General features: G+C 70.9%; 38 protein-coding genes and 3 pseudogenes. 18 read left to right on the top strand and 23 right to left on the bottom strand.

Going from position 1 to position 50,650, the window contains the following annotated elements:
• Nucleotides 1–94: 94 nt before the first annotated feature.
• On the bottom strand, nucleotides 95–1,540 hold the full coding sequence (locus ABZ656_RS18200; RefSeq protein ID WP_360269086.1) for a hydrolase: 1,446 nt from the start codon (nucleotides 1,538–1,540) through the stop codon (nucleotides 95–97).
• A gap of 233 nt (nucleotides 1,541–1,773) precedes the next feature.
• Here ABZ656_RS18200 and ABZ656_RS18195 point away from each other — a divergent pair, with 233 nt between their 5' ends.
• Nucleotides 1,774–2,037: a hypothetical protein gene (locus ABZ656_RS18195; protein WP_101407207.1), complete on the top strand. Its 264-nt coding sequence runs from the start codon at nucleotides 1,774–1,776 to the stop codon at nucleotides 2,035–2,037.
• A gap of 290 nt (nucleotides 2,038–2,327) precedes the next feature.
• Here the strand turns inward: ABZ656_RS18195 and ABZ656_RS18190 are convergent, their stop codons facing one another.
• Both ABZ656_RS18190 and ABZ656_RS18185 read right to left on the bottom strand, forming a co-directional pair.
• Complete coding sequence (locus tag ABZ656_RS18190; protein WP_101407208.1) at nucleotides 2,328–3,101, bottom strand: GNAT family N-acetyltransferase; 774 nt, start codon at nucleotides 3,099–3,101, stop codon at nucleotides 2,328–2,330.
• Nucleotides 3,102–3,205: 104 nt separating this feature from the next.
• Entirely contained in the window at nucleotides 3,206–5,212 is a 2,007-nt protein-coding gene (locus ABZ656_RS18185; RefSeq protein ID WP_360269081.1) for a ricin-type beta-trefoil lectin domain protein, read from the bottom strand.
• A 245-nt stretch (nucleotides 5,213–5,457) separates the two neighbouring features.
• On the opposite strand from ABZ656_RS18185, the gene ABZ656_RS18180 reads away from it, so the two are divergent.
• Nucleotides 5,458–6,207 (top strand): MBL fold metallo-hydrolase, encoded by a 750-nt coding sequence (locus ABZ656_RS18180; RefSeq protein ID WP_101408405.1) that lies wholly within the window; start codon nucleotides 5,458–5,460, stop codon nucleotides 6,205–6,207.
• Between the two features lie 19 nt (nucleotides 6,208–6,226).
• Here the strand turns inward: ABZ656_RS18180 and ABZ656_RS18175 are convergent, their stop codons facing one another.
• Nucleotides 6,227–6,604 carry a MerR family transcriptional regulator gene (locus ABZ656_RS18175; RefSeq protein WP_101407210.1) on the bottom strand — a complete coding sequence of 126 codons (378 nt, stop codon included), beginning with the start codon at nucleotides 6,602–6,604 and terminating at the stop codon, nucleotides 6,227–6,229.
• Nucleotides 6,605–6,668: 64 nt separating this feature from the next.
• Here ABZ656_RS18175 and ABZ656_RS18170 point away from each other — a divergent pair, with 64 nt between their 5' ends.
• On the top strand, nucleotides 6,669–7,868 hold the full coding sequence (locus ABZ656_RS18170; protein WP_360269077.1) for an MFS transporter: 1,200 nt from the start codon (nucleotides 6,669–6,671) through the stop codon (nucleotides 7,866–7,868).
• A gap of 17 nt (nucleotides 7,869–7,885) precedes the next feature.
• Nucleotides 7,886–8,506: pseudogene (locus ABZ656_RS18165) on the top strand (aldo/keto reductase); the annotation flags it as partial.
• A 26-nt stretch (nucleotides 8,507–8,532) separates the two neighbouring features.
• Here the strand turns inward: ABZ656_RS18165 and ABZ656_RS18160 are convergent.
• On the bottom strand, nucleotides 8,533–9,387 hold the full coding sequence (locus tag ABZ656_RS18160) for a GNAT family N-acetyltransferase (protein ID WP_101407212.1): 855 nt from the start codon (nucleotides 9,385–9,387) through the stop codon (nucleotides 8,533–8,535).
• A gap of 112 nt (nucleotides 9,388–9,499) precedes the next feature.
• On the opposite strand from ABZ656_RS18160, the gene ABZ656_RS18155 reads away from it, so the two are divergent.
• Entirely contained in the window at nucleotides 9,500–10,027 is a 528-nt protein-coding gene (locus ABZ656_RS18155) for a GNAT family protein (protein ID WP_101407213.1), read from the top strand.
• 76 nt (nucleotides 10,028–10,103) lie between these two features.
• On the opposite strand, the gene ABZ656_RS18150 is transcribed toward ABZ656_RS18155, so the two are convergent.
• On the bottom strand, nucleotides 10,104–10,814 hold the full coding sequence (locus ABZ656_RS18150; protein WP_360269072.1) for a chaplin: 711 nt from the start codon (nucleotides 10,812–10,814) through the stop codon (nucleotides 10,104–10,106).
• 217 nt (nucleotides 10,815–11,031) lie between these two features.
• On the opposite strand from ABZ656_RS18150, the gene ABZ656_RS18145 reads away from it, so the two are divergent.
• Nucleotides 11,032–12,594, top strand: a complete 1,563-nt coding sequence (locus tag ABZ656_RS18145) for an alpha/beta hydrolase (RefSeq protein WP_101407215.1) — start codon at nucleotides 11,032–11,034, stop codon at nucleotides 12,592–12,594.
• A 152-nt stretch (nucleotides 12,595–12,746) separates the two neighbouring features.
• Entirely contained in the window at nucleotides 12,747–13,247 is a 501-nt protein-coding gene (locus ABZ656_RS18140) for a DUF4232 domain-containing protein (protein WP_360269069.1), read from the top strand.
• Here ABZ656_RS18140 and asnB read toward each other — a convergent pair.
• Nucleotides 13,240–15,081, bottom strand: a complete 1,842-nt coding sequence (gene asnB / locus ABZ656_RS18135) for an asparagine synthase (glutamine-hydrolyzing) (protein ID WP_360269066.1) — start codon at nucleotides 15,079–15,081, stop codon at nucleotides 13,240–13,242. The two genes, ABZ656_RS18140 and asnB, sit on opposite strands and share 8 nt — an antisense overlap.
• A gap of 368 nt (nucleotides 15,082–15,449) precedes the next feature.
• Between asnB and ABZ656_RS18130 the strand changes: the two genes are divergently transcribed.
• Nucleotides 15,450–16,964, top strand: coding sequence for an FMN-binding glutamate synthase family protein (locus ABZ656_RS18130; RefSeq protein WP_360269063.1), 1,515 nt, complete (start codon nucleotides 15,450–15,452; stop codon nucleotides 16,962–16,964).
• Nucleotides 16,965–16,992: 28 nt separating this feature from the next.
• Here the strand turns inward: ABZ656_RS18130 and ABZ656_RS18125 are convergent, their stop codons facing one another.
• Both ABZ656_RS18125 and ABZ656_RS18120 read right to left on the bottom strand, forming a co-directional pair.
• Nucleotides 16,993–18,255 (bottom strand): arginine deiminase, encoded by a 1,263-nt coding sequence (locus ABZ656_RS18125; RefSeq protein WP_360269060.1) that lies wholly within the window; start codon nucleotides 18,253–18,255, stop codon nucleotides 16,993–16,995.
• Between the two features lie 33 nt (nucleotides 18,256–18,288).
• Entirely contained in the window at nucleotides 18,289–19,707 is a 1,419-nt protein-coding gene (locus ABZ656_RS18120) for a basic amino acid/polyamine antiporter (RefSeq protein WP_101407219.1), read from the bottom strand.
• Nucleotides 19,708–19,832: 125 nt separating this feature from the next.
• Here ABZ656_RS18120 and ABZ656_RS18115 point away from each other — a divergent pair, with 125 nt between their 5' ends.
• A complete protein-coding gene (locus ABZ656_RS18115; protein ID WP_101407220.1) occupies nucleotides 19,833–20,930 on the top strand; it encodes a chemotaxis protein in 1,098 nt (365 codons plus the stop codon).
• Between the two features lie 51 nt (nucleotides 20,931–20,981).
• The gene (locus ABZ656_RS18110) at nucleotides 20,982–21,995 is read left to right on the top strand and encodes a Gfo/Idh/MocA family oxidoreductase (RefSeq protein ID WP_101407221.1); all 1,014 of its coding nucleotides are present in this window, start codon (nucleotides 20,982–20,984) and stop codon (nucleotides 21,993–21,995) included.
• Nucleotides 21,996–22,040: 45 nt separating this feature from the next.
• Here the strand turns inward: ABZ656_RS18110 and ABZ656_RS18105 are convergent.
• Nucleotides 22,041–22,286: pseudogene (locus tag ABZ656_RS18105) on the bottom strand (phospholipase domain-containing protein); the annotation flags it as partial.
• Nucleotides 22,287–22,513: 227 nt separating this feature from the next.
• On the opposite strand from ABZ656_RS18105, the gene ABZ656_RS18100 reads away from it, so the two are divergent.
• Entirely contained in the window at nucleotides 22,514–23,191 is a 678-nt protein-coding gene (locus ABZ656_RS18100) for a TetR/AcrR family transcriptional regulator (protein ID WP_101407222.1), read from the top strand.
• A gap of 303 nt (nucleotides 23,192–23,494) precedes the next feature.
• Nucleotides 23,495–24,925, top strand: coding sequence for a SpoIIE family protein phosphatase (locus ABZ656_RS18095; protein WP_101407223.1), 1,431 nt, complete (start codon nucleotides 23,495–23,497; stop codon nucleotides 24,923–24,925).
• 105 nt (nucleotides 24,926–25,030) lie between these two features.
• On the opposite strand, the gene ABZ656_RS18090 is transcribed toward ABZ656_RS18095, so the two are convergent.
• Complete coding sequence (locus tag ABZ656_RS18090) at nucleotides 25,031–26,533, bottom strand: hypothetical protein (RefSeq protein ID WP_101407224.1); 1,503 nt, start codon at nucleotides 26,531–26,533, stop codon at nucleotides 25,031–25,033.
• A gap of 232 nt (nucleotides 26,534–26,765) precedes the next feature.
• Between ABZ656_RS18090 and ABZ656_RS18085 the strand changes: the two genes are divergently transcribed.
• Together ABZ656_RS18085 and ABZ656_RS18080 are read left to right on the top strand one after the other, a co-directional pair.
• Entirely contained in the window at nucleotides 26,766–27,911 is a 1,146-nt protein-coding gene (locus ABZ656_RS18085; RefSeq protein WP_101407225.1) for an aminoglycoside phosphotransferase family protein, read from the top strand.
• A gap of 329 nt (nucleotides 27,912–28,240) precedes the next feature.
• Nucleotides 28,241–30,226: an N-acetylmuramoyl-L-alanine amidase gene (locus ABZ656_RS18080; RefSeq protein WP_101407226.1), complete on the top strand. Its 1,986-nt coding sequence runs from the start codon at nucleotides 28,241–28,243 to the stop codon at nucleotides 30,224–30,226.
• A gap of 62 nt (nucleotides 30,227–30,288) precedes the next feature.
• Here the strand turns inward: ABZ656_RS18080 and ABZ656_RS18075 are convergent, their stop codons facing one another.
• The 3 genes from ABZ656_RS18075 to ABZ656_RS18065 form a co-directional block, all read right to left on the bottom strand.
• Nucleotides 30,289–30,654: a hypothetical protein gene (locus tag ABZ656_RS18075; protein ID WP_101407227.1), complete on the bottom strand. Its 366-nt coding sequence runs from the start codon at nucleotides 30,652–30,654 to the stop codon at nucleotides 30,289–30,291.
• A gap of 60 nt (nucleotides 30,655–30,714) precedes the next feature.
• On the bottom strand, nucleotides 30,715–31,719 hold the full coding sequence (locus ABZ656_RS18070) for a LuxR family transcriptional regulator (RefSeq protein WP_101407228.1): 1,005 nt from the start codon (nucleotides 31,717–31,719) through the stop codon (nucleotides 30,715–30,717).
• Nucleotides 31,720–31,845: 126 nt separating this feature from the next.
• Nucleotides 31,846–35,667 carry a S8 family peptidase gene (locus tag ABZ656_RS18065; RefSeq protein WP_360269051.1) on the bottom strand — a complete coding sequence of 1,274 codons (3,822 nt, stop codon included), beginning with the start codon at nucleotides 35,665–35,667 and terminating at the stop codon, nucleotides 31,846–31,848.
• Nucleotides 35,668–35,923: 256 nt separating this feature from the next.
• Between ABZ656_RS18065 and ABZ656_RS18060 the strand changes: the two genes are divergently transcribed.
• Entirely contained in the window at nucleotides 35,924–36,943 is a 1,020-nt protein-coding gene (locus tag ABZ656_RS18060) for an LLM class flavin-dependent oxidoreductase (RefSeq protein WP_101407230.1), read from the top strand.
• 16 nt (nucleotides 36,944–36,959) lie between these two features.
• Here the strand turns inward: ABZ656_RS18060 and ABZ656_RS18055 are convergent, their stop codons facing one another.
• From ABZ656_RS18055 to ABZ656_RS18020, 8 genes are all read right to left on the bottom strand, one after another.
• Nucleotides 36,960–37,457 carry a hypothetical protein gene (locus tag ABZ656_RS18055; RefSeq protein WP_101407231.1) on the bottom strand — a complete coding sequence of 166 codons (498 nt, stop codon included), beginning with the start codon at nucleotides 37,455–37,457 and terminating at the stop codon, nucleotides 36,960–36,962.
• Between the two features lie 190 nt (nucleotides 37,458–37,647).
• Nucleotides 37,648–40,539 carry an AAA family ATPase gene (locus ABZ656_RS18050; RefSeq protein WP_360269047.1) on the bottom strand — a complete coding sequence of 964 codons (2,892 nt, stop codon included), beginning with the start codon at nucleotides 40,537–40,539 and terminating at the stop codon, nucleotides 37,648–37,650.
• Between the two features lie 152 nt (nucleotides 40,540–40,691).
• Nucleotides 40,692–41,306: a CGNR zinc finger domain-containing protein gene (locus ABZ656_RS18045; RefSeq protein ID WP_360269044.1), complete on the bottom strand. Its 615-nt coding sequence runs from the start codon at nucleotides 41,304–41,306 to the stop codon at nucleotides 40,692–40,694.
• A gap of 256 nt (nucleotides 41,307–41,562) precedes the next feature.
• A complete protein-coding gene (locus tag ABZ656_RS18040; protein ID WP_054232930.1) occupies nucleotides 41,563–41,805 on the bottom strand; it encodes a DUF397 domain-containing protein in 243 nt (80 codons plus the stop codon).
• Between the two features lie 83 nt (nucleotides 41,806–41,888).
• Nucleotides 41,889–43,055, bottom strand: a complete 1,167-nt coding sequence (locus tag ABZ656_RS18035) for a thiolase domain-containing protein (protein WP_360269040.1) — start codon at nucleotides 43,053–43,055, stop codon at nucleotides 41,889–41,891.
• Nucleotides 43,052–44,107 (bottom strand): thiolase domain-containing protein, encoded by a 1,056-nt coding sequence (locus ABZ656_RS18030; protein WP_360269037.1) that lies wholly within the window; start codon nucleotides 44,105–44,107, stop codon nucleotides 43,052–43,054. Before ABZ656_RS18030 ends, ABZ656_RS18035 begins: the two co-directional genes overlap by 4 nt.
• Nucleotides 44,108–45,049 carry an OB-fold domain-containing protein gene (locus tag ABZ656_RS18025; RefSeq protein ID WP_360269034.1) on the bottom strand — a complete coding sequence of 314 codons (942 nt, stop codon included), beginning with the start codon at nucleotides 45,047–45,049 and terminating at the stop codon, nucleotides 44,108–44,110.
• A gap of 367 nt (nucleotides 45,050–45,416) precedes the next feature.
• Entirely contained in the window at nucleotides 45,417–46,217 is an 801-nt protein-coding gene (locus tag ABZ656_RS18020; protein ID WP_101407237.1) for a crotonase/enoyl-CoA hydratase family protein, read from the bottom strand.
• A 187-nt stretch (nucleotides 46,218–46,404) separates the two neighbouring features.
• On the opposite strand from ABZ656_RS18020, the gene ABZ656_RS18015 reads away from it, so the two are divergent.
• The gene (locus ABZ656_RS18015; protein ID WP_360269031.1) at nucleotides 46,405–48,024 is read left to right on the top strand and encodes an acyl-CoA synthetase; all 1,620 of its coding nucleotides are present in this window, start codon (nucleotides 46,405–46,407) and stop codon (nucleotides 48,022–48,024) included.
• Between the two features lie 96 nt (nucleotides 48,025–48,120).
• Here the strand turns inward: ABZ656_RS18015 and ABZ656_RS18010 are convergent, their stop codons facing one another.
• A complete protein-coding gene (locus ABZ656_RS18010) occupies nucleotides 48,121–49,665 on the bottom strand; it encodes an acyl-CoA synthetase (protein ID WP_360269028.1) in 1,545 nt (514 codons plus the stop codon).
• Nucleotides 49,666–49,849: 184 nt separating this feature from the next.
• On the opposite strand from ABZ656_RS18010, the pseudogene ABZ656_RS18005 reads away from it, so the two are divergent.
• Nucleotides 49,850–50,314, top strand: a pseudogene (locus ABZ656_RS18005) (penicillin acylase family protein); the annotation flags it as partial.
• Nucleotides 50,315–50,348: 34 nt separating this feature from the next.
• Nucleotides 50,349–50,516, top strand: coding sequence for a penicillin acylase family protein (locus ABZ656_RS18000; protein WP_360269092.1), 168 nt, complete (start codon nucleotides 50,349–50,351; stop codon nucleotides 50,514–50,516).
• The last annotated feature ends 134 nt before the right edge of the window (nucleotides 50,517–50,650 follow it).

Genomic DNA, 50,650 nt, shown 5'->3' with positions numbered 1-50,650 from the left:
GGTGCGCCACTGCACCGAGCGCACCAGCAGGCCCTGGTCGACGGCCTGCGTCAACTCGCTGATCTCACCCAGGCGGTAGCTCGCGCGTTCGCGCTCAACTCACGTTGAGCGCCGTGTCGTCGAGGACGAACGATGTCTGCAGGGTGGAACCCTCGGTGCCGGTGAACTTGACGGTGACCGTCTGCCCTGCGTAGCCGGACAGGTCGAAGCTGCGCAGCGTGTAGCCCGACGCGGCGTTCAGGTTCGAGTACGTGGCGAGCGTCGACAGGACCGTGCCGCTGCTGTTCAGCACTTGGGCCTTGAGGGTGTCGTACGCCGTACTGGTGGTCGTCTCGGCCGTGTCCACGTGGAGATAGAAGTTCAGGGTGGCCGCGCAGCCCGACGGGATGGTGACCGACTGGGAGAGCGTGTCCGTGTTGGCCGAACCGTAGCCGTTCAGCCAGGCCTTGTAGGAACCCGTACGGGCCGCCTCGCTGGAGCTGTTGGTGATGACACCGCTGGTCGCCGTCCAGGACGTGTTGCCGGACTCGAAGCCGGGGTTGGCGAGCAGTTGGGCCGCCGTGCAGGTGCCGCCGCCCCCTCCACCGCCACCGCCGCTGCTGCCGCCCGCGAGCCACTCGGTGGCGTTCAGGGCGAGGGCGGCGTTGGTGGCACCGGTGTCGTTCCAGCCGTCGTAGAGGGTGTTGCCGGACTGGCCGGTGCCGTCGTCGATCGGTGAGCTGTCGCCCCAGAACGCCACGCGGCCGCTGCCGAAGGTGCTGGTGGCGAAGAACGCTCCCGTGTTGCCGGAGTATCCGGTGCGGTAGAGCAGGCCCTTGACGGCCGAGTTGTCGGCGGGCTTGAGCGTGGCCGTCGTACCACTGGCGATCAAGCTCTTGGTGACCGTACCGAACGAGCCGTGCAGGACCGCGTTGCTGCTGTCGCTGATGGCGCTCGGGTAGTCGGAGCTGATGCTCAGCGAGTCGATGGAGAAGCCGAACGGGTCGGTGGAGTCGACGCTGTTGTTGGTCATCAGGTCGTTGAGGATCTCGACCGCGTCCTCACCGTCGTTGTTGCGGTCGGCGCCGGTGTGGTCGGAGATCATGAACAGACCGCCGCCGTTCTTCACGAACGTCATGATCGCGGTCTTCTCCGCGGTCGTGAAGAGCGTGTTGGGCTCCGGCAGCACCAGCGTGTCGAAGTTCGAGAGGTCGGTGGCCGTCGAGCCGCCGTAGGCCAGGCTGGAGCCCGAAGGCAGCGTCTTCAGGCTGTAGTCGCCGGTCTTCTGCAGGGCCACACCCCAGGAGGAGAGGGCTCCGGTCCAGTCGGTCTCCGAGGACGGCGAGGAGTCCTGGCCGAGCGGGTCGGGCTGGCTGGTGGAGATGATCCAGTCGGCGTTGCCCGCGGTCTCGGCGTGCGCGTTGTCGAACAGGATGCGGTGCGGGGTGGCGGCGGCGGCCGGAGCGGCCGCGGACGCCTCGACGGCCGCACCCGCGACGAGCAGTCCGAACACGGCCGTGGCCGTGGTGAGTCTGTGGCGGGATTTTCTGAATCCGAGCATCCGGCGAACCTCCATGAGGGGTGGGGAGAGGCGGTGCGGGCGCCAAGTCTGCGCGCGTAGAACGGTGGTTGGCCGTCTACCACGCGACAGATTCTTGAACGGTACATGGCAGGAACGCGACTGAACAGGAGCCCGCCGGACCGGATACGGGGCGGCCGGAAAGCGGAACGGACTGTCTTCGCCCGCAGGGGGAACACACCTAACTGCGGGGGTCCTGACAAAAAGGGGCGGAGATGGAGATCTCAGGCATCATCAGTGCCATTCTCATCGGCATCATCATCGGCGTACTGGGCCGGCTCGTGGTCCCGGGACGCCAGCGCATCGGCATCCTGTGGACGATCCTCGTCGGCATCGCGGCCGCGTTCATCGGCTCGGGAATCGCCGCCGCGTTCGGCGTGGCGAACACGAAGGGCATCGACTGGATCGAGTGGATCATTCAGATCGGACTCGCGGCGGTGGGCGTCGCGGCGCTCGACCGGGTGAAGGTGCGCCGCTGACGGCGCCGTCCGTCAGGCCGAGCGGCGCCGGGCGGAGGGCGGCCGCTTCCTGGACGCGGCCGTCTCGGCGATGCGGGAGGAGGGGCGGCGGCCGCTCGCCGATGTCGATCTCGGGCAGATCGATCGGCTCGCCGAACGACGGCATGCCCGGCCACGAGTTGAAGTGCCGGATGCCGGCTACGAGTTGAAATGCCGGATGCCTACCACGAGTTGACGTGCCGGCCCGGCCTGCGGCCGCCTCGGCCGACCGGCGGTCGGTGACGCCGTCTCCGCCCGGACGGCGTCCGGTGTCACCCGTATACGTACGGCGTTGTGGTGGTCAGGGGTTCGAAGCCCAGGCGGGCGAGGACCGGGCGGCTCTGGCTGGTGGCATCGACCTGGACGTAGCGGTAGCCGCGCTCGGCGGCGACGCGGGCGCGGTGGGCGACGAGCGCGCGGTAGATACCGCGGCGGCGCCAGGAGTCGATGGTGCCCCCGCCCCAGAGGCCGGCGAAGCGGGTGCCGGGGACCATCTCCATGCGGGCGGCGCTGACCGGGACGTCACCGGCGAGGGCCACCACCGCGACGACGTTGTCCTCGTCGCCGGTGAGCTGGGCGAGGAGTTGGTGGCGCATCCTGGTGCTGTCCGTGCCGAAGGCCTGTTCATGGACGTCCGCGACGAGGTCGACGCCCGCGCGGTCGGTGACGGGCAGCAGCCGTACACCCTCGGGCGGCTGGGCGTCGAGCGCGAGGTCGCCCAGCTCGGCGATCATCAGGGTCTCCTCGGGCTGGGCGACGAAACCGGCGGCGCGCAGCCGCTTCCCCAGGTCCTCGGGCTTGTCGTGCCCGTACAGCTTCCACTCGAACTCGCGGCCGAGTTCGCCGAAGTAGCGCATCTGCTCGGCGATCGCGGCGTCGGCGATCGATTCGTCCAGGTCCGACCAGATCACCCCGTTCCAGCCCTGCTCGGTGCCGACCTGGCGCACCACCTTGTCGACGCGCTCGACCCGGGCTCCTGGGCTGTCGGGCCGCGCGTCCTCCCGCATGTCCCGGTCGAACAGAGCCAGTACCGCAACGTGATCCATGGGGTCACTCCAGCACCCCGGCGCGCATAGGGCAACGGCCTTGCACCGGGACGGAGGCGATCAGGCCACCCCGCCCCGGTGTTTCGCCCCTGGTCAGACGCGGTTCAGTTGCGGGTCCACTGTTGGTTGGATCCGCCGTTGCACGACCAGAGGTCGATCAGGGTTCCGCCCGCCGTCGCGGCGCCCAGCGCGTCCAGGCACAGGCCCGAGACGTTGTTGGTGACGGTTCCGTTGGAGTTGAAGGTCCACTTCTGGTTGGTGCCGCCGTTGCAGTCCCACAGGACGACCTTGGTGCCGTTGACGGTGCCGCTGTTGTAGGCGTCGAGGCACTTGTTCCCGTAGACGACGAGTTCGCCGCGCGAGGTGTAGGCGAACGTCTGGTTCTGGCCACCGCCGCAGTCCCACAGTTCGGCCTGGCTGTTGTTGGTGATCGTGTTCTTGAAGAAGTCCAGGCACCGTCCGGATCCGGTACCGACGACCGCCGCCCCGTTGGTGCCCGGAACGGCGCGCACGGCCACGGCGTCGATGTCGGGCGCGGTGCCCGAGCCCCCGAAGGTCAGCGTGTTGGAGCCCTTCGCCAGGGACGCGAGGACGGAGACGGTCCGGTAGGTGGTCGCCGAGCCGGTGGGCGGGAAGGCCAGCGTCTGCGCGTACTGGCCACCCACCTGAAGCGTCGCCTTGCGGTCGGCGGTGCCGCCGTTGGCGTAGGTGATGTCGATCAGCTTGGTGCCCGCGGCGGACGCCGTGACTCCGGTGAAGGCCGGGGTCGTCGCGGAGGTGGTGTCCTCGTACGTCGTCCCGGACGCCTCGGTGCCGGAGACCGTGAGCAGCACGCCCTCGCCCGCGGGAACGCTGGTGGTGTAACTCGTCGCGTACGACCCGGCGTTGGACGCCGACCAGACGTTGCGTACGGCGGCGGAGGCGGTGGTCAGGCCCATGTCCTGCCAGCGGGCGGTGATGTTCGCCGCGGCGGACGTACGGTTCAGCAGCAGGACCGCGCGCTTTCCGGTGCCAGAAAGGATCTTGCTGTAGACCTGCAGGCCGGCGCTGTCCTCGGCGACCTTGACGCCCTGGAGGCCGCGCGGGTCCTGGTCGATCGCGATGACCTCGGAGTTGGTGAGGATGGAGGCGGTCGCCGAACTCATGGTGGCCAGGTTGTTGCCCGCGAGCAGGGGGGCGCCGGAGATCGCCCACAGGCCCATGTGGGTGCGGTTCTGGGCGGCGCTCAGGCCGTTCATGCCGACCGTCATCATGTCCGGGTCGTTGTAGTAGCCGGTGTGCTGGGCGGCGGGGTGCAGCGACTTGTCGAAGTTGGCCAGGATGTTGGTCATCGTCGGGTTGTCGGGGTAGTAGACGATGTCGGTGCTGGTGCGCCACATCGCGCCCGTGCCGGCCGCCCAGTTCCAGGGGTTGCCCGTGCCCCACTCGCACAGCGACAGGACGAGCGGGCGGCCGGTGACGGCGGTCGCGGCGGTGTTGGCGTCGCGGATCGCCTTGTACGTCGTCTCCTGGTCGAGTCCCTCGGCGTCACCGCCGCACCAGTCGATCTTCAGGAAGTCGAAGCCCCAGTTCTGGAAGGTCTCCAGGTCCTGCTGGTTGTGCCCTTCGATGCCGGTGTCGGGGGCGGCGGGCGTGCCCGAGGGGGTCGGGTAGTAGTAGCCGCAGCCGTTCTTGCCCGCGTCGGTGTAGATACCGGCCTTGAGGCCCTTGCTGTGGATGTAGTCGACGATGGCCTTCATCCCGCCGGGCCACTTGGCGGTGTCGACGGTGATGTTGCCGCTGCTGTCGCGGGTGCCCAGCCACCAGCCCTCGTCGATGTTGACGTACTTGTAGCCCGCGGCGGCCATGCCCGAAGACACGAGGGCGTCGGCCTGGGCCTTGATGGTGTTGTAGTCGATGACGCTGGCGAAGGTGTTCCAGGACGCCCAGCCCATCGGGGCCGGGGCGACGCCGATCTGGTTGGTGCTGACGGCGGTCGGCTCGGCGGTGAGCGGAGTGTCGGAGCGTCCGACTCCGGCCAATCCGGCGACGGCCAGGCCCAGGACGGCGCCATGAACGGCTGCGCGCTTCAGGAGGCCCCTGAGGCGCGCGGTGTGCGAATGGGGGGACATGCGGCTCTCCCTTGAGCGGTTTGTTCGCAGACTCGAACAAAAGTCAACGAGACTCGCCATATGGCAGCCGCCACTCCGCGGGCGCGTCAAGTCCCTTGCCCACAGGGCCCGTTCACGTTCGGCCACGCCGTCGGTGAACACGTCCGTGCCCCAGTGGCCGCCCGTCGCGTTACCGCCCGCACGCGATACCTTCGGTTCGACCCGGCCCGACCCGGCCGGGAAAGATCTCAAGCATCGGGATGCTCATGCGCGAGGACGCGATCGTCGAGGTAGCGGCCGGAATCCATCTGGTTCACGGCAGCAACACCAACTGGGTGATCCTGGCCGAGGGGGACGCCGTCACCCTGATCGACACCGGATATCCGGGCGACCGCCCGGACGTCCTCGCCTCCCTCGACGCGCTCGGCCACGCCCCCGAGGCCATCAGTGCCGTACTCATCACCCACGCGCACAACGACCATGTCGGGTCGGCCGAGTACCTGAGCGGCGCCTACGGCGTCCCGGTCCATCTGCACGAGGACGAAGTGGCGCACGCGCGCCGCGATTTCCTCCAGCAGGTGAGCGTGGGCGAGGTGATGCGCCAGGCCTGGCGCCCCGGAGTGCTGCCCTGGGCGGTGCACGCCATCCGGTCCGGCGGCACGGCGGACGTCCGGATGACCCGGCCCGAGCCGTTCCCCGGCGAGGGGGCGCTCGATCTTCCCGGCGGTCCGGTGCCGGTGCACACCCCCGGGCACACCTCCGGACACTGCGTCTACCACCTGCCGGACGCCGGCATCGTGATCTCCGGCGACGCCCTGGTCAGCGGTCACCCCACCTCGCGGATACAGGGACCTCAGCTGCTGCCCGACATGTTCCACGCCGAGCGCGCGAACGCCCTCGCGTCGTTGAAGCTCATCGAGGCACTCTCGGCGGACATCCTCCTGCCCGGGCACGGCCCGGTGCACCACGGATCCGTGAGCGAGGCGGCCCAGCGCGCCCGGGCGCTCGCCAACTGACGGCTGCCGTGAGCCGGCCTCACGGCCGCAGTGCCTCCGGCTGAACCGTGTCGAGATAGGCCCGCAGCGCGTCCCGGTTGCGGGCCAGGCAGTCGATGCGGCTCTGGATGCGGTCGATCTCGCCCCGCAGGAGTGCGGCGGTCTCCTGGGTCAGGCACTCGGGATGGAGATGTATCTCGCCGGGGTCGGACAGGAACGGCAGGATGACACGGATGATCTCGGTGGTGAGCCCGGAGTCGAGCAGCCCGCGGATCTGCCGTACGCACGGGACGGCCCCGTCGCCGTACGAGCGATAGCCGTTGGCGGCCCGCTCGGGGCGCAGCAGGCCCTGCTCCTCGTAGTAGCGCAGCATCCGGGTGGGGACGCCGGTGCGGCGCGACAGCTCACCGATCCTCATGACTCCGCTCCCCGCGGCAGGCGCGCTTGCCTTCACACTGATGTGAAGGTTTCAGCATGGTCGCATGTCGCTCGCACCGCCCGCCAAGGGCACCGCCCTGTCCGTCTCCGGGCTGCCGCTCTCGGGGCTGCTCGCCCTGTCCACGGCCGCCTTCACCGCCGTACTGACCGAACTGCTGCCCGCCGGTCTGCTGCCGCGGATGGCTCCGGCCCTGGGGGTGTCCGAGGGGCAGGTCGGTTTCCTGGTGACCGGCTACGCGCTCGCGTCCTTCCTCGCCGCGGTGCCCCTCACGGCAGCGCTGCGCGGACTGCCGCGCCGCCGGGTACTGACCGGCACCCTCCTGGGTTTCGCCTTCTGCAACGCCGTCACCGCGGTGTCGTCCTGGTACGCGCTCACCTTCGCGGCCCGGCTCGCAGCCGGGGTCATGGGCGGCACGCTGTGGGCGATGCTCGTCGGGTACGCGGCCCGGATGGTGCCCGCCGAGCGGCGCGGCCGTGCCATCGCGATCGTCCTCGGGGGCATCACCCTCGCCCTGTCGCTGGGCGTGCCCGCGGGCACCGCGCTGGCGGACGCCGTCGGCTGGCGCGCGGCCTTCGGCGTGCTGTCCGTACTCGCCGCGCTGCTCGTGTTCTGGGTGCGGTGGCGGGTGCCGGGCCTGCCCGGCGAGCCGGCGGGCGCGCGGGTGCCCGTGCGCCGGGTCGCCGCGCTGCCCGGCATCGTGACCGTCCTTTCCGTGACCCTGCTCCTGCTGCTGGGACACCAGGTGATGTACACGTACGTCGCCCCCTTCGCCGAGCACACCGGTTTCGGCCACACCGGTCTCGTCCTGCTGGTGTTCGGGGTGGCCACGGTCGTGGGGATCTGGATCGTCGGCGCCCTGGTGGACGCGCACCTGCGCCGTACGCTGCTGACGGCCCTGGCCCTGATCGCCTGCGCGATGGCGGCGCTGGCCATGTCCGCGGGCGACCCCCTCGTGCTCCTCGTCGCGGTCGCCCTGTGGGGCGCCGCGTTCGGCGGAGCGCCGACGCTGATCCAGACCGCGCTGGTCGACGCCTCCGGACCCGCCCGCGCCGAAGTGGCCACCTCCCTGCAGACCACCGTCTACAACGCCGGCATCGCGGCCGGTTCCCTCACCGGAGGACTCGTCCTGGAGAGCGCGGGAGCCACGGCTCTTCCCTGGACGTCACTCCCGCTGATCGCCGCCGCGGTCGGTGTGGTGGCGGTGGGGCGGCGGCGGGCGTTCCCCGCGCGGCGCCCCGCCTGACACCCCGCCCGCAGGGCACCGACCTGGTGCGCGCGGGCAAGGTCCGGGCCATCGGCGCCTCCTCCTTCCCCGCCTCGGACATCATCGAGGCACAGTGGGTCGCCGAGCGGCGCGGCCTCATGCGGTTCCGCAGCGAGCAGCCGACGTACTCGATCCTCAACCGCGGCATCGAGCGCGAGGTGCTGCCCGTCTGCAAGCGCTACGGCATGGGCGCCCTGGTCTACAGCCCGCTCGCGGGCGGCCTGCTGACCGGCCGCTACCGCAAGGGCCGGCAGGCCGACAGCCACCGTGCCGCCTTCGGCTTCAAGCACCTCAGCGACGAGCGCCGGCTCGACACCGTCGAACAGCTCATCCCCCTGGCCGAGAAGGCGGGGATGCCGCTGACACACCTGGCCATGGCGTTCGCGATCGCCCACCCCGGCGTCACCTCCGCGATCATCGGACCGCGCGCGATGGCCCACTTGGACGACCTCCTCGCGGGCGCGGAGACCACTCTGACCGACGAGATCCTCGACCAGATCGACGCGATCGTCCCGCCCGGCACCGACATCGGGACGCTCGACATGGCCTACAACCCACCCGCCATCCAGCAGACCGCCCTGCGCCGCCGCCTGACCGGCGAACGCTCCGCCGCCTGACCCAGGGCCTGTCCGCCGGACAGGTCCTAGCCGAGCTCCAGCGTGGTGACCCCGTAGACGCGCTCGCCGCTGAACGGCCTGACCGGGCCGGTGTACATCCGGGCCGTTTCGAAGGAGGGGGTGAGACCGAAGTCCTCGGCGAGGGCGACGCCCGGCGCGTTCGACTCGGGGATGTCGATGGCGACCTCGCCGCCGGGAGCGTCGGCGGCCAGCGCCGGCAGGAGGGCGCGGGCGTCCTCGGCGGTGTCGGCGAACAGCGGGCCGACGCGCGGGCGGTCGAGGGCGGGCCGGATCACCGCGTAGCCGGTGAGATGGCCGTCGGCGACGCGGACGAAGGTGCGGTGGCCGGGACCGGTGAGCCACCGCTCCAGGAAGCGGGGGCGGTCGGCCGGGCAGCAGGCACTGTCGTACGCCGCGATGGACGCGAAGTCGGCCGATTCCGCGGGCCGCACCCCCGGTGACGTCTGTCCCGCCGGCACGGTTCCGGTGAACCGGACGGTGCGGTGGGCGAGTTCGAAGCCGGACTTGCGGTAGTTGTCCTGCTGCGCCACCACACCGTCCAGACCGACGGTCCGACCGCCGGCGTGGGCGAGGGCCGTCTTCCAGGTGGTGAGGCCGTGGCCACGGCCGCGCAGATCCGGTCGTACGAGATAGAAGCCCAGGAAGGCGTAGTCGGCGTCGTACGTCACGACCGAGACGGCCGAGACCGGCTCCCCGTCGATCCTGCCGATGAAGAAACCCTCGGGATCCTGGGCGAAGAAGCTCTGCGCGTCGGACAGCCCCGGATTCCATCCCTCGTCCCCCGCCCACCCGCTGATCACCGACCAGTCGTCGAGCGAGGCCCGGGCGACGACGAGGTCCGCGGGACCCGGAGAAGTCATGTGTGCGCTCCATTCGCTTACGGCCGGGGTGCGCGGCGGTCGCCCGCACCCGCAGCATCTTTCCCGATCTCCACGGGGATTTCAGCGTCCGCCGCTCATAGGCTTGTCGTCCATGAGTGACGATGACGTGACCCTGCGCCCGGTGGCCGAGGACGACCTGCCCGTCATGGAGCGGTTCCTGACGGAACCCGAGACCGCCGCACCCTTCCAGTGGTTCGGCTGGCGTGACCCGGACCGCTGGAGGCGCAAGTGGGACGAGAACCGCATGCTCGGCGACGACGCGGGCCATCTGATGGTCGTGCGCGGCGAGGAGCGGCTGGGCTTCGTCGGGTGGCGGAAGATCCGGCCCACCCCGAGCACGTACTACTGGAACATGGGCATCGGCCTGCTGCCGGAGGCGCGCGGCAAGGGCTGGGGCACGCAGGCCCAGCGCCAGCTGGTCAGGTACCTGTTCGCGCACACGACCGTGGTGCGGATCGAGGCGGACACCGAGGCGGAGAACATCGCCGAGCAACGCGCCCTGGAGAAGGCCGGGTTCTCCCGCGAGGGCGTGCTGCGCAGTCTGTCGTTCCGGGACGGCCGGTGGCGCGACGGCGTGCGCTACAGCATCCTGCGCGACGACCTCCCCGACATGCGCTGACCCCCGCCCGGGGACCGCGAGGAGAAACCACCCGAACGGGGCCCCACCGGTCGTGAGCACGGTGGGGCCTTCCGCGTCAGCGGACCGCCGTGGGCCGGTAACGCCGGTACAGCACGGCGCCCCCCAGGAGCAGGGCGGCGCTCGCGGCGATCGCCGGCATCGTCTGGTCGGCGCCCGTGTGGGCGAGGGAGGCCAGGGGCCGCGGCGGAGCCTGGTACGGCGTCCCCTGCGGCACGTACGCCCTGGGCGGCGTGTGCGGCTTCGGAGCGGTCTTCACCGGCTGGGGGTGGTCGCCGGAGGTGTTCGTGGACGTGTTCCCCACGGACGCGTTGCCGCCGCCGACCACGGTCGCGGAGTTGCCGCTGACGTTCGCCGGGAGGTGCACCGGGAGCTGCAGGCCGTTGCCCGAGAGCACGCCCGGAGAATCCTTTCCGCTCCCGACCGCGACAGCACCGCCGCGTGTGACGGCACCCCCCTGGGCCACGCCACCAGCGCTTTCGCCACCCCTGCCGTGGCTCCTCCCGCCGACGCCAGGGCCCCGGCCCTCGCTCACGTTCGCGCAGCCGTTGCCCGCGGCGGGGTTCAGGAGCCCGGCCACGTTCACGGTGTTCCCGCACGCGTTCACGGGGACGTGCACCGGGAGCTGGAGGGTGTTGCCGGAGATCAGCCCGGACGAAGCCGCCGTGCCACCGTCCGCCGTGGCGTCGGCGTGGGCCGGCATCGTCACGGCCAGCGCTCCCGAAGCGGCGGCCGCGGCGATCAAACCATTTCGGGTAACCCGTTTCATAGGTTCCCTGCCTTCCAGACATGGATGCGGGCACTCGCCCGCACCGCGTAAAACGCGGGAGAACCATCCGACGTTATGGCTGATCGTGTTTTCACCCCAACGAGGGTCACGTTTATCGAACGCCCGCCCAGAGGCGCGCTGCCGGACACCCGCTTATCGTGATCGAGGAGCTATCCCCTGGCGCCCGGTACGACGCCGGGCGTCCCTGGAGGCATCCATGCTGTCCGCGCACCAACGCTGGGCGTACGCCGGAGCCGGCGTCGTGACACTGGCCATGCTGGCGGCGGGTCTGCCCCCGGCGGTGGCGACGGCCGCCGAGGGCCCCGACCTGTCCCGCTTCTACCACCAGCAGATCAAGTGGGGCGCCTGCAAGGGCGACGCGATGCCCGCGGATCTGCGGTGCGGGCAGGTGACCGTCCCGCTGGACTACGCGCACCCGGAGGCCGGGACACTCGACCTCGCGCTGGCCCGCTATCGCGCCACAGGCCCGTCGAGGGGATCCGTACTGCTGAACTTCGGCGGCCCCGGCGTCCCGGGAATCCCGCAGCTCGCCACCAGCGGCAAGGACTTCATGCCGCTCACCAACGGCTACGACGTGGTGACCTTCGACCCCCGCGGTGTCGGCCAGTCCTCTCCCGTCAGCTGCGGCGGCGGTGCCGCCCAGACTTCCGACACGGCGGGCTCCGCCACCAACGACAGCAGCCCGGAGGCACTCCTCAAACAGGTACGGAAGGACGCCGACGAGTGCGCCAAGCACTCCACCCCCGTACTGGCTCACATCGGCACGGTCAACGCCTCCCGGGACCTGGACGTGATGCGCCAGGCCCTCGGCGACAAGAAACTCAACTACCTGGGATTCTCGTACGGAACGCGCCTGGGCGCGGTGTACGCGAGCCAGTTTCCCGACAAGACGGGCCGCATGGTGCTCGACGGCGTGGACACGCTCACCGAGCCGCTGTCCGAGTCGGGCCTGGTGAGCGCCGAGGGGCAGCAGACCGCCCTGGAGGACTTCCTCACCTGGTGCACCCAGGACACGTCGTGCCCGTTCGGGCAGGATCCGCGCGATGCCCGTCAGCGGGTCGCCCGGCTCGTCGACTCGCTGGACAAGAACCCGGTGCCGACGAGCTTCGGGCAGCAGTTCTCCGGCCAGGACCTGGTGGCGGCCATGGGCCTTGAACTCTTCGACCGCAAGGGGTGGCCGCAGCTCGAACGGTCCCTCGCCTCACTCGTCCAGGACGGCGACCCGAGCGGACTGTTGCAGGCGGCCGGGGGCGTCACCCTGCCCCACGCCACGTACAGCGGGCTGGTCGACCCCGCGAAGGTGCCTCCGGACAACCTCGAGACCGCGCTGCCGGCGATCAACTGCGCGGACGACCCCGATCGGCCCAGCGCCGCGCAGCTCACCAAGCAGATCGACGAACTGAGGGCCGCCTACCTGGAGGCGTCGCCGATCTTCGGCCTTCTCCGTCTCGACGAGCTGCTGATGTGCTACGGCCGCCCCAAGGGCAGCGACTACATCCGCGAGAAGGTGCGTGATGTCCAGACGCCGAAGATGCTCCTCGTCGGCACCCGCGGGGACCCGGCCACCCCGTACCGCTGGACCGAGGAGACCGCCGCACGGCTCGGCCCCTCGGCCGTCGTGCTCGACAACAAGGGCGAGGGCCACACCGGGTACGCGTCTTCCAAGTGCGTGCGCGAGAAGGTCACCGACTTCCTGCTGTACGGCTCGCTGCCGGACAACGGCAGCTCCTGCGGCCCGGAGGATGCGACGGCCCCTTGAGCCGACCCCGCGACGGCGTGTCACAGAACGGACGCGGACGGGTTGCACCGACAAGTCGGATACAACCCGAAGCGCGCCTCGGCCGTCACACTGAGCAGCCGTCGCTCACCGTTCATGACACTGTTCGTGACCGAAACAGGGGGAACCCACCGATGCGCATCCGACCCGTTCTCGCCCTCCCGGCCGTCGCCGCGGCGCTGCTCCTCGCCGTGCCTCAGAGCGGCTCGGCCGCCGCCCGGCCCGCCAGGTGCGCCGAGAAGGCCGTCACCGTCCACGCCCACCGCTCCGCCGACCCCACCCTGCTGCACCTCGGCGTCACCAACCGCTCCACCCGGGCGTGCACCGTCGATCGCATCCCGACCGTCGTCTTCGGAGACCTCGACGGCGCCGCCCTGCCCGTTCCCGCCGGGCAGAACGGACCGTACCTGCTGGAGGCGGGCCGGACGGCGTACGCGGCCCTGCGGACCATCGCCGACCCGGCGGATCCGGAGGCCCGCCGGGCGGACTCGATCGGCGTCTCGGCGGACCCCTCGCGCTTCGGCCGTACGTTCACCGCGCGTGAGCTGGGCGTCGGTCGCGTCGTCCTGGTGTGGGAGCCGGTGACCTCGTGGTGGAAGTCCTCGCAGGCAGCCGCCGACCGGGCACTCAGGTAAGGAGCACGTCCGGGGCGTACAGGTCCAGCCACAGCGCCAGGTCCAGGGTGCGTTCCAGGCCTCGCCGCGACGCCTGCGTGATCTGCGGGCTGTCGCGGTGGGCGGCCCGGTGGACCCGCTCCCGGTCGACGAGGTCGAAGACCGGGTGCGCGGGCCGGGCCAGGAGGTCCTTGGCGTGTTCCTGGAGCGCGATCGCGTACTTGGGGTCCTGGGTGGACGGATAGGGGCTCTTGACCCTGTCGTACACGGACTTGGGGATCAGGTCGGCGGTCGCCTCCCGCAGCAGGCTCTTCTCCCGGCCGTCGAAGGACTTCAGGGACCAGGGCGTGTTGTAGACGTACTCGACGAGCCGGTGGTCGCAGAACGGCACCCGCACCTCCAGGCCGACGGCCATGCTCGCGCGGTCCTTACGGTCGAGCAGGACGCGGACGAAACGGGTCAGATGGAGGTGGCAGATCCGCCGCATCCGGTACTCGAAGTCGCTCTCGCCGTCGAGCCGCCGGATGCCCGCGACGGCCGTACGGTAGCCGTCGGCGACGTACGACTCCAGGTCCAGCGCCTTGGTGAGGTCCGGGCGCAGTACGTCGGCGTCGTCGCCGAAGTCCCGGCTGAACCGGACGAGCCAGGGGAACGTCTCGGCGCTGCGGGCCTCCTCGTCGAAGAACTGCAGGTAGCCGCCGAAGACCTCGTCCGCCGACTCCCCGGAGAGCGCGACCGTGGAGTGCTCACGGATGGCCTGGAAGAGCAGGTACAGGGAGGCGTCCATGTCGCCGAAGCCCATGGGGAGGTCGCGGGCCCTGATCACCTTCGCGCGGACGTCGAGGTCGGCCAGGGCGTGCGCGTCGAGGACGATGTCCTGGTGGTCGGTGGCCGAGGCGCGGGCCACGTCGTGCACGAAGGGGGTGTCGGGGGTGCCCCGCAGCTCGTCGGCGACGAAGTGGTCGGCCTGGCCGACGAAGTCGACGGCGAAGCTGCGGACCTTCTCGCCGTGCTCGCCGAGCTGCCGGGCGGCCAGCGCGGTCATGGCGGAGGAGTCGAGGCCGCCGGAGAGCAGGGTGCAGCGCGGCACGTCGGCGACGAGCTGGCGGCGCACGATGTCCTCGAGGAGCGAGCGGACGGTGGCGATGGAGGTGTCACGGTCGTCGGAGTGCGGCCGGGTCTCCAACTGCCAGTAGACGCGGCGGCGCAGCCCGGCGCGCTCGACGGTGACGACGGTGCCGGGCTCCACCTCGCGCATGCCGTCCCAGATCGCGTGTCCGGGCGTCTTGACGAAGGTGAACAGCTCGCGCAGTCCGTCCAGGCGGACCCGGGCCGGGGCCAGCGGGTTGGCGAGGATCGCCTTGGGTTCGGAACCGAAGAGGACGCCGTCGGGGGTCGGGTAGTAGTAGAAGGGCTTGATGCCCATGCGGTCGCGGATCATCACGAGCTTGTCGTGGCGGCCGTCCCAGACCGCGAAGGCGTACATCCCGTTGAGCCGCTCGGCGAGCGACTCGCCCCATTCGAGGTAGCCGCGCAGGACCACCTCGGTGTCGGAGTCGGTCGAGAATCGGTGCCCGCGATCGGTCAGCTCGCGGCGCAGCTCGGTGAAGTTGTAGGTCTCCCCCGAATAGACGAGCGCGACCGTGCCGTCCGGGGTCTCGGCGGTCATGGGCTGGCGTCCGCCGGGCAGGTCGATGATCGCGAGCCGGCGGTGCCCGAGGGCCGCGGGCCCCTCGGTCCAGGTGCCGCGGTCGTCGGGGCCGCGGCAGGACATCGTCTCCGTCATTGCATCCAATGTCTCCGCCTCGGCGCGCAGGTCGCGGTCGAAGGAGACCCAGCCGGTGATGCCGCACATGCGTTACCTCCCGCGTCCGGTTTCACCGGGAACACCGCGCCAGCCTGAGGTTTCATGGGCGGCCCAGCGCTTCCGCAAAACCAGTTGTATTGAGCAGCTATATGACGAGGTTGTGTCATGTGCGCGAGTGCCGTCAACACGTACGTAACCTGACCGGCCCAGTCACCCCGACGGTTTCGGTCGCGCTTTGCACGCCGCGGACGGACGGATCGGCCCGCTGCCGGGCGTCGGCGAACGGGAATCGGCCACGGGCAAAGTCTTCCTCAACATCCGCCGGGGCGCCCGGGGGGGCATCCTCGGGGGACCCGATCGGCATGCCCGCTTTCGCCTCCTTCCGTCCCATGGGTTTGACTCGTGGTGTGCGCCGGATGCTCTTGCCGCTGTTCGTCGCCCTGGGTGCGGCCGGGGCACTGGTCCTGGCATGGGCCGTCTCGCCCTGGTGGTGGTGGGCGGCCGCCGCACTGCTCGCCCTGACCGCGCTCGCCGCCCGGGATCTGACCCAGCGCCGCCACGCGGTCCTGCGGAACTACCCCCTGCTCGGTCACCTCCGCCTCCTCCCGCGGCCCGACGACCGTGATGTACGCGGCATCGTGTACGAGCGCGCCGAGGGCGTCGAGGCCGAGGAACCCTTCGGCACCGGGCTGGACCTGTACGGGGACGGGTACGAGTACCTGGAACCGTCGATGCGCCCGGTCGAGGTCCCTGACGAGCCGCCCGTGGTGCGCGTCGGCGGCCCGGACTGCACCCAGCCGTACGACATGGCCCTGCTGAACGTCTCCGCGATGAGCTTCGGGTCGCTCTCCTCGCACGCGATCCTGGCACTCAGCAGGGGCGCGGCGCTCGGCGGTTTCGCGCACGACACCGGCGAGGGCGGCCTTTCGGACCACCACCTGCGGGGCGGCGGCGACCTTATCTGGGAGATCGGCAGCGGGTACTTCGGCTGCCGCACCCCGGAAGGGGGCTTCAAGGCACGCGAGTTCGCGGACAAGGCCGCGCTGCCGGAGGTCAAGTGCGTGTCGCTGAAGCTCTCGCAGGGGGCGCAGCCGGGCATCGGCGGGGTGCTGCCCGGCGCCAAGGTGAGCGCCGAGATCGCCCGGGCCCGCGGTGTCCCGGAGGGCGAGGCGGTGGTCTCACCGCCGTACCACCGGGTGTTCTCGACCCCGCGCGAGCTGGTGTGCTTCCTCGCCCGGATGCGGGAGCTGGCGGGCGGCAAGCCGACCGGCTTCAAGCTCTGCGTCGGCTCGCGCCGCCAGTTCCTCGCCGTCTGCAAGGCGATGCTCGCCGAGGGGGTCTCGCCCGACTTCATCGTGGTCGACGGCGCCGAGGGCGGTACGGGGGCCGCGCCGCCGGAGTTCGCCGCCTGCCTAGGTACGCCCCTGACCGAAGGGCTGATCACGGTGCACAACGCGCTGGTCGGCACCGGGCTGCGTGACCGTGTGCGGATCGGCGCGAGCGGCAAGGTCGCCACCGGCTCGGACATCGTCAAACGGCTGGCGCAGGGCGCCGACTACACGAACGCGGCCCGCGCGATGATGTTCGCGCTCGGCTGCCTCGAGGCCCGGCGCTGCCACACCAACACCTGCCCGGTCGGGGTCGCGACCCAGGACCCGCGCCGGGTACGCGCCCTGGACGTGGCCGACAGGTCGGCGCGCGTGCACCACTACCAGCGGGCCACGGTCCGCAGCGCGAGCCGGATCATGGCCGCCATGGGGGTACGCGATCCGGCCGAGCTCGGACCGCATCAGCTGCTCCGGCGCACGGACCCGGCGACCGTACGGTCGTACGCAGAGCTCTACGAGTGGTTGGAGCCCGGAGTGCTGCTCGCGGAGCCGCCCGCGTCCTGGGACGCTGACTGGAAGGCGGCGGATCCGGACGCGTTCTGAACGGCCTGAGCTCCACCGGGCCGCTGGTTCAGAATTCCACCGGGTCCCTGATGATGGGGCAGGTCATGCAGTGGCCGCCGCCCCGTCCACGCCCGAGCTCGGCGCCGACGATGGTGATGACCTCGATCCCGGCCTTGCGCAGCAGGGTGTTGGTCTGGGTGTTGCGGTCGTAGGTGACCACCACGCCCGGCTCCAGCGCGACCGCGTTGTTGCCGCTGTCCCACTGCTGCCGCTCGGAGGCGTACACGTCCCCGCCCGTCTCCACGATCCGCAGTTCGGACAGCCCGAGGGCCTTGGCGACGACCTCGGTGAAGGATCGTGCGCCCTCGTCGGTGAGTTCGATGCCGGGGGCCTTGTCGCTCGGGCGCAGGGAGAAGGTGCGGACGGCGTCCATGATGGTCGGGTAGAGAGTGACCAGGTCGCGGTCGGCGAAGGTGAAGACCGTGTCGAGGTGCATCGCGGAGCGCAGCTTCGGCAGTCCTGCGACGATCACGTGCTCGGCGGCGCCGTTCTCGAACAGGGCCGCCGCGACCTGGGTGATGGCCTGGCGCGAGGTGCGCTCGCTCATGCCCATGAGCACGACGCCGTTGCCGACCGGCATGATGTCCCCGCCCTCGAACGTGGCCTCCCGCCAGTCCCGTTCGGGGTCGCCCCACCACACGGTCGAGCCCGCGAAGTCGGGGTGGAAGGTGTAGATCGCCTTCATCAGGAGCGTCTCGTCGTGCCGGGCCGGCCAGTACAGCGGGTTGAGCGTCATGCCCTCGTACAGCCAGCAGGTCGTGTCGCGGGTGTAGAGGGTGTTGGGCAGCGGTGGCATCAGGTACTCGCGTACGCCCGTGGACTCGCGGGCCAGTGCGAGGTAGGCGGAGCGGTGGTCCTCGGGCAGGTCTGCGGTGGCGAGACCACCGATCAGGAACGTGGCGAGCCGGGCCGGTTCCAGCGTCTCCAGGAAGGCGCGGGTGTCGTCGACGAGCCCGATACCGACCTCGTTCGGGGTGATCTTCCGGTCCAGGAGCCAGTCTCTGGCGACGGGGAGCGCCATGGTCCGTGCGAGCAGATCGTGCAGTTCGACGACGTCGACGCCGCGTTCGCGCAGCTTGTTGACGAAGTCGGCGTGGTCGCGTTGGGCGTTCTCGACCCACATGACGTCGTCGAAGAGCAGGTCGTCGGAGTTGGTGGGGGTGAGCCTGCGGTGCGCGAGACCGGGTGCGCAGACGAGTACCTTGCGCAGCCTGCCGACCTCGGAGTGGACGCCGTACGCCGGGCGGCCGGTGGTGTGTTGACTGGTCACGGTGTGCCTTTCTCCGGGGCGGGGACGGGCGGGTCAGAGGCTGATCCAGCCCAGTGCCAGGGCGACGATCCCCAGGACCGCGCCGGCGATCGAGACGAGAAGGATGACGAGTTCCCGGGTTGAGAAGAGCCGTCTGCCCTGCTCGCGCCGGGCCAGCACGAACAGCACCGTGGCGGGCGCGTAGACGATGAAGGAGACGAGAAGGTACTTCGGCCCGGCCGCGTAGAGCAGGAACGCGGTGTAGAGGGTGGCGAGCGCGGGGACGGCCAGGTCACCGCCGGGCCTTCCCCGTGCGCTCTTCAGGGCGAAGGCCGCCGCCAGCAGGAACGGGATCAGGGTCAGCGCGCTGGTCAGGTCGAGCGCGAAGCTGAACGCGTCGTCCGAGAACAGCGTGACGACCAGCACGACCTGGGTGAGCAGTGTCGTCATCAGCAGCGCGGGCACGGGCACGTCGGCGGCGGTGGAGCGGCCGAGGAAGCGGGGCATGTCCTCGTCCCCGGCCGCGACGAAGAGCACCTCGGCCGCCATCAACGTCCAGGCGAGATAGGCGCCGAGCACCGAGACGATCAGGCCGACGCTCACGAAGACCTTGCCCCAGGTGCCGACCGCGCTCTCCAGGACCCCGGCCATGGAGGGCTGTCGCAGCTCGGCGATCTGGCTCATCGGCAGCAGTCCGTACGACACGATGGTGACGGAGGCGAAGATGGCGAAGACGCTCAGGAAGCCGAGAACGGTCGCCCGGCCGACGTCATCGCGGCGCCGGGCGTGCCGTGAGTACACACTCGCGCCCTCCACGCCGAGGAACACGAAGACGGTGGCCAGCATGGTGCCCTTGACCTGGTTGAACAGCGAACCGGCATAGTCGGCGCCGGCGAAGTTCTCGGCGAAGACATGGGGCTTGAGGTAGAAGAGCGCCAGGACGACGAAGACGAGGATCGGCACGACCTTGGCGACGGTGACGATCCGGTTGATGGCCGCGGCCTCCTTCACCCCTCTGCGGATGAGGAAGAAGAAGCACCACAGACCCACCGAGGACAGGGCGACGGCGAGCACGGTGTCACCGTCGCCGAGCGCCGGAGCGATCGCCCCGATCGTCGACATGATGAGCACCCAGTACGTCACGTTGCCGACGCAGGCGCTGGCCCAGTAGCCGAACGCCGAGAAGAAGCCCAGGTACTCGCCGAAACCGGCCTTGGCGTACGCGTACACGCCCGCGTCGAGGTCGGGCCTGCGGACCGCGAGCCGCTGGAAGACGAAGGCGAGCATCAGCATTCCGGTGCCCGCGACGGCCCAGGCGATCAGGGCGCCCGCCACGCCCGTCTCCTGGGCGAAGAGACGGGGCAGGGAGAAGACCCCGGCGCCGACCATGGAGCCGACGACCATCGTGGTGAGGGTCGGCAGCGTCAGTTTGGCGGCCGGGGCCGCACGGGTTTCGGTGTCGGCCTGCGTCATGGGCGTCCTGCCAAGGCGGGCGTCGTCGTGCGACGACGCGGGGGAACGTCATCTGGAGACCCGAGCGACACTAACAATCAATTGCCCCAAATGCCCGATAACTGAATCGGCTCTATCGTGCTCTTATGGAGCACGCACTCAGCCCAGCGACCCTCACCAAGCTGCGCAGGCCGCGGCCCTATCCCGCGGTGTCGGTGCTGACGCCCACGCACCGCCGCGAACCCGACAACGCCCAGGATCCGGTCCGGCTGCGCAATGTCGTGGCCGAGGCCAAGAAACAGATCGAGTCCGATCCGGCGGTCACCCGCGAACGGCGCACCGACCTCGTCCAGCAGCTCGACCAGGCCCTCGCCGAGGTCGACCTGGCGCACGCGGAGGAGGGCCTCGCGATCTTCGCGGCGCCCGGCGAGCACCAGGTGTGGTCGCTGGCCCGCACGGTGCCCGAGCGCGTGGTGCTCTCGGACACCTTCCTGACCCGCAACCTCGTCGCCGCGCAGGTATCGGAGCGGCCGTTCTGGGTGCTCGCTGTGTCTGCCGACCGGGTGACGCTGTGGAACGGCGGCGCCGACCGGGTCACCGAGGAGCGCATCGGCGGTTTCCCGCGGACCCGCAGCCTCGAGGACCCGAACGCCGAGCGCAAGGAGCGCATCGGAGACCTGCCCAGCACCTTCCGCGACGAGCGGACCAAGCACTTCGTGCGGGACGCCGACACCGCGATGAGCGCCGTACTGCGCGAGGATCCGCGTCCGCTGTACGTCACCGGCGAGACCGCCGCGCTCTCCCTCCTCGACGAGGTCGGCACGGTCACCACGGAGGCCACGCACATCCCGCACGGCGGACTCGCGCACGGGACCCCCGAAGCCGTGTGGCAGGCGGTCCGTCCGCTGATCAGCGCGGAGGAGCGCAGGGACACCGACGCGGTGGCCCGGGAGCTGGAGTCGGCCCGTGGCCGCAAGGAGTTCGCGGCCGGAGTCGACGAGGTGTGGCAGAACGCCTCCCAGGCCCGGATCCGGCTGCTGGCCGTCGAGGAGAACTACCGCGTGACGGTACGCGACGACGGCGGCGACCATCTGGTCCCGGCCGAGAGCGGTGATCTGGACGCCCGCGAGGACATCGTCGACGAGATCGTCGAACAGTGTCTGGATACCGGAGCGGAGGTCCGTTTCGTCCCCGACGGCAGTCTCGGTGACGCGAAAGGCATCGCCGGGGTGCTGCGCTACTGATCATTCCGGCAGACAATCGCCTCCAGGGCTGTCTGCCGGAGAGGTGAGCGCGTGAGTGAGCTGTTGGGTGTCGCGGTCCTGGGTGCGGGCCACATGGGGGCCGACCATGTACGGCGGATCGATCGGGTGGTGAACGGCGCCCGGGTCGCGGCGGTGGCCGATCCCGACACCGGGCGCGCCAAGGACGCCGTCGCCGGCATCGACGGTGTCTCGGTGCACACCGAGGTGGCGGCGGCCCTCGACGCGCCCGGCGTACAGGCGGTGTTGATCGCCTCCCCCGGGCCCGCGCACGAGGAGGCGCTGCTCGCGGCCTTCGATCGCGGTCTGCCGGTGCTGTGCGAGAAGCCGATGGTGCCGGAGTCGGCAGGGGCGCTGCGGGTGGTGGAGGCGGAGGCGCGGCTCGGCCGGAGACTGGTGCAGGTCGGGTTCATGCGCCGGTACGACGCCGAATACCAGCGCCTGAAGTCCCTGCTGGACAGTCGGCGGCTGGGCCGTCCGCTGATGCTGCACTGCACGCACCGCAATGTGTCCTCCCCGCCCGGCTTCACCTCGGCGATGCTGGTCAACAGCTCCGTCTCGCACGAGATCGACGCGGCGCGCTGGCTGCTCGACCAGGAGCTCACCGCCGTGACCGTGCTGCGCCCACGGCCGTCCGCGGGTGCCCCCGAGGGCCTTCTCGACCCCCAGTTCGTGGTGTTCGAGACGGCCGACGGCGCTCTCGTCGACGTCGAGGTCTTCGTCAACTCCGGCTTCGGCTACCAGGTGCGCTGCGAGGCGGTCTGCGAGTCCGGGAGCGCGCGGATCGGGGACGAGCACACCATGGTGGTGACGACGGCGGGCGGTGCCCGCGAGGAGGTGGCGCAGGACTACCTCGTACGGTTCGCCGACGCCTACGACCGCGAGGTGCAGGCCTGGGTGGACGCCACCCGGGAGGGGAAGGTGACCGGGCCGGGCGCCTGGGACGGGTACGCGGCTTCGGCCGTCGCCGAGGCGGGGGTCCGGGCGCTGGAGAGCGGCGGCCGGGTGACCGTCGAACTCGCCCCGCGCCCGGACCTCTACGCGTGACCAGCCGCTGACGCTCGCCGTGCCCGTCTCGATGTGCCCGGTGAACCGGCGCGACCAGCTCGCGTCGGAGTCGACGGTGATCGTGAAGTCGTACCAGCCGTTCTGATGCGCGACGGCGTTGAAGTAGCCCTCGGCGGAACCGTCCGCGGCGACGGTGTACGTCCACGGCCCCTCGCCGCGGTACTGGTTCGCGGTGATCGTGAACTTCACCGCGGCAGCCGAGGAGTTGGTCATCTTGAAGTAGAGGGCGGTCTTGCCGGTGCCCGGTTCGGTGGCGTAACGGGTGCTCACCTCGGCCGACTTGCCCGCCTGTGTCGCGTCCCCCTTGAACCGGCGCAGGAAGCGGTTGGGGCCGGCCGTCGTGAGGTCGTACTTGCGGTTGCCGTACCCCTGCGGCCGAACGCCGCCGCCGAACGCTATCGGCTCATGCGTTCGCTATAGGATCAAACGAAAGCATGCTCCTCTGTGCCGCATACGCCAGGGAGCGACCCCTGCGGGCAGACGAAGAGGGCGATGACATGGCGGAGAGCCGGACGGGACCTGGACCGCGCGATCGGTTCCGCGCGCAGGTACGGGAGGAGGTCAAGGCCGCAGCACTGCGGCAACTGGCCGACGGCGGTCCGGAGGCACTGTCCCTCAACGCCATCGCCAAGCAGTTGGGCATGACCGGGCCCGCCCTCTACCGCTACTTCGCCAACCGGGACAGCCTGCTGACCGAACTGGTCATCGACGCCTACGGCGACCTTGCGTCCGCACTCGCCCGCGCGGCCGACGCCGCCGCGAGCGACGCGGTCGCACGCCTGGCCGCGGTCGCCCGGGCCTACCGCGAGTGGGCGCGCGGCGAGCCGCACCGCTACCGGCTGCTGTTCCGAGCGCCCCTGCCGGGGTACGACGCGCAGTCCACGCGACTGGTCGAGGCCTCCCAGCCGGCCATGAACGTCGTACTGAACGTGACGAGTGCCCTGGCGGCGCCGGACGCGACGGCTCCGGAGGGCTCGGAGGGCCAGTTCGGGGAGTGGATGAAGCTCCGCGGAGTCGAGGACGTCCCGGCGGCGGTCGCCGCGCGGACCACGATGCTCTGGGCCCATCTGCACGGCCTGGTGAGTCTGGAGATCGAGCAGAACTTCGCCTCGATGGGCGTCGATCCCACACCCCTCTACGAGGAGGAGGTACGGGACTTCGTCCGTTCACTGTGAACGGGGGGCACTTCACTCCGGAGCATGGACACGCCGCGTACATATGACCGTCGAACAAAGATTTGAAGGGGGTCTCGGCTACTCCTGGGGACCTTCAAGTCACGTACGCTTTCTACGACTTGGGCGCGCGACCCGCGTACCGAATCAATGCCGGTCGGATCGTCCGCCTGGACTACGGCATATGCCAGAAGCACCACCGGATCGTGTGTTGCCAAATCCCTTACAGGGCGTCGCAGCCTGTGCAACAGTCGTAACGGTCCTTCCGCCCAGCCTTGGTCGTACCGTCCCCCATCGGAGTGCGTCATGCCGTCCCATCTCTCTGCGGACCGCCCCGCCGCCCAGCCGCCCCAGCGCGGCTCGGTCGACGCGCTCATTTCGCAGACGCGACGGCTGCGCGGTGAGGTGGACGCCGTACGGCGGGACGCGCCCTTCGACGGCACAGACCCCCAAGGACGCTGGCAGCGCGCACTGTGCGATCTGGCGATGCACCAACTCAACGACCTCGACGAGCACTTGGCACAGTTGCGGGACGGACCCCCGCCCGTGCCCACGGAGCCGGCCGACCCGCCCCCCGCACCGGCTGTGCCGGCCGGACCCCGGCGCGGCTCGCTGCTCAGCCGGGTGGGCAGTGCCGAGTGGAACCTGCTCACGGACGAGGCCAGTTGGTCCGGAGAGCTCTACGACATCCTGGGCCGCGACCCCGCCGCTCCCCCGCTCACCCTCGACGAACTGCCGTCGCTGATGCTCGACGAGGACCGGCCGATGCTGACGGCGATGGTCACCGACTGCCTCATCGACGCGAAGCCCATCGACGGCGAGTTCCGCATCGTGCGCCCCGACGGCGGGGTGCGCACTGTTCACATGATGGGCGAGCCCGTGCTCGACACCGACGGCAGCACCGCCGCGATGTGGGCCGTGCTGCGCGACGTCAGCGAACTGCGCCGTAGCCAGCGGACGGTGAGCGAGACCCGTGAGTCGCTTCAGCTGCATCGGCACCAGGCGCAGAGCGAGCGCCGGCTCGCGGTCCAGCTGCAGGAGGCCGTGCTGCCGCCTTGGCGCGGCTCCCTGCGGTTCCCGCAGCGGGGCCCCGAGGCTCTGGACCTCGCCGCCCGCCATCTGCCCTCCTCGAACAGCACGCTGATCGGCGGCGACTGGTACGACGCGATGGAACTGCCCGACGGAGCAACGCTGTTGAGTGTCGGTGACCTCACAGGGCAGGGCGTCACCGTCGCCTCGGGCATGGCGATGCTGCTCGGCGCCCTGCGCGGCATGGCCGTCGCGGGCACCCAGCCCGGACAACTCATGTCCTGGCTCAACCAGTTGCTCGACGCCTCGGTGCAGCCGTCCCTCGGCAGCGCGGTCTGCTGCCGCTACCGGCCCGAGACCCGCACCCTCACCTGGGCGCAGGCAGGACACCCCGCCCCACTGCTGTTCCGCAACGGGACGGGGCACATGCTGGCAGCGCCGGACGGCGTGCTGCTCGGCGCGACCTCGGGGGCCGTCTACGGGCAGGCCGAAGAGACCCTCGAAGACGGCGACCTACTGCTCCTGCACACCGACGGACTGGTCCCCGGGCACTATGGAGCGCAAGCCGTCCAGAGGCTGCTCGACCTGGCCCCGCGCTTCCACGGAGCCCGCACGGCCCAGGACTGCGTACGGACGGTTGTAGAGGAATTCGGCGAGAGTGAGCGCGAGGACGACGCCTGCGTGCTCATCGCCAGGATCGGCTCATAGACCTCACCGGGATCAGACCTCGCCGGGACCTGCTCGAAGACCCCGACTTGGAACCCTAGGAACCCTTTGACCTGGAACTTTTTCTGTACACACAGGCAGGAGTGCTCACGCCTGTGTGGTGGTGCCCCCGCGCTTCGGCCTGAGCGAGCTCTTGGGGAGGGCGAGTTGGATCTCCTCACGCAGTTCGTGGATCTTCGGGTAGCCGGAGTACTCGGCGGTGAGCCGGTACATCTCACGCAGTCGGTCCCAGGTGCGGTGGGAGGAGTTCGCCCCCATCGACACCAGGGCCAGCCGGGCGTAGCGGTCCGCCTGCTCGGGGTCGTCCGCGATGAAGCACGCCGAGGCCAGCGACAGCCAGTCGAAGATCTGTGACCGCTGCCGCCCGTTCTCCCGCATATGCAACGCTTCCTTGGCGTGGCGCTGCGCCGTGGTCGCCGCGGCCGGGTCGTGCTCCGCGAGCGTCCGGTAGGCCAGGGCCTGCATGCCGTGCATGTCCGCCTCGTCGAACATCTGCATCCAGCTCGGCGGTGGCACATCACCCTTGTCGGAGACGAAGAGGTCCTCCGCCTCCCCCAGGGTGCGCCGCATGGCCTGGCCCTTGCCCATCGACGCCTGAGCCCAGGCCTCGATCGTGTAGAGCATGGCCCGGGTGCGCGGCAACATCTCGGAACCCGAGCCCGACTTGGCGAGCTTCATCAGGTCCAGGGCGTCGTCGGGCCGGCCCAGGTGCACCATCTGACGGGCGGCGCGGGAGAGCGCCTCTCCGGCGCGCGGCCGGTCGCCGCCTTCTCTGGCCGCGTGCGCGGCGATGACGAAGTACTTCTGGGCCGTGGGCTCCAGGCCGACGTCATGCGACATCCAGCCCGCGAGGACGGCGAGATTGGCGGCGACGCCCCACAGGCGCCGCTGCAGATGGTCAGGGTGTCGGTAGGAGAGCATGCCTCCCACTTCGTTGAGCTGGCCCACCACGGCCTTGCGTTGCAACCCGCCGCCGCGGGCCGCGTCCCAGGCCCGGAACACCTCGACCGAGCGCTCCAGTTCCTCGATCTCCTGCGACCCGATGGGGGCGGCCTCGTAACGGTCGAACCCAGCGGGGTCGGCGTGCAGGGGATCGTCGACTACAGGGGCGTCGGCCGCGAGGGCCGGATCGGTGTGGAGCCAATCGTGCATGGCACTGCTGAGTGCGGATCCCGCGGCGAGCGCGGCACCCGCGCCCACCAAGCCGCGTCGGTTGAGCATGAGGTCCATTCCCGTGAATTCGGTGAGGACCGCAGCGGTTCGCTCGGGCGCCCACGGCACACCGTCGGGATGTTCCACATTCCCGCCGCCCGGCCGCTTCCCCACACGCCCGTGCCGCACCAGACCGAGGTCCTCGATGGTCACGACACGGCCGAGACGCTCGGTGAAAAGCGCCGCCAACACTCGCGGAACCGGATCGCGCGGGATCTCTCCCATGTCGATCCAACGCCGCACCCGTGAGGTGTCGGTCGCCAGCTGGGGGTGGCCCATGGCCGCCGCCTGCTTGTTGACCAGCCTCGCGAGTTCGCCCTTGGACCAGCCGGCCAGGCCGAACAGATCCGACAGACGAGTGTTGGGTTGTCCGTTCACGTCAAGCCCCCAGGTTCTCGGCTGAGTTGACAGTAACCCTCTGTCAGTTGCTGAGCGACTATTCGCCAGGGTTCGCCAGGGTGCGCCAGATGGTCTGCCACTGGGCATCCGGTGTCAGGTAGGAAAGCGCCACCCCGACCCGGTCGCCGAGGGACATTCCCCAGGGTGCACCAGGGCTGCCGGGGCGGGTAGCGCAGCAACTTGCAGGCACACGAAGGGATCTGTTTCGCCCATGTACACAGCATCGTCCTCCGTGTCCGCTCCGCCCCGGTCGCTTCACCCCCGCCCGGCGGCGGCGGGCAGCGGCCCCTACCTCGACCCCGCTCGACCGGCTGCCCCCGTGCTCGGCGCCGGCAGGACGCGGCGCGTTCCGGGGCTCGGCACCCAACCGCTCAGCGGGAGACTCGACTTGTCCGGCCCTCAGGGCGCGCAGCTGCGCACGGCGATCGCGTCGGTGCACCGGATCTGTCCGGAGTTCGCTCCGGTCCAGGTACTGCGCCGCAGCGGGCGCTCCGTGCTCCTCGTCGGCACGACGGGGCGCAGCACGGCGGTCGCCAAGTGTTTACTGGACCACTCCCCGATCTGGTCGGAGCGGATCAGGCACGAAATAGCGGCATACCGATCGTTCGTGCGGCATAGGCCGCCGGTCCGGGTGCCCCGGCTGATCGCGGCGGACCCGGACAACTGCACCCTCGTGATCGAACGGATGCCGGGGCGGGTGGCCGCGCTGCAGCGGCACCCGGCGGAGGCGCCGCCCCGCGCGGACATCCGGGCGGCACTGGGTGCGATCTGCCGGCTGAACGCGTGGCGGCCGCCGGCGGGGACGTTCGACGCCCCGCTGGACTACGCGGAGCGGATCTCCCGTTTCCATGAGCTGGGTCTGCTCACGGACCGGGACATGGGCGACCTGCAGAAGCTGGTGCACGGCATCGCGCACTCGGCGGGCCGTCAGGGCATGGGCCAGTTCTGTCACGGGGACGCGTTGCTGTCGAACATCCTGCTCTCACCGGCCGGTCCAGTACTGGTGGACTGGGAGCACGCGGGATGGTACCTGCCGGGCTACGACCTGGCGACGCTGTGGGCGGTCCTCGGTGACGCTCCCGTGGCGCGCCGCCAGATCAGTCAGCTCGCGCAGTCCGCCGGTCCCGCGGCGCGCGACGCCTTCCTGGTGAACCTGATGCTCGTACTGACCCGGGAGATCCGTACGTACGAGACGGCCGTGCAGCGTTCGATGCACGACGCGACCCCGGCGGCACCGGGACCGGCCCATCCGGGTGCTGCGCCGTCCGGCGAGGAACAGCGGCTGCTGCTGCGGCGGCTGCACGACGACTGCCAGATGGCCCGTCGGGCCGTTCGAGCGGCGGTCGGCACTCGTTGACGGGGACGAAGGTCCGCGGTGCGCCTGAACGGCGGCGCGCCGCGGGCCTTCGTCGTGCGGGGCCTGCCGTGCGGCACCGATGTACGGCGAGCGGCTCTTCCCCCGTCGGCATCTCTCCCGCGGGCATCTTCACCCGTTCGCGCCAGGGGTCCACTCCACTGACGCCTTGCAGGCCGTCCCACTGCCGCCACGAAAACCCGTTCGCCCCGCCTCGACAAGAGAAATCGCCTGCTCCTGGGCAAGATTGACGGATCGTCGGAGAGCCGATACCACTGACCCACGATCGGCCCCGCACGCCCCGCCGCGCTCGACCGTCCCAGGAGGCTGCATTGCGAGGATCCTTCATCGACCCCGAGGCCACTGCCGGGCACAGACGCGCGCGCCGTACCGCGGGCGCCGTCGCCTCGGCGGCGCTGTTGTTGCCGCTGCTCGGCGCGGCCCCGTCGAGCAGCCCCGCGCAGGCGTCCGCCGCAGAGCTCCAGCGGGCCTTCGCCGGCGCTGCCGCCGAATACCACGTGCCGCTGAGCGTCCTGCTCGGCGTCTCCTACCTCCAGTCCCGCTGGGACGCGCACGCGGGCGCGCCGAGCGTCAGCGGCGGCTACGGCCCCATGCATCTCACCGACGCGCGGACGGCGATCGCGGAGGCACCGCACCACAGCGAGGGCACGGAGGACGCCCGTGGCGACAGCTCGCGCCCGCCCCTGCTGCCCACCACCCAGGTGCCGCGGAACTCCCAACTCCCGGACAGGCTGAAGACGTTGCCGAAGGCGGCCCGGCTCACCGGCCTGCCCGAGGAGCGGCTGCGTACCGACGCCGCCGCGAACGTGGCGGGCGGGGCCGCGCTCCTGGCGGCCGCGCAGAAGGACCTCGGCGAGCCGCTGAGCGACGACGCGGCCGACTGGTACGGCGCGGTGGCGCGTTTCTCCGGCGCGGACGACACCGCGACCGCGGCGACCTACGCCAATGACGTCTACGAGGTGATCCGCCAGGGCGAGGAGCGCACCACGGACGCCGGTCAGCAGGTCGCGCTCGCCGCCCGGCCCGGACTGAGCCCCGACACCGCGCCGCTGCGGCGGGCCGGGCTGCGTACCGTCTCCGCCACGAACACGGAGTGCCCCACGTCCGTGTCCTGCGAGTGGATCCCGGCCCCGTACTCGGAGTTCGGCGACGGTGACTACGGGAACCACGACCTCGGTGACCGGCCCGCGTCGCAGAGCATCAAGTACATCGTCATCCACGACACGGAGGGCAGCTGGGACGGCGTTCTGAAGCTGGTCCAGGACCCGACCTACGTGTCGTGGAACTACACCCTGCGCTCGACCGACGGTCACATCGCCCAGCATGTGAAGGCGAAGGACGTGGCCTGGCACGCGGGCAACTGGTACATCAACGCCAAGTCGATCGGCCTGGAACACGAGGGATTCCTCGCCTCGCCGGACGCCTGGTACACGGAGGAGATGTACCGCGCCTCGGCGCGGCTGGTGAACTACCTCGCCGACAAGTACCGCGTTCCGCTGGACCGCCAGCACATCCTGGGCCACGACAACGTGCCCGGTCCGACCACGTCGACCATCCCCGGCATGCACACGGACCCGGGCCCGTACTGGGACTGGCAGCACTACTTCACCCTGCTCGGCCACCCCTTCCAGCCTGCGACGAAGACAAGGACGAGTGGCGGTCTGGTCACCGTGCTGCCGCACTTCGCGGAGAACCAGCCCCGGTACACGGGCTGTGTCACCAGCGGTGAGCCCTGCGCGGCGCACGGCTCCAGCGAGGTGCGGCTCTACTCCCGGCCGGACGAGACCTCGCCTCTGATCAAGGACATCGGGCTGCGTCCCAAGGGCGACGACTCGACGATCGACGTGAACGACGTGGGTTCACGGGTCTCCACCGGACAGCGGTACGCGGTCGCGGACCGTGACGGCGACTGGACGGCGATCTGGTACCTGGGCCAGAAGGCCTGGTTCAAGAACCCGCGGAGCCGGCCGACGGCGGTGAACGCCTCGGGCCAGGTCGTGACCCCCAAAGCGGGCCTCACGGAGATCCCCGTGTACGGGCGCGCCTATCCGGAGGCCGCGGCATACCCGGCGGGCGTCCCCGTCCAGGCCGTCTCGCCGCTCCCGTACAAGATCCTGGCAGGCCAGAAGTACGCCGCCGGTGACAAGGTGCCGGGCGAGTACTTCTACGCGCCGACCTTCGACACGGCACCGCACAAGGTCGTGATCGGCAAGGACATGTACTACGAGATCCAGTTCGGCCACCGGGTGGCGTTCGTGCGGGCGGCGGACGTCAACGTGACGCGTTCGCGCGCCTGAGCGCGGGGGCGAGGGGGCCGGGCCGCGGACAGCGCCCCGGCCTCCCGGCTCGCGTACGCTCGCTACTCCGACCAGTCGAGCTGGTGTTCCGGGACCCCGAAGGTCCAGCCCACCGCCCGGGCCTCGGCCCGTGCCGCGCGGTCGCCCCGCGCGTACCGCAGCACCCGCCCCGGGAACACCACGAACGTCTCGTCGGCGGACCGCAGATCGGCGTACCAACCCGGCTGGTCCAATGCCTCCGAGATCGCCTCGGCGACATCCGCCGCGCGCGCCGCCGCCACGCTGAACTCGATGACCGTCCAGACGTCCGGCTGCCCGGCCCCGACGTTCTGCGGACGGAACCGATAGATCTCCCGGGTTTCTATCCGCAGGTCCTTCAGGTGGGTACCGACCTTCAGGCTTTCCACGATGAGTGAACCGTCGGTCATGGGGACTCCTATCGGTGGCGGGCACGTACGGCCGGGAGACGGGCGCCGGGCCCGTCCGCGCTACACCCAGTCCCGGCGAGCGGCCTGCCAGGCCAGTTGCATACGGGTGGCCGCCCCGGCGAACGTCATCAGTTGCTGGATGTGACGTTGGACCGTACGCCTGCTCAGGCCCATTTGCGAGGCGATCGCCTTGTCCGTGACGCCCGCGACGAGCAGGGAGAGCAGCCGTCGGTCCGTGCTGGAGAGAGAGTCGGCGCCGGACGTCCCGTCGGTGCCGCTGACCGTTCCGGAGTCGTCGACGCGCAGAGGGACGGCGTCGTCCCAGTAGCGTTCGAAGAGCGCGATGAGCGCGGCGAGGAGACTGCTGTCGCGCACGAGGGCCGCGGTGGGTTCCTCGGGGCTGCCGTGCGGACCGCCGGGTACGAGGGGGCAGATGGCGATGGCGCGGTCTGACACGGCGAGCCGCAGGGGCAGATGGGGTACCGCGCGGGCGACTTCGCCGGCTCGTACGCCCTCGATAACGTTGTCCACGGCTCCCTCGTCGTCGAAGAACGCCTTCTCGTAGAGAGCTCGATAACGCACGCCACGGGCCAGGGCTTCGAACTCCGCTTGGTTGCTGCCCGAGGGCATGGCCACGTACTGGGCCTTGCAGAACCACAGCATCTCGTCGCGGGTGTCCGCCTGGATGCGGCGGAGGTGCTGGCGCAGCGCGTCCGCCCCGGTGATCACCTCGATGAGTTCACCGGCGTCGCGTCGGCGCATGGTGTCCCGGTAGGTGTCCAACAGGGCGGTGGCCGTGGAGCGAGCCTGGTCGAGGGCGTCGGCGTTGCGTTTGAGCCGGGGCATGAGGGCCACGTCGGGCGGTGTGGCCCGGTAGAGCCGCGGTGATCCGTCGGTGTGGCTGGCCAGTCCCTTGGCCGTGAGCGCCTCGAGGGTCTGTTCGGCCTCCACGGTGGTGACGTCCGATCGGATCGCGAAGTCACCCGCCGAGGCGTTGCTCATCGTCACCAGGATCCGGTAGGCGGACTCCTCGGCATCGGTGACCCCGGCGGCTTCCAGTGTCACGGTGTTCTCCTCGGTTCCACCCCGTCCATTGGTTGAACACCGTACTGCATCTCTGTGGACGGGCGGCGGGTGCACGGCCACGTCGCTCTGCCGTGCACCCGCCGTCTGCGCTGTTCGCCCTCGCGACTACCCCCGTTGCAGGTAGGCGCGTTCCACTGTCTGTCGGACGCTGTTGCCGAGCCGGTCGCGCGCCGTGACACGCAGGGTCACATACGCGTCGCCGTGGCCGGAGGGCCGGGTGACGGCGGCGCGGAACGCGTTGTGCCCGCGGTCCTTCACGGCCGCACCGCTCCAATGCCTGCCGTCGTCGTAGGACACCTCCACCCGCAGGGACACTCCGCGCGGGGCGGGCTGCCCGTCCTGGGCGCGGACGGCCAGGCCGATGGTGTGTGTGCGCCCGGCTCCCACCGCGTTGTGCGCGTCGACCGGTACGTCGTAGTCGAGTTGCAGCAGGGACAGCGGTGTCGCCGTGGCCGTGGTCGCGGACCGGAAGCCCCAGGAGGTGTCGGTACGCGTCCCGAACGCCCACTCGTCGTCCACGCGCGAGGTCGTCAGGTCCAGCCGGTAGTCGGCCGCGCCCGGGGTCACCTCGAAATCGGTCCAGGCGCTGTCGGCGTCGGCGACCTTCACCCCGTCGCGGTAGAGCGCCGCGGCGGCCGTGTCACCGCCCGGCGCGTCGGCGGCCGTGGCGAATCCGCCCACCCCGCCGCCGCCACCGGCGAGCAGCCGTGACCAGTGGCCCGCCGTGGAGTCGGTGAACTCCGGGATGCGCAGGGCCAGTACGTCTCCGGTCCGTACGGAGGGCGTCGCGGTGCCCTTGGGGATCGATGGGCGCACCACGGCCCCCTGCCAGCGCTCTGCCGGCTGCTGGCCCGCCCGGTAGGTGCGGGGCCTGTCTTTCATGCCCACGGCCAGCGGCATGTCGACGTCGAACGTGGTGGTGTGATGCACCAGGTGCTGCCAGGTCGTGTCGTTCGCGCTGACGTACTCGGTGCGGGCGAAGCCTGTCGGCACGTAGCGGGTGTACTGCAGCCAGGCGGTGTCCTGGTAGGGGCGCCAGGCGAACCGCTGCTCACTGGCCCAGGGTGCTCCTCCGTTGTCGGCGTAGGTGGTCCGCAGCACCGCGCTGTTGCGCTCGGACACCGTGTACACCACGTGCCGAGGTATCTGTTGGGAGGACGTCTGCATGACGTCGTAGAGGTACGGGCTCTTCGCCGTTCCGGTGAATCGGACGGTGGTGGCCGGGTGCTTCTTCAGCCGGTCGAGCAGGGCGGCGCCCGCCGCCTTGCCGATGCGGACGGTCGGCACGGCGTTGCGTTCGCCGTCCGGGCTCCAGCGCGTCCAGGCGATGTCGGCGAAGTGGGTCATCACCAGTCCGCGTACGCCCGCGGCGGCCGCCTGCCGGGCCAACTCCCTTTCGTTCGTGCCCTGTTCGTTGCGGACGATCGCGAGTTTGCCGCGGGCCCTGCTGAAGTCGGGCTTGTCGAACGTGCCCGCGTCCACGGCGGTCAAGGTGGCGCCGCCGGCGTCGAACAGTGGTGAACTCGGCATGTAGTACGGGTTGAGGGCGAGGCCACCGCCCGAGACTTTCGCCTCGATCAGCGGGGCGACCAGCTGCCAGCGCGAGGCGAACTCGAAGGTGCCGTCGGTGACGGCCGCGGTGGGGCTGACGTAGAGCCGCTTGGCGAGGTCGAAGTACATCGTGCCCTGGAGGAGGCTGTGTCCGTCGATCTGCCGGTAGGTCTGGTAGTCGAGGATGCCGCGCTGTTCGGCGGGCCGGGGTGTGCGGATGTCGACCCGGGTGGTCTTACGGGCGTCCAGGGTGACCGCCATGTCCTTGGTGACCTTCACCTCCGGCAGGACGACCTGGCGCAGTTCCTGTCCGTCGTCGGCCGTGTCCAGGCTGGAGTAGTCGAGTTGGTAGGTCCCTTCCTCGACTTCGGCGACGGCCGGCTCGGTGCTGACGTAGCCGACGAATCCGTCCGGGCCCCAGATGGTGGGCAGCGCCTGGACGCGCTTGCCGGTGTGGTCGTAGGTGGTGACGGTGAGCTTGTGGACGGGGCCGTGCACCACGATGCTGACCGTGGTGTGGACCTTGACCGCGCCGTCGCTCGTGGCGGCGGTGACATAGCCGTAGTAGTCGCCCCGGCCGGCCAGGGAGGGGTCGACCGTCAGTGGCACGTCCACTGTGGCGCCGGCGGCGATCCGCACCGTGTCGGAGCCGAGTCGCAGCGCACCGGCGGCGAGGTCCCGGCCGCCGCTGGTCGCCAGGTGCGCGGCGAGGGCGAGGGTGACTTCCTTGTCCGAGGTGTTGGTGTAGCGGACGGTGGCCGTGCGCGGGGCGCTGTTGTCGCCGCCGGTCCCGTAGGGCCCGAGGGCCACGCTCCCGGTGGCGGTGACCGGTCCGAGAGCCGCCGCGGCCACGTCGATGCGGCCGCCGCCCTCCTCGGTCACCTGCTGTCCCTCGACGGTGTGCGCCGTGCTGATGAGCGCGTCCTTGAGCTGCTGTCCGCTCCAGGTGGGATGCGCCTGGGCGAGCAGCGCGGCGGCGCCCGTCACATGCGGGGTGGCCATCGACGTACCGGAGGCCGCCACGTAGTACTGGTCCACCGGGTCGCCCATGGTGGTGCCCGCAGCGCGTGCCGCCACGATGCCCACGCCCGGCGCGGTGACGTCGGGCTTGACCACGCGGTCACCGTGGCGCGGACCGCGGCTGGAGAACGCGGCGAGTGAGTCGTCCCGGTCCACCGCGCCCACGGTCAGTGCGGCGTCCGCGGCGCCGGGCGATCCGATGGTTTCCTGGCCCTGCTCTCCGCTGTTGCCGGCCGCCACCACGAACAGGGCGCCGCTGGAGCTGCTGAGTTCGTCGACGGCGAGGCTCATGGGGTCGGTGCCGTCGCTCACCTCGTCCGAGCCCAGGCTCATGTTGACGACCTTGGCGCCCTCGGAGGCGGCCCACTCCATGCCGTCGATGACCTGCGACTCGGTTCCGTAGCCGTCGTCCCCCAGGACCTTGCCGATCAGCAGGTCGGCGCCCGGGGCCACCCCCTTGCGGAGGCCACCGGACGCGGCGCCGGTCCCGCCGACCGTGGAGGCGACGTGGGTGCCGTGGCCGAAGACGTCACCGGTGCCGGAGCTGCCGGAGAAGTCCTTCGCCTCGCTGATGCGTCCGGCCAGGTCCGGGTGGGTCTGGTCGACACCGGTGTCGAGGACCGCCACCTTGACGGACCTGCCGTCGTACCCGGCCTTCCAGACCGCCGGGGCGTTGATCTGTGCGGTGCTGCGGTCGAGGGCGGCGTCCACCCGGCCGTCCAGCCAGATCCTGGGCGTGGCGGCCACACGCGTGGCGCTCACCGTGTCCGGGGCGGGCGCGAGTTGTTTCCAGAACCGGCCCAGGTCGTCGTCGGAGATCCGGACCGCCTGTGCGTCGATGCTGTCCAGGCCCCGGGCGGGCGCGTCGCCCTCGGTCAGTGTGGTGAGCCTGCGTACCGCGGAGGCCGGGACGCCGTCCGGTCGACCGATGATCAGGGGGAGGGTGTCGGTGTGCGCCGCGTCGTACTTCTGCTTGATGAGCGCGCTGACGTTGAACAGCTGCCGGTCCAGGCGCCCGGCGGAGACCAGTTCCTGGGCGTCGGAGGGCATGACCGTGAGGTCGCCGTCCTGTTCCACGGTCCGGAACAGGACGCCGCTTCTGCCACTGCCGGGCTCGACGGCGGCGATCCGCTTGCCGTCGGTGTCCGTTGTGACGGTGACACGGTCGCCCGTGATCAGCCGTACGGTGGCGCCGGCGCCGGGCGAGGTTCCCGCCGAGGCAGCCGTAGCCGCTGTTGCCGTCGTGGTCGTCCCGGCCGTACCGGGCACACCAGCGGCACCGGCCGCCGATGGCACGCCGCCGGCGGTCAGCGCCAGGCCGGCCGATATCACCGCCGCGAGGCGGATCCGTCTCATCTGGTCAGCACCTTTCCATGCATGGTTGTGCGCGCGAGGAGATCTTCATGTGGGTGCTGCACAGAATCCGCCGCCGCCGGACGTGATGTCACCGCTTCCCGATGGCGCGGATGGGACATGTCGCAACCGCGCCACCCCGCGGACTCCGCGCACATGGGGCGGGAGCGCGGAAACCGCCTGCCACCATGGGCATAGTCGGCATGGCGCTGACGTTCGACTGTTCAACAGAGATCATCGCGAACGTTGGAGGAGCCCCGTGCCACTGCCCTCACACCCCTTGCGGAAGCTGGGCTTCCTGACCATCGGGTTGTTCGACGAGGCCGACCCACGGCGGGGTCACGAGTCGACCCTGGAGATCATCGAGCTCGGTGAGCGGCTGGGATTCGACAGCGCGTGGGTGCGACACCGCCATCTGCAGTACGGGATCTCCTCCCCCGTCGCGGTCCTGGCCGCCGCCTCGCAGCGCACCAGGCGGATCGAGCTGGGGACGGCGGTCATCCCGGCGGGGTGGGAGAACCCGCTGCGGCTGGCCGAGGACCTTGCCACGGTCGACATCCTGTCCGGGGGCCGTCTCAACCCGGGCGTCAGCGTCGGCCCGCCGATGCACTACGACCAGGTCAAGCAGGCCCTCTACCCCGATACCGGCGACGCCGAGGATTTCAGTTACGCCCGCGTGGAACGGCTGCTGGATTTCGTGCGCGGCAAGCCGGCGACCGACTTCAGCGGGATCGAGGGCTTCGAGGTGTTCTCCGACCGCGTCCAGCCGCACGCCGCGGGCCTCGGCCGGCGCATGTGGTACGGCGGTGGCAGCCTGCGCTCCGCGCAGTGGGCGGGCGAGCACGGGATGAACCTGCTGACCAGCAGTGTCGTCAAGGCGGAGGAGTCCGAGGACTTCGCCGAGATCCAGCGGTCGCACATCCGGACCTTCCGCGCCCACCACCCCGACGGCGACCGTGCCCGGGTCTCCCAGGGCCTCGTCGTCATCCCCACCGACAGCGCCTCACCCGAGCAACGCGAGAAGTACGAGGAGTACGCCCTGAAGCGCACTCCTCGTACCGCGACTCCGCAGGGTCCGGCCCGGATGATGTTCGCGCCCGATCTCGTCGGCACCTCCGAGGAGATCGCCGAACGGCTGTACGCCCACGCCGCGTTCCGGGAGGTCGACGAGGTCGCGTTCGCGCTGCCGTTCACCTTCGGGCACGAGGACTACGTGCAGATCCTCACCGACATCGCCACCCGGCTCGGTCCTGCACTCGGGTGGCAGCCGGCCGCCTGAGCGCGGCGCCGGGGCCTCAGCCCTGCTGGAACAGCTCCGGGGGCAGGGGCTTGAGCAGGGCGTACAGGTCGTCGGTGATGGGACGGTCCCAGGCGGCGATGGTCACCAGGACGTTGTCGTCGCGGTCGAACTGCACGCAGGAGATGCGGGTCTCGGAGAGCTTGAGACGGCGCACGATGAGGAGACCGTCACCTTGCATCACCGGGATGTCCTCGGTCCCGGTGACGGTGACCTCCTCGTCGTTCTCCAGCGCCAGCAGCAGCTGGGCCACCTCGAAGGGGATCTCGTCCCCGGCGACCTCACGGGCCGGGGAGCCCTCGGGCAGATTGCCGATGATCATCGCGGGGCCGCGGCCGCCGAACAGGTCGTAGCGCAGGAAGACACCCTGGCAACTGCCGTCGGGGGCGGGCAGCAGGCCCGCGCCGAGATTGCCCGGCCAGTCACCCGGATCCATGGCCAGAACGTCGAAGTCGGGCCCGGCGGGCGTGGCGCTGCGGCGGCGGAGGAAGGACATGCCGCAATGGTACGTGCCCGGACGTGAACCGGGCCTTGGGGGCGTCCCGCGTGCGCGGCTTCCGGACCGCTCGTACTTGGCTTCCGGACCGGTTGTACGTGGTTGCCGGACCGGTTGTACGTGGTTGCCGGACCGGCCCGCAATGGTTTCCGGACCGGTCGCGCGTGGTTTCCGGACCGGTCGCGCGTGGCTACCGGACCGTTTGCTGGCCCAGTGCCGCCGCGAGTCCCGTACGGTCCGTGCCCACCTTCCGGTAGACCGCCGAGAGCAGGCGGACGACGGCCGGTTCGTCGGTCCCCAGCTCCTCGGCGACCTCGGTCGTGGTGCGGCCCCGGGCGGTGAGCGCGGCGGCCGTGCGCTCACGTGCGGTGAGGGTGTCCGTCTCGGTGCTGTGCAGGCGGCGCGGGCGCAGTCCGGCGGCGGCAAGCTCGGCGCGGGCCTCGTCGCCGAGGCCGTCGGCGCCGCACTGCATGGCCGCGTCCAGTCCTCGGTAGAGGTGTTCTGCGGCCTCCTTGGGAGAGCCCGAGCGGCGCAGTTCGGTGCCCAGGGCGACCAGCGCGCAGGCCAGTTCGTAGGCGGCCGGGGAGCGCTCCAGATGGCTGACGGACTCTTCGAGGAGCTTGACGCGGGTCGAGCCGGAGGAGACGTCGGCGGCGGCCCGCAGCGCCTGTCCGACGGCCGAGGGGGCTCCGAACTGGCGGGCGCGGTGCACCGCTTCGAGTGCCGTGGCGACGGCGCGTTCCGGCGCGTCGTGGCTTTCGGCGCGGGCGAGGTGGAGCTGCCAGGGGCACCAGGAGGGGTTGCGGATGCCGCGTGGGTCCAGGCGGCGCCCGGCCGCTTCGAGCTCGGCGGCGGCTTCCTTGGTGAGGCCGCGGGCGAGCAGCAGTTCGCCGTGCACGGTCTGGACGTCGGGGAAGGTGACGGCGGCCGGGAAGGGCGCGCCGAACGCGTGGTCCTCGCCGATCTGGGCGGCCTCGGTGACGCGGCCGCGGGCGAGCAGGATCTCGATGATGACGCCCACGGCGTACCAGTGGACGGGGGTGCCGGCGCCCACGCGTTCGGCGAGCCTGAGGCCCGCGCGGGCGAAGTCCTCGGCCTCGGCGAGTCGGCCGCGGCGGTAGCGGACGTAGGCGAGAAGGGTGTAGCCGAAGGAGAGGTGGGCGCCGTGCCAGCCCTGGGACTCGAAGTCGGCGATCCCGGCGGCGAACAGTTCCTCGGTGCGGCCCGGGCGGTCGGCGTACATGAAGGTGAGGGCGACCAGGACGGGCACCTCGAAGCCGCGGTCGGCCTCGGCCCAGCGGATCCCTCCGGCGAGGGCGCGTTCGGCGTGGTGAAGCGCGACGTGGGCCGGCTCGCCGCGCAGGGTTGCGTCCCAGGCGCGCAGGCCGATGACATAGCGCTCGGTGAGGTCGCGGCCGGTGAGCCGGTCGGCGAGGCGGGTCAGGCGGCGGGAGCGGGCCGGGGAGTCGGGTTCGTCGGCGCGGAAGGCGTCCCACATGAACTGTTCGGACTGCATGCGCAGCCGGACCCGGGCGTCGCCGGTCACGCGGATCTCACGGGCGAGCGTCTCGGAGGCCTCGGCGAGCCGGTCGCTGTGGGCGAGGACCTGGGAGAGCCGGTAGACGATGTTGTGGCGCAGCTCCGGGTCGGTGATGGGTTCTTCCAGGGCGGCCCGGAGGTGGTTGACGGTGGTCGCCGGTTCGGTGAGCAGGGAGGCGCAGCCCAGTTCGTGGAGGACCGCGGCCCGCTCCTTGAGGGGCGGCGGTTCACGCAGGGCCCGGGCGAGGTAGCGGCGGGCGGCGTCGGGGGCTCCGGCGCGCTGGGTCTCGCGGGCGGCGGCGCGCAGTTGCTGGACGACCCAGTTGTCGCCCTCGGGGTGGGTCTCCATGAGGTGGCGGGCGGCGGCGGAGGGGCCGAGCCCTTCGTCGATGACGCACCAGGCGGCCTGGCCGTGCAGGGCCACGCGGACGCCGCTGGGGATGGCGCGGTAGACGGCGGTGGCGATGAGGGGGTGGACGAACTCCAGGGTGTCGGCGCCGGCGAGGATTCGGGCGCCGCGCAGGGCGTCCGCGGCGTCGGCGGCCTCCTCGGAGCCGAGTCCGGCGACGGCGGCGGCCAGGGTCGGCGGGATCTCGGTGCCGAGGACGGCGCAGGCCCAGGCGAAGCGGACGGTGGAGGTGCCCAGGCGTTCGAGGCGGGCGATCAGGCCGCTGCCCTTGACGGCGGCGGCGAGGTCGCGCAGCAGGTGCGCCCCTTCCTCGGTCGGGACCAGTCCGCGGTCGCGGACCTTCGCGGTCAGCTCCACCGCCTCGAAGGGGTTGCCCGCGGTGACCGCCCAGCATTCGCGGCAGAACACGTCGTCCGCCCCGGTGCCGAGGTCCTCGCGGACGAGTCCGGCGACGGCGGCGGCGCTGAGCGGTTCGAGGTCGAGAGGGCGCTGGCCCGCGCGTCCGGGAAGGCCCCTGAACGCCTCGGCGTGGTCGGGGAGTTCGTCGGGCCGGTAGGCGACGGTCAGCAGCAGCGGCAGTTCCTCCGCGCGTGGTGCGAAGGCGGCGAGCCAGCTCAGTGACTCGGGGTCGGCCCAGTGCGCGTCGTCGAGAACGAGCACCATCGGGGCGCGCTGCACTGCGAGGTGGGTGAGCACCCAGTCGAGGCCGTCGCGCAGGCCCTGCTGATCGGGCGCGGCGCCCTCGGACGGGGCGCACAGGCCGAGCGCGGGACCGACGATCGCGTACCAACTCCCCAGCTGGGCGCGGATTTCCGCCTCCGGGGACCCGGCGAACTGCGGTTGCAGGAGCTGGCGGGCGACGTGGAAGGCGACGCCCTGTTCCTGGTCGCCGCCGCGCGCGGACAGGACGGTGCAACCCCGGGCGGCGGCGCGGCGGCGCACCTCGGCAAGGAGGGTGGTCTTGCCGATTCCGGCACGTCCGGCGAAGGCGAGAAGCGCGCCGCGGGGCCGCTCGGGTGCTTCGGTTCCGTCCTCGCGCAGACCGGTGAGCTCGTTCAACGCCTCCTCGGCGGCGGCGAGTTCACCCTCCCGTTCGAAAAGTGTCCTTCTGTTGCGTACACCGCGCTGTCCCATGATCCCACCCCCTGGCCACGGTGGTGTGGTCCGCGCGGGGAGCGGATGCGTACCGTGACCTCCAGGGACCTCAGCGTACGCTCGTAGCGCCTCGTGGGGAGCCCTTCCGCCGCTACCGGCGCGGGCTTCGGCCGACCGACCGGTTTCTTCGGTCAGTCCCCCACGGCCTGCGCGGATTTCCTGTGCCGTTCGTGATGGCGGGCGACGCGGGCGCGGTTCCCGCACGAGGGTCTGCACCACTCCTGCCGCGGATGCTCCTTGATGAAGTAGCGCACGCAGCGCGGCGCGTGGCAGGCGTGCAGCCGCGACCGGTCCGGGCTCGCGAGGAAGGCGAGGGCGGCGCGGGCGAGCAGTGCCGGGAGGGGAACTGCGCCGCTCGAGGGCTGCTGGCGCACGACGGGTTCGGCGCCGTCGTCCCAGGTGAGGACGGGGACGGTCGGTGCGAGGGCGGCGGCGGTGTTGAGACGCAGTACCGCCTGCGGTACGGGCAGCAGCCGGGCGGCGTCGGCCGGGCTGGGGTCGCCGGGGCGCACGGCGCGGGCGAACAGGGCGCGGACCGCGGCGCGCAGGTCGCGTACGGCGGCGAGCGCGGCGGCGTCGGCGATGAAGGTGTCGGCTCCGGGCAGCAGGTCGGCGTGTCCTCGCACCCAGGCGGTGAGTCCGCCGGGTTCCGTGAGGTCGTCTGCCACTCCGCCCTGTCCGTCGTGCCGGATGGTCAGGGCGAGGTCCAGGGCAAGCCGGGTGTCCACGTCGTTCGATTCCGCCATGGCGTTAATGATAGGCAGGCGTGCACCCATTAGCCGTACGGGGCGACCGCCCCGTGCAGTCGCCCGGGTCCGCCGTGCCGTTCAGTCGCCCGGCGCCATCGCGCCGTTCACGGGTCACCCGCCCCCAAAGAGAAGCCTCGTCCTGGGACCGGACCCCGGATGGGGCACCGGCCCCGGGACGGGACCCACGTCGCGTATCCCCTCCTTGCACGGGGCGTCGGCTCGAAGCCCCGACGTCAGGTCGGGTCGGGTCGGCTCAGGTCAGGTCGAACTCTCCCTCGCGGGCGCCCGACACGAACGCGCCCCACTCGGCCGGTGTGAAGATCAAGGAAGGGCTCGCGGGACGGCCACTGTTGCGCATCGCGATGAAGCCCTCGACAAAAGCGATCTGGACGTCTCCCCGCCCTCGGCTGCTGGACTGCCATTCGGCGTTGCTGAGGTCCAGCTCAGGCTTGTCCCACCCCGCCAGCGGGTGCTGCTCGATGGTGCTCTCGGCCACGTCCGTGCTCCTCCCGGTTCGTCGTCCGCCGCCAGCCTAGCGATCGGTTCCGGCGGCGGACAGGCCACGTGAGGGGGACGCTGTCAGGAGGTGGGCGGCTCGGCCCCGACCAGCCACATCGAGAAGAACTGGGATCCCCCTCCATAGGCGTGCCCCAGCACCCTGCTAGCCCCGTCCACCTGGTGTTCTCCCGCCTGACCGCGCACCTGAAGTGCCGCTTCCGCGAAGCGGATCATGCCGGAGGCGCCGATCGGATTGGTGGAGAGGACACCGCCCGACATGTTGACGGGCAGGTCCCCGTCAAGCTCGGTCACACCGGATTCGGTGAGCTTCCAGCCCTCGCCCTCCTCGGCGAAACCGAGGTTCTCCAGCCACATGGGCTCGTACCAGGAGAAGGGCACGTACATCTCCACGGCGTCGATGTCACGGCGCGGGTCCGCGATGCCCGCCTGCCGGTACACGTCGGCCGCGCAGTCCTTGCCCGCCTGCGGCGACACGCAGTCCTTGCCCGCGAACAGGGTCGGCTCACTGCGCATCGCACCGCCGTGCAGCCACGCGGGCGGCCTCGGCGAGCGGGCCGCCCCCGCCCGGTCGGTGAGGATCATCGCGCAGGCGCCGTCCGAGGACGGGCAGGTCTCCGAGTAGCGGATCGGGTCCCACAGCATGGGCGAGGCCTGCACCTTCTCCAGCGTGATGTCGTGCTCGTGGAGATGGGCGTACGGGTTCTTCAACGCGTTGCGGCGGTCCTTGTACGCGACCAGCGAGCCGACGGTGTCGGGCGCGCCGGTGCGCCGCATGTACGCCCGTACGTGCGGCGCGAAGAAGCCGCCCGCGCCGGCCAGCAGCGGCTGCTGGAAGGGGATCGGCAGGGAAAGGCCCCACATGGCGTTCGACTCGGACTGCTTCTCGTAGGCCAGGGTCAGGACGGTGCCGTGGACGCGGCCCGCGATCAGGTTCGTCGCGACCAGGGCCGTGGATCCGCCGACGGAACCCGCCGTGTGCACCCGCAGCATGGGCTTGCCGACCGCGCCGAGCGCGTCGGCGAGGTACAGCTCCGGCATCATGACGCCCTCGAAGAAGTCGGGCGCCTTGCCGATGACCACGGCGTCGATGTCGGCCCACGTCAACGCGGCGTCGGCGAGCGCCCGCCCGGCGGCCTCGCGGACGAGTCCCGCGATGGACACGTCCCGTCGGGCCGCCACGTGCTTGGTCTGGCCTATGCCTACGACGGCCACGGGCTCCTTGCTCATCGGGGATCCCCTTCGAGTACGGCGACCAGGTTCTGCTGGAGGCAGGGCCCGGAGGTGGCGTGGGCGAGCGCCCGGTCGGACTCGCCCCGGTGGACGCGGGCGGCGGCCTCACCGATGCGGATGAGCCCGGCGGCCATGATCGGGTTGGCGGCGAGCGCTCCGCCGGACGGATTGACGCGCACCTCCTCGCCCAGCCGAAGCGCCTTGCGCAGGACCACCTCCTGGGAGGTGAAGGGCGCGTGCAACTCGGCTGTGTCGACGGGCCGTTCGAAGGCTCCGGCCCGCTCGGCGGCGAGGCGGGTCGACGGCGAGTCAGTCAGGTCGCGCACCCCGAGGCCGTGCGCCTCGATGCGGTGGTCGATGCCCCGGATCCAGGCGGGCCGCTCGCACAGCTCTCGGGCCCGCTCCCCCGCCGCGAGGATCACGGCGGCGGCACCGTCGCCGACGGGCGGGCAGTCGCCGACGCGCAGGGGCCGTACGAGGTACTCACCCTGGTCCACCGAACCCCGAAGCTGCGCATGGGAGTTGGTGACGGCCGAAGCGCGGCTGCGGGACGCCACCCCCGCGAGCGCGGGCTCGCCGGTCTCGCCAGCGTCGATGAGCGCCTGCGCCTGAAGGGCCGCGAGGGCTACGGAGTCGGGCCACAGGGGCGCGACGTAGTACGGGTCGAGCTGCCGGGTCAGAACGTCCCGTACGGATCCGGGTGACGACTTCCCGTACCCGTACACCAGCGCGGTGTCGGCGTCCCCGGTGAGCAGTTTCGTCCACGCCTCGTACAGCGCCCAGGCCCCGTCCATCTCCACGTGCGACTCGGAGATCGGCGGCCAGGCGCCCACCCCGTCGAGGGCCATGGTGAAGGAGAAGGCGCGGCCCGCGAGGTAGTCGGTCGAACCGGAGCAGGTGAAACCGATGTCGCTGGTCTTCAGCCCGGTCTGGTCGAGGACGGCGTGCAGGACCGGGATGAGCATCTCCACCTCGGAGAGCTCGTCGGTGGTGCGCAGATGGTCGCTCTGCGCGAAGGCGACGACGGCGATGTCCCTGATGGGCGGCATCTACAACAGCTCCTTGTACGTGTCGTACTCGGCGTCCGGTTCGCCGGTGGGCCGGTAGTGGTCGGGATGGCGGCCGCCCTCCGTCCACACCGGCTCCACCCGCAGCCCCATGCGCACCTGGTCGTAGGGGATGCCGCCGATCCGGCCGTGCAACGCGAGGTCGGCGCCGTCGAGGGCGATGTGCGCGTAGACGTACGGCACTTCGATGTCGAGGTTCCTGGCCTTGATGTTGACGATGCAGTACGTGGTCACGGTGCCGCGCGGGCCCACCTCCACCTGCTCCGACGTCACGACACCGCAGGTGGGGCAGGCGCCCCTCGGCGGGACGTACACCTTGTGGCAGGACGGGCAGCGCTCGCCCACGGTGCGCCGCGAGGAGAGGCCGGCGATGTAGGCGGACTGGGCGCGGCCGGGCGAGTAGACGTAGTCGAGGCGCGCGGGGGCGACGATGCCGGTGACCATGTCCTCGAACCGCCCGTCGTGACCCGCGATCTCCGGGCGGTCTCCGTCGTACGGCTCGAAACAGGCGATGTCGGTGATGGCGCCGGCGCGCTGCGCCGCCCAGCGGACACGCACGCGCATACCGGTGCGTACGGCGTCGGGGTCCGGTGCGTCCAGGGCGTGCAGGAGGGCGGTGTCGGCGCCGTCGAGCCGGACCAGGACCCAGGCGAAGGGGGTGTCGAGGGGCTGGCCCCGACGGGGTTCGTGGTTCCAGGCCCAGGTGGTGACGGTCCCGGTGGGGGCGACCTCGACGAGCTCGCCCAGGTCCTCCGCGGTGACGGGGTCGTACTCGACGGGCGGGACGAGCGTCCGGCCGTCGGCGGTCTTCACACCGAGGACGACACGCTCACGCAGCCCGGTGAGAAACGCGCTCTGGACGGGGCCGAGCGAACGGGTGAAGGGGAACTCGACGACGAGGGGGGCTTTGAGGACTTCGGGCATCCCGGTTGTCTCCTTACGGGAGGGGGATCGTGCGCGTCACGACTCCGTCGGCGGGAGGGGACGATCGAGCACGTGGTGACTCCGTCGGGGGGGGAGAGGGAGGATCGAGCACGTGGAGACTCCGTCGGGCGGAAAGGGAGGATCGAGCACGTGGAGACTCCGTCGGGCGGAAAGGGAGGATCGAGCACGTGGAGACTCCGTCGGGCGGAGAGGGAGGATCGAGCACGTGGTGACTCCGTCGGGGGAAGGAGATGATCGAGCACGCCCCCCGAAGGCAGAACCACGGGCCCTCGGGTCTCCCCCTCCCGGCCGCAGAAGGCCACTGTCACGCCCGTCCCGGCCCCACTCACCGTCACGACCCCGTACGTCACGCGCGCCGATAGACGGGTGGGCGCTTCTCGGTGAAGGCTCGGGAGCCTTCCTTCGCGTCGGCGGTGTCGAAGATCGGCCAGCCGCGGGCCAGCTCGGCCGCGAGGCCCTCCGTCTCCGTCATCTCGGCGGTCTCGTACACGGACGCCTTGACCGCCTCGACGGCCAGCGGACCGCAGGCGTTGATCTGTTCGGCGATCTCGAGGGCCTTCTGCCGCGCCGTCCCGTCGGGCACGACGTGCCCGACCAGGCCGATCCCGGCGGCCTCCCGGGCCGAGTACGGACGCCCCGTGAGGAGCATCTCCAGGGCGTGCGTGCGTGGGATCTGGCGTTGCAGACGGACCGTGGAGCCGCCGATCGGGAACAGCCCGCGCTTGACCTCGAAGAGCCCGAAGGTCGCCGACTCGCCCGCGACCCGGATGTCGGTGCCCTGGAGGATCTCGGTACCCCCCGCGACACAGTGGCCCTCGACTGCGGCGATCACCGGTTTGCGGGGGCGATGGTGGCGCAGCATCGCCTTCCAGTGCAGATCGGGGTCGGCCTTCAGCCGGTCCCGGTACTGCTGGCCCTCCATGCCCCGCCCCGCCAGCGCCTTGAGGTCCATGCCGGCGCAGAAGGCGTCCCCCGCACCGGTGAGCACGATCGAGCGGACCGCGTCGTCCTCGTCGGCCTCGATCCAGCCGTCGTACAGACCGACGAGCATCGGCAGCGAGAGCGCGTTCTTGGCCTCGGGCCTGTTGAGCGTGAGCACCAGTGTGGCGCCTTCGCGCTGCACGGTGAGGTGTTCCGTACCACCCATTGCCGTCCTCCCGTCAGACAGGCTCTCTGGAACGAGAACAGGTTGCAGTAGGCGCGGGACCAGTACAAGAGTTTTCTGACAGACAGTCAGATTTCTTCTGCGCGAGCCCTTCCCACTTGTGGCGGGCTTTGCTCTGATGGCCGTCGAGCCGAGGGGCGGACCCGGACGCACGACGTCAGGAGGAGCGGTGGAGTACAACCTTGCCGACCTGTTCGAGTCGGTCGTCGACGTGGTTCCGGGCCGCGAGGCGCTCGTGTACATCGACCATCCGGGCACGGGCGCCGAGCGCCGTCTGACGTACGCGCAACTCGACTCGGCGGCGAATCGCATCGCCCATCACCTGATCGACAGCGGCATCCGCCCCGGCGAACACCTCGGACTGCACCTCTACAACGGCGTCGAGTACGTGCAGACCGTGCTGGGCTGCCTGAAGGCACGGATCGTGCCGGTCAACGTCAACTACCGCTACGTGGAAGAGGAGTTGGTCTACCTCTACCGGGACGCGGATCTGGTGGCGCTGGTCTTCGACACAGAGTTCACCGACCGGGTGGCGGCGGCACTGCCGCGGGCCTCGGCGCTGCGGCATCTCCTGCGAGTGGGGAGCGAGGCGACCGGCAGGGCCTCCTTGACCGCCGTGGACTTCGCCGAGGCCGAGGCCGCCGGATCCCCCGAACGGGGTTTCCCGCCGCGCTCGGCGGACGACCAGTTCATCATCTACACCGGCGGCACCACGGGCATGCCCAAGGGTGTGATGTGGCGTCAGGAGGACCTGTTCTTCTCCGGACTGGGCGGCGGGGCCCCGACGGGCGAGCCGGTCAAGAAGCCGGAGGAGCTCGCCGCGCGGGTGGCGGCCGGCGGTGAGGGCATCACCTTCTTCCCCACTCCCCCGCTGATGCACGGCACCTCGACACTGACGGCGTTCATCGGGTTCAACTTCGGCCAACGGGTGGTGATCCACCGCAAGTTCGTGCCCGAAGAGGTCCTGCGGACGGTGGAGAAGGAGAAAATCACCAGCATGTCGCTGGTCGGCGACGCGATGCTGCGCCCGCTGATCGACGCGCTGCGGGGGCCGATGAAGGGCACGGACTGCTCCTCGATGTTCAGCGTGTCCTCGTCCGGCGCGATCATGTCGGAGACGGTGCGTGAGCAGTTCCAGTCACTGGTCCCGAACGTGATGCTGCTCAACAACTACGGCTCCTCGGAGTCCGGCTTCAACGGCACCGCGACCGCGGACTCGGGGGCCGGCAAGGGTTTCCGGCTGCGGGTCAACTCCCGTACGCAGGTGGTGGATCCGGCCACGTACGAGCCGGTCGCCGTCGGCGAGCCCGGCCGGGTCGCACAGCGCGGCCATGTGCCCCTCGGCTACTACAACGACCCGAAGAAGACCGCCGAGACCTTCTTCCAGAAGGACGGCGAGCGGTGGGTGCTGCTCGGCGACATGGCGACGGTCGACGAGGAGGGCATCGTCACCGTCCTCGGCCGCGGCTCCCAGTGCATCAACACCGGTGGCGAGAAGGTCTATCCGGAGGAGGTCGAGCAGGCCCTGAAGTCCCATCCGGACGTGTACGACGCGCTGGTCGCCGGGGTGCCGGACGAGAAGTGGGGCAACCACGTGGCGGCGGTCGTCCAGCTCCGCGAGGGCGCGGGCAGGCCCTCGCTGGAGGACATCCAGACCCACTGCCGGGGCCACCTGGCGGGCTACAAGATCCCCCGCCAGCTCGTCATCACCGACACCATCCAGCGCTCGCCCAGCGGCAAGGCGGACTACCGGTGGGCGCGCTCGGTGGCGACGGAGACAGCCCGCTGACGCACGCGGTACAACCGCCGCCGCACGCCGAGCCCGTCACGGGGCGGCCGGTGACCGTCGAACGCGACGGTCGCCGGCCGTCATCGCCAGGGCGCTCTACCCCTGGACGGTTTCGGCCCGTGCGTCCGTGAAGCGGTCCCTCAGCTCGCGTTTGAGGATCTTTCCGCTGGCGTTGCGCGGCAGTTCGTCCACGAAGAGGACCTGCTTGGGCGCCTTGAAGGCGGCGAGCTTCTCGCGTGCGTGGGCGAGGAGTTCGGCCTCGGTGACCTCGGTGCGGGCGACGACGACCGCCGTGACCGCCTCGATCCACCGCTCGTCGGGGAGCCCGATCACGGCCACCTCGGCGACGGCGTCGTGGGTGTAGAGCGCGTCCTCGACCTGGCGTGAGGCGACCAGTACACCACCGGAGTTGATGACGTCCTTCACCCGGTCGACGACGGTGAAGTAGCCCTCCTCGTCGCGCACGGCAAGGTCCCCGGAGTGGAACCAGCCGTCACGGAAGGCCTCCGCGGTCTCCTCCGGCTTTTTCCAGTAGCCCTCGCACAACTGCGGTGAGCGGTAGACGATTTCGCCCCGTTCCCCGTCGGGCACGTCCTTGCCGGACCCGTCGACGACCCGCGCCTCGACGAACAGCACCGGCCGGCCGCAGGAGTCCATCCGCCCCTTGTGCTCGTGGGGTCCCAGGACCATGGCCAGCGGTCCGATCTCGCTCTGGCCGAAGCAGTTGTAGAACGCCAGCTTCGGCAGCCGCTCCCGCAGCCGTTCCAGAACCGGCACCGGCATGATCGACGCCCCGTAGTACGCCTTGCGCAGTCCGCTCAGGTCTCGGGTGGCGAAGTCGGGACGGTTGGACAGTCCGATCCAGACGGTGGGCGGCGCGAACAGGCTGTCCGCGTGTCCGGCCTCGACCAGGTCGAGGATCTGCCCGGCGTCGGGCGCGTCGAGGATGACGTTCACGGCGCCGACCGCGAGATAGGGCAGCAGGAACACATGCATCTGCGCCGAGTGGTAGAGCGGCAGCGAGTGCACCGGCAGATCGCCGGCCTGCAGATCGAGGGCGGTGATCGCGCTGAGGTACTCGTGCACCAGCGCACGGTGGGTCAGCATGGCACCCTTGGGCAGCGCGGTGGTGCCCGAGGTGTAGAGGAGCTGCGTCAGGTCCTCGCCGCGCGGCTCCGGACCGTCGTACGGCGTGGTCGTGTCGAGTCGCGCGAGCAGCGAGTCGTCGCTGTCTCGCAGGGCGAGAACGCGGGTTCCCACGGGGAGGTTCCCGGCCAGGTCCGGATCGGCCAGGACCAGCCCGCAGCCCGCCTGTCCGACGATGTACGCGAGGTCGTCACCGGTCAGGTTCTGGTTGACCGGCACGTGCACCAGCCCGCCACGCGCACACGCGAGGAAGCCGATCAGGTACGCGTCCGAGTTGTGGCCGTAGGCACCGACACGGTCGCCCGCTGCCAGTCCCGAGGCGCGCAGCACCTGAGCGGCACGGGAGACGGCCTCGTCGAGTTCGGCGTAGGTCCAGGACCGGTCGCGGTAGTGGACCGCGACGCGTTCAGGGGTCCGCCGGGCGCTGCGCCGCAGCACCCCGTCGACCGTGACGCTCCGTCCCGCCGCCACCGTGGGGTTCTGACCCGCCGTCATGACCTGCTCCTTCGTCCGGCTGCTCTGCCGCGATCCTCGTTCCGGCCCGCGAGCGGGGTCAAGCGTCCCGCGCCCTGGCGCGAAGAGGATCGACCCCGCCGTGGAACGTACTGACACCAGGTCACACGTCCGTGGCCGTTGTTACGCTCAACCGCCCCTTCCCTCAATGATGTCGGGAGGCGCGATGCGCATCCAGCCCAGACGGTTCGCCGTCCTGGCCGTCGCACCGCTCACCGCCTCGGCCGCGCTGCCCGCGACCGCCGCGAACGGCCGGGAGCGTCACCACTCTCCGTCCCACCCGTCCTCCGGCGGTCTGTCCGCCGTGATCCGCTACACCGAGTACGGCATTCCGCACATCCTTGCGAAGAACTACGCTGACCTCGGCTTCGGCACCGGCTGGGCGCAGGCCGCCGACCAGGTGTGCACCCTCGCCGACGGGTTCGTGACCGTACGCGGCGAACGCCCCCGCTTCTTCGGTCCCGACGCGGAGCCGGACGGTTCGCTGTCCTCGGCGGCCGAGAACCTCTCCAGCGACCTCTGCTTCCGTGGCGTGCGTGCGACGGGCACCGTGGAGAAGCTGCTCGCGGAGCCCGCGCCGCGGAGTCCGAGCCGCGGTTCCAAGGAGCTGATGCGAGGCCGGGCGGCCGGCGGCTAGACCGAGGTCACCACGGGGGTCCTCGTACATCCAGGCCGTCGGGCGGGACGGCGGCCGCTGCCCGGTCGCCCGTACGCTGCTGACCTACTCCCAGTCGTCGAACCCGAACTCGCCGCACTTCGGCGACCAGACACGGCTGTTCTCCGAGGGGAAGTGGGTCACCTCCCGGTTCTGCGAGAAGGACATCGCGTCCTGACCAGAGCTGCGGGCGATCCGCGTGGGCGAGCACCGCTGACGGCAGCGGGGTGGGGGCCGGCCCGCCGCGGGGGGGGGCCCCCCCCGGCCCCCCCCCCCCCCAGGGCCACCCCCCCCGCCCGCCCCCCCCCCCGG

Source organism: Streptomyces sp. NPDC007095, from assembly GCF_040634475.1.
GTDB lineage: Bacteria > Actinomycetota > Actinomycetes > Streptomycetales > Streptomycetaceae > Streptomyces.
The sequence above is the reverse complement of the archived record's forward strand: the minus strand, read 5'-3'. Positions and strand labels throughout refer to the sequence as shown.

What these genes read in the sequence shown, in the direction of transcription:
- ABZ656_RS18140 (WP_360269069.1), top strand. Translation starts at nt 12,747, where the DNA reads ATGCGCATCCGACCCGTTCTCGCCCTCCCGGCCGTCGCCGCGGCGCTG.
- ABZ656_RS18030 (WP_360269037.1), bottom strand. Translation starts at nt 44,107, where the DNA reads ATGCCGCCCATCAGGGACATCGCCGTCGTCGCCTTCGCGCAGAGCGAC.
- ABZ656_RS18010 (WP_360269028.1), bottom strand. Translation starts at nt 49,665, where the DNA reads ATGACGGCGGGTCAGAACCCCACGGTGGCGGCGGGACGGAGCGTCACG.
- ABZ656_RS18170 (WP_360269077.1), top strand. Translation starts at nt 6,669, where the DNA reads ATGTCGCTCGCACCGCCCGCCAAGGGCACCGCCCTGTCCGTCTCCGGG.
- ABZ656_RS18185 (WP_360269081.1), bottom strand. Translation starts at nt 5,212, where the DNA reads ATGTCCCCCCATTCGCACACCGCGCGCCTCAGGGGCCTCCTGAAGCGC.
- ABZ656_RS18045 (WP_360269044.1), bottom strand. Translation starts at nt 41,306, where the DNA reads ATGGCGGAATCGAACGACGTGGACACCCGGCTTGCCCTGGACCTCGCC.
- ABZ656_RS18065 (WP_360269051.1), bottom strand. Translation starts at nt 35,667, where the DNA reads ATGAGACGGATCCGCCTCGCGGCGGTGATATCGGCCGGCCTGGCGCTG.
- ABZ656_RS18100 (WP_101407222.1), top strand. Translation starts at nt 22,514, where the DNA reads ATGGCGGAGAGCCGGACGGGACCTGGACCGCGCGATCGGTTCCGCGCG.
- ABZ656_RS18115 (WP_101407220.1), top strand. Translation starts at nt 19,833, where the DNA reads ATGGAGCACGCACTCAGCCCAGCGACCCTCACCAAGCTGCGCAGGCCG.
- ABZ656_RS18075 (WP_101407227.1), bottom strand. Translation starts at nt 30,654, where the DNA reads ATGACCGACGGTTCACTCATCGTGGAAAGCCTGAAGGTCGGTACCCAC.
- ABZ656_RS18160 (WP_101407212.1), bottom strand. Translation starts at nt 9,387, where the DNA reads ATGACTTCTCCGGGTCCCGCGGACCTCGTCGTCGCCCGGGCCTCGCTC.
- ABZ656_RS18155 (WP_101407213.1), top strand. Translation starts at nt 9,500, where the DNA reads ATGAGTGACGATGACGTGACCCTGCGCCCGGTGGCCGAGGACGACCTG.
- ABZ656_RS18130 (WP_360269063.1), top strand. Translation starts at nt 15,450, where the DNA reads ATGCTCTTGCCGCTGTTCGTCGCCCTGGGTGCGGCCGGGGCACTGGTC.
- ABZ656_RS18095 (WP_101407223.1), top strand. Translation starts at nt 23,495, where the DNA reads ATGCCGTCCCATCTCTCTGCGGACCGCCCCGCCGCCCAGCCGCCCCAG.
- ABZ656_RS18085 (WP_101407225.1), top strand. Translation starts at nt 26,766, where the DNA reads ATGTACACAGCATCGTCCTCCGTGTCCGCTCCGCCCCGGTCGCTTCAC.
- ABZ656_RS18175 (WP_101407210.1), bottom strand. Translation starts at nt 6,604, where the DNA reads ATGAGGATCGGTGAGCTGTCGCGCCGCACCGGCGTCCCCACCCGGATG.
- ABZ656_RS18200 (WP_360269086.1), bottom strand. Translation starts at nt 1,540, where the DNA reads ATGCTCGGATTCAGAAAATCCCGCCACAGACTCACCACGGCCACGGCC.
- ABZ656_RS18150 (WP_360269072.1), bottom strand. Translation starts at nt 10,814, where the DNA reads ATGAAACGGGTTACCCGAAATGGTTTGATCGCCGCGGCCGCCGCTTCG.
- ABZ656_RS18190 (WP_101407208.1), bottom strand. Translation starts at nt 3,101, where the DNA reads ATGGATCACGTTGCGGTACTGGCTCTGTTCGACCGGGACATGCGGGAG.
- ABZ656_RS18025 (WP_360269034.1), bottom strand. Translation starts at nt 45,049, where the DNA reads ATGCCCGAAGTCCTCAAAGCCCCCCTCGTCGTCGAGTTCCCCTTCACC.
- ABZ656_RS18055 (WP_101407231.1), bottom strand. Translation starts at nt 37,457, where the DNA reads ATGTCCTTCCTCCGCCGCCGCAGCGCCACGCCCGCCGGGCCCGACTTC.
- ABZ656_RS18180 (WP_101408405.1), top strand. Translation starts at nt 5,458, where the DNA reads ATGCGCGAGGACGCGATCGTCGAGGTAGCGGCCGGAATCCATCTGGTT.
- ABZ656_RS18145 (WP_101407215.1), top strand. Translation starts at nt 11,032, where the DNA reads ATGCTGTCCGCGCACCAACGCTGGGCGTACGCCGGAGCCGGCGTCGTG.
- ABZ656_RS18120 (WP_101407219.1), bottom strand. Translation starts at nt 19,707, where the DNA reads ATGACGCAGGCCGACACCGAAACCCGTGCGGCCCCGGCCGCCAAACTG.
- ABZ656_RS18195 (WP_101407207.1), top strand. Translation starts at nt 1,774, where the DNA reads ATGGAGATCTCAGGCATCATCAGTGCCATTCTCATCGGCATCATCATC.
- ABZ656_RS18050 (WP_360269047.1), bottom strand. Translation starts at nt 40,539, where the DNA reads ATGGGACAGCGCGGTGTACGCAACAGAAGGACACTTTTCGAACGGGAG.
- asnB (WP_360269066.1), bottom strand. Translation starts at nt 15,081, where the DNA reads ATGTGCGGCATCACCGGCTGGGTCTCCTTCGACCGCGACCTGCGCGCC.
- ABZ656_RS18035 (WP_360269040.1), bottom strand. Translation starts at nt 43,055, where the DNA reads ATGAGCAAGGAGCCCGTGGCCGTCGTAGGCATAGGCCAGACCAAGCAC.
- ABZ656_RS18020 (WP_101407237.1), bottom strand. Translation starts at nt 46,217, where the DNA reads ATGGGTGGTACGGAACACCTCACCGTGCAGCGCGAAGGCGCCACACTG.